General features: G+C 71.6%; 54 protein-coding genes, 1 rRNA gene and 4 pseudogenes (1 of these 59 only partly in view). 28 read left to right on the plus strand and 31 right to left on the minus strand.

All coding sequences use genetic code 11. The features are described 5' to 3' along the window. The 3 genes and pseudogenes from rrf to ASC99_RS17800 all read left to right on the plus strand — a co-directional run. A 5S ribosomal RNA gene (rrf, locus tag ASC99_RS17795) occupies positions 1-78 on the plus strand; the annotation flags it as partial. A gap of 274 nt (positions 79-352) precedes the next feature. Next, a pseudogene (locus ASC99_RS40630) lies at positions 353-895 on the plus strand (carbohydrate binding domain-containing protein); the annotation flags it as partial. A 42-nt stretch (positions 896-937) separates the two neighbouring features. Then, the gene (locus ASC99_RS17800) at positions 938-2,038 is read left to right on the plus strand and encodes a chitinase (protein ID WP_235502899.1); all 1,101 of its coding nucleotides are present in this window, start codon (positions 938-940) and stop codon (positions 2,036-2,038) included. A 106-nt stretch (positions 2,039-2,144) separates the two neighbouring features. On the opposite strand, the gene ASC99_RS17805 is transcribed toward ASC99_RS17800, so the two are convergent. From ASC99_RS17805 to ASC99_RS17815, 3 genes are all read right to left on the minus strand, one after another. After that, complete coding sequence (locus ASC99_RS17805; protein ID WP_057233130.1) at positions 2,145-3,107, minus strand: alpha/beta fold hydrolase; 963 nt, start codon at positions 3,105-3,107, stop codon at positions 2,145-2,147. 191 nt (positions 3,108-3,298) lie between these two features. Next, the gene (locus ASC99_RS17810; protein WP_057233133.1) at positions 3,299-4,066 is read right to left on the minus strand and encodes a 1-acyl-sn-glycerol-3-phosphate acyltransferase; all 768 of its coding nucleotides are present in this window, start codon (positions 4,064-4,066) and stop codon (positions 3,299-3,301) included. Positions 4,067-4,243: 177 nt separating this feature from the next. Next, the gene (locus ASC99_RS17815) at positions 4,244-4,672 is read right to left on the minus strand and encodes a DUF4395 domain-containing protein (protein ID WP_057233134.1); all 429 of its coding nucleotides are present in this window, start codon (positions 4,670-4,672) and stop codon (positions 4,244-4,246) included. 181 nt (positions 4,673-4,853) lie between these two features. On the opposite strand from ASC99_RS17815, the gene ASC99_RS17820 reads away from it, so the two are divergent. The 8 genes from ASC99_RS17820 to ASC99_RS17855 all read left to right on the plus strand — a co-directional run bounded on the left by ASC99_RS17820 (position 4,854) and on the right by ASC99_RS17855 (position 12,771). Further along, the gene (locus ASC99_RS17820) at positions 4,854-5,267 is read left to right on the plus strand and encodes a thioredoxin family protein (protein ID WP_057233136.1); all 414 of its coding nucleotides are present in this window, start codon (positions 4,854-4,856) and stop codon (positions 5,265-5,267) included. A gap of 408 nt (positions 5,268-5,675) precedes the next feature. After that, the gene (locus tag ASC99_RS17825; RefSeq protein ID WP_082598416.1) at positions 5,676-6,464 is read left to right on the plus strand and encodes an electron transfer flavoprotein subunit beta/FixA family protein; all 789 of its coding nucleotides are present in this window, start codon (positions 5,676-5,678) and stop codon (positions 6,462-6,464) included. Between the two features lie 48 nt (positions 6,465-6,512). Beyond that, positions 6,513-7,478, plus strand: coding sequence for an electron transfer flavoprotein subunit alpha/FixB family protein (locus ASC99_RS17830; protein ID WP_057233139.1), 966 nt, complete (start codon positions 6,513-6,515; stop codon positions 7,476-7,478). Between the two features lie 227 nt (positions 7,479-7,705). Continuing rightward, positions 7,706-8,905, plus strand: coding sequence for an MFS transporter (locus ASC99_RS17835; protein ID WP_057233141.1), 1,200 nt, complete (start codon positions 7,706-7,708; stop codon positions 8,903-8,905). Positions 8,906-8,927: 22 nt separating this feature from the next. Next, entirely contained in the window at positions 8,928-10,343 is a 1,416-nt protein-coding gene (locus ASC99_RS17840) for an acyl-CoA synthetase (RefSeq protein ID WP_057233144.1), read from the plus strand. A 192-nt stretch (positions 10,344-10,535) separates the two neighbouring features. Beyond that, positions 10,536-11,594 carry an NUDIX hydrolase gene (locus ASC99_RS17845; protein ID WP_057233390.1) on the plus strand — a complete coding sequence of 353 codons (1,059 nt, stop codon included), beginning with the start codon at positions 10,536-10,538 and terminating at the stop codon, positions 11,592-11,594. Between the two features lie 10 nt (positions 11,595-11,604). Then, the gene (locus ASC99_RS17850) at positions 11,605-12,090 is read left to right on the plus strand and encodes an HIT family protein (RefSeq protein WP_057233145.1); all 486 of its coding nucleotides are present in this window, start codon (positions 11,605-11,607) and stop codon (positions 12,088-12,090) included. A gap of 12 nt (positions 12,091-12,102) precedes the next feature. Continuing rightward, positions 12,103-12,771, plus strand: coding sequence for a DUF4184 family protein (locus ASC99_RS17855; protein ID WP_057233147.1), 669 nt, complete (start codon positions 12,103-12,105; stop codon positions 12,769-12,771). On the opposite strand, the gene ASC99_RS17860 is transcribed toward ASC99_RS17855, so the two are convergent. Next, a complete protein-coding gene (locus ASC99_RS17860; RefSeq protein ID WP_057233149.1) occupies positions 12,760-14,133 on the minus strand; it encodes a dipeptidase in 1,374 nt (457 codons plus the stop codon). The two genes, ASC99_RS17855 and ASC99_RS17860, sit on opposite strands and share 12 nt — an antisense overlap. 165 nt (positions 14,134-14,298) lie before the next feature. On the opposite strand from ASC99_RS17860, the gene ASC99_RS17865 reads away from it, so the two are divergent. Continuing rightward, a complete protein-coding gene (locus ASC99_RS17865; protein ID WP_082598417.1) occupies positions 14,299-15,567 on the plus strand; it encodes a geranylgeranyl reductase family protein in 1,269 nt (422 codons plus the stop codon). A 70-nt stretch (positions 15,568-15,637) separates the two neighbouring features. Here ASC99_RS17865 and ASC99_RS17870 read toward each other — a convergent pair whose 3' ends face one another. The 4 genes from ASC99_RS17870 to ASC99_RS17885 all read right to left on the minus strand — a co-directional run bounded on the left by ASC99_RS17870 (position 15,638) and on the right by ASC99_RS17885 (position 19,290). Further along, positions 15,638-15,865, minus strand: a complete 228-nt coding sequence (locus ASC99_RS17870; protein WP_057233150.1) for a hypothetical protein — start codon at positions 15,863-15,865, stop codon at positions 15,638-15,640. Positions 15,866-15,909: 44 nt separating this feature from the next. Then, positions 15,910-16,344 carry a GNAT family N-acetyltransferase gene (locus tag ASC99_RS17875; protein ID WP_057233152.1) on the minus strand — a complete coding sequence of 145 codons (435 nt, stop codon included), beginning with the start codon at positions 16,342-16,344 and terminating at the stop codon, positions 15,910-15,912. Positions 16,345-16,476: 132 nt separating this feature from the next. Then, positions 16,477-18,147, minus strand: coding sequence for an ABC transporter substrate-binding protein (locus ASC99_RS17880; RefSeq protein ID WP_200948353.1), 1,671 nt, complete (start codon positions 18,145-18,147; stop codon positions 16,477-16,479). 153 nt (positions 18,148-18,300) lie between these two features. Continuing rightward, positions 18,301-19,290 (minus strand): helix-turn-helix transcriptional regulator, encoded by a 990-nt coding sequence (locus tag ASC99_RS17885; RefSeq protein ID WP_057233154.1) that lies wholly within the window; start codon positions 19,288-19,290, stop codon positions 18,301-18,303. Positions 19,291-19,372: 82 nt separating this feature from the next. On the opposite strand from ASC99_RS17885, the gene ASC99_RS17890 reads away from it, so the two are divergent. Next, positions 19,373-20,620: an MFS transporter gene (locus tag ASC99_RS17890; RefSeq protein ID WP_063857117.1), complete on the plus strand. Its 1,248-nt coding sequence runs from the start codon at positions 19,373-19,375 to the stop codon at positions 20,618-20,620. Here ASC99_RS17890 and ASC99_RS17895 read toward each other — a convergent pair. Beyond that, a complete protein-coding gene (locus ASC99_RS17895) occupies positions 20,610-21,404 on the minus strand; it encodes an ATP-grasp domain-containing protein (protein ID WP_057233156.1) in 795 nt (264 codons plus the stop codon). The two genes, ASC99_RS17890 and ASC99_RS17895, sit on opposite strands and share 11 nt — an antisense overlap. 163 nt (positions 21,405-21,567) lie before the next feature. Between ASC99_RS17895 and ASC99_RS17900 the strand changes: the two genes are divergently transcribed. The 4 genes and pseudogenes from ASC99_RS17900 (at position 21,568) to ASC99_RS17915 (ending at position 24,124) form a co-directional block, all read left to right on the plus strand. Continuing rightward, on the plus strand, positions 21,568-22,332 hold the full coding sequence (locus ASC99_RS17900; protein ID WP_057233158.1) for an enoyl-CoA hydratase family protein: 765 nt from the start codon (positions 21,568-21,570) through the stop codon (positions 22,330-22,332). Positions 22,333-22,356: 24 nt separating this feature from the next. Continuing rightward, a pseudogene (locus tag ASC99_RS37370) lies at positions 22,357-22,920 on the plus strand (nucleotidyltransferase domain-containing protein); the annotation flags it as partial. Between the two features lie 164 nt (positions 22,921-23,084). Continuing rightward, positions 23,085-23,315: pseudogene (locus tag ASC99_RS17910) on the plus strand (nucleotidyltransferase); the annotation flags it as partial. 53 nt (positions 23,316-23,368) lie between these two features. After that, positions 23,369-24,124 carry a DapH/DapD/GlmU-related protein gene (locus ASC99_RS17915; RefSeq protein ID WP_057233164.1) on the plus strand — a complete coding sequence of 252 codons (756 nt, stop codon included), beginning with the start codon at positions 23,369-23,371 and terminating at the stop codon, positions 24,122-24,124. A gap of 12 nt (positions 24,125-24,136) precedes the next feature. Here the strand turns inward: ASC99_RS17915 and ASC99_RS17920 are convergent, their stop codons facing one another. The 4 genes from ASC99_RS17920 to ASC99_RS17935 form a co-directional block, all read right to left on the minus strand. Further along, the gene (locus ASC99_RS17920; protein WP_057233166.1) at positions 24,137-24,898 is read right to left on the minus strand and encodes a class I SAM-dependent methyltransferase; all 762 of its coding nucleotides are present in this window, start codon (positions 24,896-24,898) and stop codon (positions 24,137-24,139) included. Positions 24,899-24,990: 92 nt separating this feature from the next. Further along, positions 24,991-25,887, minus strand: coding sequence for a carbohydrate-binding protein (locus ASC99_RS17925; protein ID WP_369824220.1), 897 nt, complete (start codon positions 25,885-25,887; stop codon positions 24,991-24,993). 80 nt (positions 25,888-25,967) lie between these two features. Continuing rightward, the gene (locus tag ASC99_RS17930; RefSeq protein ID WP_057233168.1) at positions 25,968-26,855 is read right to left on the minus strand and encodes an AraC family transcriptional regulator; all 888 of its coding nucleotides are present in this window, start codon (positions 26,853-26,855) and stop codon (positions 25,968-25,970) included. Between the two features lie 54 nt (positions 26,856-26,909). Next, positions 26,910-27,479, minus strand: a complete 570-nt coding sequence (locus tag ASC99_RS17935) for a HutD family protein (protein ID WP_057233398.1) — start codon at positions 27,477-27,479, stop codon at positions 26,910-26,912. 174 nt (positions 27,480-27,653) lie between these two features. On the opposite strand from ASC99_RS17935, the gene ASC99_RS17940 reads away from it, so the two are divergent. Continuing rightward, positions 27,654-28,163 carry a GNAT family N-acetyltransferase gene (locus ASC99_RS17940; protein WP_235502586.1) on the plus strand — a complete coding sequence of 170 codons (510 nt, stop codon included), beginning with the start codon at positions 27,654-27,656 and terminating at the stop codon, positions 28,161-28,163. A 79-nt stretch (positions 28,164-28,242) separates the two neighbouring features. Here the strand turns inward: ASC99_RS17940 and ASC99_RS17945 are convergent, their stop codons facing one another. Continuing rightward, a complete protein-coding gene (locus ASC99_RS17945) occupies positions 28,243-29,484 on the minus strand; it encodes an MFS transporter (protein WP_057233172.1) in 1,242 nt (413 codons plus the stop codon). A gap of 170 nt (positions 29,485-29,654) precedes the next feature. On the opposite strand from ASC99_RS17945, the gene ASC99_RS17950 reads away from it, so the two are divergent. Continuing rightward, the gene (locus ASC99_RS17950) at positions 29,655-30,863 is read left to right on the plus strand and encodes an ROK family protein (protein WP_057233400.1); all 1,209 of its coding nucleotides are present in this window, start codon (positions 29,655-29,657) and stop codon (positions 30,861-30,863) included. Here the strand turns inward: ASC99_RS17950 and ASC99_RS17955 are convergent. Next, positions 30,836-31,243 carry a VOC family protein gene (locus ASC99_RS17955; RefSeq protein ID WP_057233174.1) on the minus strand — a complete coding sequence of 136 codons (408 nt, stop codon included), beginning with the start codon at positions 31,241-31,243 and terminating at the stop codon, positions 30,836-30,838. The genes ASC99_RS17950 and ASC99_RS17955 overlap by 28 nt on opposite strands. Positions 31,244-31,286: 43 nt before the next feature. Continuing rightward, complete coding sequence (locus ASC99_RS17960) at positions 31,287-32,417, minus strand: alkene reductase (protein WP_057233177.1); 1,131 nt, start codon at positions 32,415-32,417, stop codon at positions 31,287-31,289. A gap of 66 nt (positions 32,418-32,483) precedes the next feature. Here ASC99_RS17960 and ASC99_RS17965 point away from each other — a divergent pair, with 66 nt between their 5' ends. After that, complete coding sequence (locus ASC99_RS17965; RefSeq protein ID WP_057233178.1) at positions 32,484-32,867, plus strand: MerR family transcriptional regulator; 384 nt, start codon at positions 32,484-32,486, stop codon at positions 32,865-32,867. Between the two features lies 1 nt (position 32,868). On the opposite strand, the gene ASC99_RS17970 is transcribed toward ASC99_RS17965, so the two are convergent. Beyond that, a complete protein-coding gene (locus ASC99_RS17970; RefSeq protein WP_057233180.1) occupies positions 32,869-33,054 on the minus strand; it encodes a hypothetical protein in 186 nt (61 codons plus the stop codon). A gap of 177 nt (positions 33,055-33,231) precedes the next feature. On the opposite strand from ASC99_RS17970, the gene ASC99_RS17975 reads away from it, so the two are divergent. Further along, positions 33,232-34,092, plus strand: coding sequence for a PhzF family phenazine biosynthesis protein (locus ASC99_RS17975; protein ID WP_057233402.1), 861 nt, complete (start codon positions 33,232-33,234; stop codon positions 34,090-34,092). A 230-nt stretch (positions 34,093-34,322) separates the two neighbouring features. Here ASC99_RS17975 and ASC99_RS17980 read toward each other — a convergent pair whose 3' ends face one another. Both ASC99_RS17980 and ASC99_RS17985 read right to left on the minus strand, forming a co-directional pair. After that, on the minus strand, positions 34,323-34,610 hold the full coding sequence (locus ASC99_RS17980; protein WP_057233182.1) for a hypothetical protein: 288 nt from the start codon (positions 34,608-34,610) through the stop codon (positions 34,323-34,325). A gap of 310 nt (positions 34,611-34,920) precedes the next feature. Next, positions 34,921-35,949, minus strand: coding sequence for a YncE family protein (locus tag ASC99_RS17985; RefSeq protein WP_162257892.1), 1,029 nt, complete (start codon positions 35,947-35,949; stop codon positions 34,921-34,923). Positions 35,950-36,248: 299 nt separating this feature from the next. Between ASC99_RS17985 and ASC99_RS17995 the strand changes: the two genes are divergently transcribed. From ASC99_RS17995 to ASC99_RS40640, 3 genes are all read left to right on the plus strand, one after another. After that, entirely contained in the window at positions 36,249-37,370 is a 1,122-nt protein-coding gene (locus ASC99_RS17995; RefSeq protein WP_057233189.1) for a hypothetical protein, read from the plus strand. 271 nt (positions 37,371-37,641) lie between these two features. Further along, complete coding sequence (locus tag ASC99_RS40635) at positions 37,642-38,598, plus strand: ISL3 family transposase (RefSeq protein WP_235502587.1); 957 nt, start codon at positions 37,642-37,644, stop codon at positions 38,596-38,598. A 235-nt stretch (positions 38,599-38,833) separates the two neighbouring features. Further along, positions 38,834-39,241: a transposase gene (locus ASC99_RS40640; RefSeq protein ID WP_235502588.1), complete on the plus strand. Its 408-nt coding sequence runs from the start codon at positions 38,834-38,836 to the stop codon at positions 39,239-39,241. 48 nt (positions 39,242-39,289) lie between these two features. Here ASC99_RS40640 and ASC99_RS18010 read toward each other — a convergent pair whose 3' ends face one another. From ASC99_RS18010 to ASC99_RS18030, 4 genes are all read right to left on the minus strand, one after another. Further along, the gene (locus ASC99_RS18010; protein ID WP_057233191.1) at positions 39,290-39,712 is read right to left on the minus strand and encodes a DUF6086 family protein; all 423 of its coding nucleotides are present in this window, start codon (positions 39,710-39,712) and stop codon (positions 39,290-39,292) included. Further along, positions 39,709-40,110 (minus strand): hypothetical protein, encoded by a 402-nt coding sequence (locus ASC99_RS18015; protein WP_057233193.1) that lies wholly within the window; start codon positions 40,108-40,110, stop codon positions 39,709-39,711. The genes ASC99_RS18010 and ASC99_RS18015 overlap by 4 nt, the downstream gene beginning before the upstream one ends. 1,259 nt (positions 40,111-41,369) lie before the next feature. Beyond that, positions 41,370-42,629 (minus strand): PP2C family protein-serine/threonine phosphatase, encoded by a 1,260-nt coding sequence (locus ASC99_RS18025; protein WP_082598420.1) that lies wholly within the window; start codon positions 42,627-42,629, stop codon positions 41,370-41,372. Positions 42,630-42,725: 96 nt separating this feature from the next. Beyond that, positions 42,726-43,484 (minus strand): IclR family transcriptional regulator, encoded by a 759-nt coding sequence (locus ASC99_RS18030; protein WP_057233197.1) that lies wholly within the window; start codon positions 43,482-43,484, stop codon positions 42,726-42,728. Positions 43,485-43,652: 168 nt separating this feature from the next. Here ASC99_RS18030 and ASC99_RS40645 point away from each other — a divergent pair. Beyond that, positions 43,653-43,775: pseudogene (locus ASC99_RS40645) on the plus strand (VapC toxin family PIN domain ribonuclease); the annotation flags it as partial. Positions 43,776-44,255: 480 nt separating this feature from the next. Here ASC99_RS40645 and ASC99_RS18035 read toward each other — a convergent pair. Next, on the minus strand, positions 44,256-45,221 hold the full coding sequence (locus ASC99_RS18035) for a DNA-3-methyladenine glycosylase (protein WP_057233199.1): 966 nt from the start codon (positions 45,219-45,221) through the stop codon (positions 44,256-44,258). Positions 45,222-45,223: 2 nt separating this feature from the next. After that, a complete protein-coding gene (locus tag ASC99_RS18040) occupies positions 45,224-45,595 on the minus strand; it encodes a VOC family protein (protein WP_057233201.1) in 372 nt (123 codons plus the stop codon). Between the two features lie 85 nt (positions 45,596-45,680). Between ASC99_RS18040 and ASC99_RS18045 the strand changes: the two genes are divergently transcribed. From ASC99_RS18045 to ASC99_RS18055, 3 genes are all read left to right on the plus strand, one after another. After that, positions 45,681-46,139 carry a MarR family winged helix-turn-helix transcriptional regulator gene (locus ASC99_RS18045; RefSeq protein WP_057233203.1) on the plus strand — a complete coding sequence of 153 codons (459 nt, stop codon included), beginning with the start codon at positions 45,681-45,683 and terminating at the stop codon, positions 46,137-46,139. 482 nt (positions 46,140-46,621) lie between these two features. Further along, positions 46,622-47,725, plus strand: a complete 1,104-nt coding sequence (locus ASC99_RS18050; protein WP_057233205.1) for a PLP-dependent cysteine synthase family protein — start codon at positions 46,622-46,624, stop codon at positions 47,723-47,725. Positions 47,726-47,770: 45 nt separating this feature from the next. Continuing rightward, positions 47,771-48,271, plus strand: coding sequence for a GNAT family N-acetyltransferase (locus ASC99_RS18055; RefSeq protein ID WP_057233207.1), 501 nt, complete (start codon positions 47,771-47,773; stop codon positions 48,269-48,271). Between the two features lie 5 nt (positions 48,272-48,276). On the opposite strand, the gene ASC99_RS18060 is transcribed toward ASC99_RS18055, so the two are convergent. The 6 genes from ASC99_RS18060 to ASC99_RS18085 all read right to left on the minus strand — a co-directional run. Next, positions 48,277-49,077 carry a DeoR/GlpR family DNA-binding transcription regulator gene (locus ASC99_RS18060; RefSeq protein ID WP_057233209.1) on the minus strand — a complete coding sequence of 267 codons (801 nt, stop codon included), beginning with the start codon at positions 49,075-49,077 and terminating at the stop codon, positions 48,277-48,279. Between the two features lie 37 nt (positions 49,078-49,114). Beyond that, entirely contained in the window at positions 49,115-51,508 is a 2,394-nt protein-coding gene (locus tag ASC99_RS18065) for a right-handed parallel beta-helix repeat-containing protein (protein WP_057233211.1), read from the minus strand. A gap of 112 nt (positions 51,509-51,620) precedes the next feature. Next, positions 51,621-52,475 (minus strand): MOSC domain-containing protein, encoded by an 855-nt coding sequence (locus ASC99_RS18070; RefSeq protein ID WP_369824218.1) that lies wholly within the window; start codon positions 52,473-52,475, stop codon positions 51,621-51,623. Between the two features lie 345 nt (positions 52,476-52,820). Continuing rightward, complete coding sequence (locus tag ASC99_RS18075) at positions 52,821-53,486, minus strand: DUF6643 family protein (RefSeq protein WP_057233215.1); 666 nt, start codon at positions 53,484-53,486, stop codon at positions 52,821-52,823. A gap of 325 nt (positions 53,487-53,811) precedes the next feature. Further along, the gene (mscL, locus tag ASC99_RS18080) at positions 53,812-54,255 is read right to left on the minus strand and encodes a large conductance mechanosensitive channel protein MscL (RefSeq protein ID WP_057233217.1); all 444 of its coding nucleotides are present in this window, start codon (positions 54,253-54,255) and stop codon (positions 53,812-53,814) included. A 200-nt stretch (positions 54,256-54,455) separates the two neighbouring features. After that, positions 54,456-55,080, minus strand: partial view of a DegT/DnrJ/EryC1/StrS aminotransferase family protein gene (locus ASC99_RS18085; RefSeq protein ID WP_057233219.1) — the 3' portion only. The gene runs 590 nt beyond the window's last position; only the last 625 of its 1,215 coding nucleotides appear in the window; the start codon falls outside the window, past its right edge — the gene reads right to left on this strand; it ends in the stop codon at positions 54,456-54,458.

A 55,080-nucleotide genomic window follows, 5' to 3' on the forward strand; every position in this document is an offset into this window, starting at 1 on the left:
CCGAACCCGGAAGCTAAGCCTCATAGCGCCGATGGTACTGCAGGGGGGACCCTGTGGGAGAGTAGGACGCCGCCGAACAATCTTTAGTCAGAAAGCCCCGCCGGGTAACAGGTGGGGCTTTCTGCATTTCCGGAACAGGTCAGCAGCCGGCCGCCGGAGGCACCGGTCCGCGCCCGACTCCTGCGGCCGCACCGCCGGCTGGCCGCGATTGGTCCAGACCTATTGACGGGCCGCGCCGCCCCTTCTACGATCCGGTCCGGCACAGCCCCACATGTCCCCACCTCACCCACAGCCGGGCGTCACGCCCCCACGTCAGTCATGTCCATGACGCTCGGCGGGAAGGGAGCACAACATGTTCCGTCGGAGGTCGCGTACTCCACGCCAGCCGGGTGATAGCCGCCCTTGTCTGGAGCGCGCATCGCAGGTGAATCGAACCAGCCGCGCCGGGCACGAACCAACCGTCCTGAGGCGTTCCCTCGCCGGGGTGAGCGCCGCCGCCGTCCTGGGTGCCGGCATCGTCCTGGCGGGCTCCGTCTCGGCCGGGGCCGTCGCCCCCAACCTGGTGGCCAACCCCGGATTCGAGAGCGGACTCTCCGGCTGGACCTGCTCCAGCGGCTCCGGCGCGGCCGTCAGCAGTCCGGTCCACTCCGGGGCTTCCGCGCTCAAGGCCACGCCGAGCGGCCAGGACAACGCCCAGTGCACCCAGACGATCAGCGTGCAGCCCAACTCCCAGTACACGCTGAGTGCTTACGTCCAGGGCAGCTACGTCTACCTCGGTGCCACCGGCACCGGCATCACCGGTGCGCAGTCCACCTGGACACCGAACAGCGCGTCGTACAGCCAGCTCAGCGTGGGCTTCACCACCGGGGCGAGCACCACCTCGGTGACCGTCTACCTGCACGGCTGGTACGGGCAGCCCACGTACTACGCGGACGACGTGTCGCTCACCGGCCCCGGTGGCAGCAGTCCCACGCCGTCGGCCAGCCCGTCGGCCAGCCCATCGAGCAGTCCGTCGCCGACCACGAGCCCGTCCACGAGTCCGTCCACCAGCCCCTCGCCGTCGACCAGCCCGACCGGTGGTGACACCTGCGCCACGAAGCCCAAGCCTTCGGGCAAGGTCCTGCAGGGCTACTGGGAGAACTGGGACGGCGCCTCCAACGGCGTCCACCCGGGCATGGGCTGGGTGCCCATCACGGACAGCCGGATCGCCGCGCACGGCTACAACGTCATCAACGCCGCGTTCCCGGTGATCCTCTCGGACGGCACCGTCCTGTGGCAGGACGGCATGGACGCCAACGTCAAGGTCTCGACCCCGGCCGAGATGTGCCAGGCGAAGGCGGCCGGGGCGACGATCCTGATGTCGATCGGTGGCGCCGCCGCAGGTATCGACCTGAGCTCCAGCACCGTCGCCGACAAGTTCGTGGCGACCGTCGTCCCGATCCTCAAGAAGTACAACTTCGACGGAATCGACATCGACATCGAGACCGGCCTGTCCGGTAGCGGCAACATCAACACGCTGTCCGCCTCCCAGGCCAACCTGGTGCGCATCATCGACGGCGTGCTGGCCCAGATGCCCGCGGGCTTCGGCCTGACGATGGCCCCCGAGACCGCGTACGTCACCGGCGGCAGCGTCACCTACGGGTCGATCTGGGGCTCCTACCTGCCGATCATCAAGAAGTACGCCGACAACGGGCGCCTCTGGTGGCTGAACATGCAGTACTACAACGGCAGCATGTACGGCTGCTCCGGCGACTCCTACCAGGCCGGTACCGTCCAGGGTTTCACCGCGCAGACCACCTGCCTGAACAACGGCCTGGTGATCCAGGGCACCACGATCAAGGTGCCGTACGACAAGCAGGTGCCCGGTCTGCCGGCCCAATCCGGTGCGGGCGGTGGCTACATGACGCCGAGTCTGGTCAGCCAGTCGTGGAACGCCTTCGGCGGCGGGCTGAAGGGGCTCATGACGTGGTCGATCAACTGGGACGGCTCGAAGGGCTGGACCTTCGGCGACAACGTCAAGTCCCTCCAAGGGCGTTGATGTTCCGCTGAATTTCCCGCACCCCGGTGCACCGCTTCGCGCCGGAGGGTGGGGCCCGAGAGCACTCAAAGCTCTCGGGCTCCACCCCGTGCGGGGAAGGGAGTCCCTAGTCGGCGAGGCCGTCGAGGAAGCCGAGCAGGGCCTGGTTGACCTCCTTGGGCTTCTCCTGCTGGGTCCAGTGGCCGCAGTCGGGGAGCCAGACGGGTTCGGCGATGTTGGGGGCGAGTTCGCCGAGGGTGGTGAGGCCTGCGCGGGCGCGGTCGTTGGCTACCACCAGGTCTTGTTCGCCGACGATGAGGAGGGCGGGGGGCAGGATCCGGGCGTTGTGCCAGGGGGCGGTGAGGTGCCAGTTGTTGTCGAGGTTGCGGTACCAGTTGAGCGGGCGGGTGAAGCCGCTGGTGGCGAACTCGGCTGCGTAGTGGGCGAGATCGTCCTCGGTGAGCCAGTCGGGCAGGTCGGTGGGCCGGGTGAACATGTCCAGGAAGCCGTTGCCCTCGGGGACCAGCGCAGTACGGTCGGGGCTGAGTAGCGGGCGGCCGGCCAGCACGGTACGGAAGGTGGTGTACGGGTCGCGCGCGAGTTCGGCGTCGGCCACTCCGGGCTGCTGGAAGTGGACCATGTAGTAGGTGTCGCCCAGCAGTTGGCGGAAGAGTTGCAGCATCGGCATCGGCCCGCGCGGGAACGGCGGGACCGAGAGCCCGACCACGCCGCGTACCAGGTCGGGGCGGAGCAGCGCGGTGGTCCAGGCGACCGGGGCGCCCCAGTCGTGGCCGACCACCACGGCACGGTCGGCGCCGAGCGCGGGGAGCAGGCCGAGGATGTCGCCGGACAGGTGCAGCAGGGAGTACTGGTCGACCTCGTCCGGTCCGCCGGTCCCGCCGTAGCCGCGCTGGTCGGGAGCGACCGCGTGGTAGCCGGCCTCGGCCAGGGCGACGAGTTGGTGGCGCCAGGAGTACCAGCTCTCGGGGAAGCCGTGCAGCAGCAGGACCAGGGGGCCGCTGCCCGCTTCGGCGATGTGCATCGACAGTCCGCTGGTGGATTCGACCTGGCGGTGGGTGATCGTGGTCATGGGACGGCCCTTCGCTGGCTGGCGCTGCCGGAGTTGACATGACCATCCTGCCTGCCGTCGAAGGGAGTTGGGAAGAACGGCTGACGGTGCGTCAAGGCCCGGCTGACGAGCGGACAGCCCCGGGACAGACGCGGAAGGCCCCGCCGTCATCCGGCGGGACCTTCCGTGTTCGTTCAGGTCAGTGCTGAGGTTCAGCGCTGGGCGCGCTTCTCCGCGCGGGCCTCGGCCTCTGCCTCGTCCTCGGCTTCGGCGACCTCGAGGGTGGGGGCGGTGCCGCCGAGGTGGGCGGGGAGCCACCAGGTGTCGTCGGGGCCGGTGGGCTTGCCGGGGTAGTCGCGCTGGGCCTGCTCGAGCATCTCGGTCATCGCGGCCCGCAGCCGGCGGGTGACCATGACGGGCTTGTCGCCGGGAGCCAGCACGATCGGCTCGCCGATCATGATGGTGACCGGGACGTGGCGCTTGGTCAGGGTCTTCGGGCGGCCCTTGGTCCAGAGCTGCTGGGTGCCCCAGAGGATGACCGGGAGCAGCGGGGCGCCGGAGTCGGCGGCCATCCGGGCGGCGCCGGTCTTGAACTTCTTCAGGGTGAAGGAGCGGCTGATGGTGGCCTCGGGGAAGACACCGACCACCTCGCCGGCCTGCAGTGCCTTGACGGCGGCGTCGTACGCGGGCTGCCCGTCGGAGCGGTCCACCGGGATGTGCTTCATGCCGCGCATCAGCGGGCCGGAGATGCCGTGCTTGAAGACGTCGTCCTTGGCCATGAAGCGGGTCTTGCGCTTGCCGCCCTTGAAGGCGCCGAGACCGGCGAAGAGGAAGTCCAGGTAGCTGATGTGATTGCTCACCAGCACCGCGCCGCCCTTGGCGGGGATGTTCTCCGCGCCGATGATCTTGATCTGGCAGTCCAGCGCCTTGAACACGGTGAGCGCGGTGCGGATCACCGGCGGGTAGACGAACTCTGCCACGGGTCAGCCCTACTTCCCACGGGCTTGGGGCCCGGTCAGGTGGTCCCGGGGCGCGGGCGAGCCGGACCGGAGGCGCGGCAGGCCGCGGTGGCCCCGGGTGATACACCCGAATGATCCCCCGAACGATGGTCGGATGTCACGCCTGTCCGACCGGTGGTGGCCAAGGGGAGGGCGGAGCTACCGGCCGGCTGCACCCAGCCGGGCCCGGCCACGGTGCAGAAGGAGGTACATCTCGCACCCGAGGCAGTAGCCGAACGCCGCGTTCAGGAAGGCCGCGCCGAGCGCGAAGGCGGTGGCGAGCAGGCCGAGCCAGGTCACGCCGGTGAGGTAGCCGACGGTACCGACGACGGCGAAGCCGAGGCCGACCGCCTGGGCGAACCGGGGCGGCCGGGCGTCCTCCAGCTCGGTCGGCGGCGCCAGCCGGGGCCGGATCAGGACGCGGTAGAGCCAGCCGTACGGCGAGTACTGCAGGCCGATCAGGGCCCCGACGGCGAAGACGGCGGCCTGCAGGGCGAGCAGCCACCCGCTGCCGGTGATCAGGACGGCGGCGAGTACCAGGGAGGTGAGCACGGCGGCGAAGCGCGGGCCGCGCGGGTCGATCTGCATGGGGAACTCCGAGAGGCGAGGGGACGAGCGGGCTGACGGCGGGTCAGCGACAGCGCATCGTGGTCGCCCGGCACAGGTCGACCACCCGACGGCGGGTCAGGCGGTTCGGCCTCGGGGAGTTCATGGCGGTGATGGTACGCCCCCCGGCCGGGGCGGCGGTGAGATGCCGCACACTGGAGCGATGACCGGGTTGCTGGTGTGTGCTGTGGTGCTCGTGCTGGCGAGCGGGTTCGGGCTGTTCCGGGCCCGGCGGGACGGGAGGCTGCGGATGCGGGCGAAGGACGGTGCGGTGGTGCTGACCGCAGGGGACCTCGGGGTGGAGCTGGGGGAGCGGGCCACGCTGGTGCAGTTCTCCACCGCGTTCTGCCAGCCGTGCCGGGCGACCCGGCGGGTGCTGGCCGAGGTGGTGGAGCTGGTGCCGGGGGTGGCGCACGTCGAGGTGGACGCCGAGCAGGAGCTCGACCTGGTCCGCAGGCTGGACATCCTCCGGACGCCGACCGTGCTGGTGCTGGACGCGGGCGGCCGACAGGTCCGCCGGGCCTCGGGTCAGCCGCGCCGGGCCGATGTGATCGCCGCGCTGGGCGAGGCGATCTGACGCAGCCCGTCCCGGATGTGGCGTGAAGTGGGCATGGCGGGCAGGGCATCTGAGGGACCGTCCGACCCCGTCCGCCCAGGTGAATCTGTCAAGACCGTTCAATCTCACAGTCGATCTGCCGCCCGGTCAGCAGGTAGGCGGCCCGGGCTGGGGCAGGATGGGGCGCAGACGGCAGTGCGGCCGTTCCTGGCCCTTCGTGGCCAGGGGCGACGCGGGGTGCGGAGCACCCGACCGGGCTTCGGCAGAGCTAAGCTACTGGCCAGTAGTGACGGCTAAGCTACTCGCGAGTATGCTGCCAGCAAGTTCCGGACGGGCACAGGAATCCGCTGCCCGGAGCGGGTGCGTGACGAGTTCGCGCCCGCTTGCACAGCCGCAGCCGCCGGACGAGACCAGTACAGGAGACAGGCCGTGAGCTTGAGGATCGTTGTCTGTGTGAAGTACGTGCCCGATGCGACCGGTGACCGTCGCTTCGCGGACGACACCACCACCGACCGGGACGCCGTGGACGGCCTCCTGTCGGAGCTGGACGAGTACGGCGTGGAGCAGGCCCTGCGCATCGCCGCCACCCACGGCGACGRCGCCGAGGTCACCGTCCTCACCGTCGGCCCCGACGACGCCAAGGACGCCCTGCGCAAGGCCCTCTCCATGGGCGCAGACAAGGCCGTCCACGTCAACGACGACGACATCCACGGCACCGACGTGATCGGCACCTCCGCCATCATCGCCAAGGCCCTGGAACAGACCGGCTACGACCTCATCGTCTGCGGCATGGCCTCCACCGACGGCACCATGGGCGTCCTSCCGGCCCTGCTCGCCGAACGCCTCAACATCCCGCAGGCCACCCTGCTCTCCGAGGTCACCCTCGACGGCACCACCATCACCGGCCGCCGCGACGGCGACGCCGCCACCGAGACCATCACCGCGCAGCTGCCCGCCGTCATCTCGGTCACCGACCAGTCCGGCGAAGCCCGCTACCCCTCCTTCAAGGGCATCATGGCCGCCAAGAAGAAGCCGGTGCAGWCCTACGACCTCGACGACCTCGGCATCGACGCCGACACCGTCGGCCTCRCCGGYGCCTGGACCGCGGTCGAGACGATCACCGCCCGCCCGGCCCGCACCGCCGGCACCATCGTCAAGGACGAAGGAGCCGGCGGCACCGCCCTGGCSGCCTACCTCGCCGAGCAGAAGTTCATCTAACCCACCGTCACCAGCGCCACATTCCACGATCCCTCAGGAGACAAGATCATGGCTGAGATCCTGGTTCTCGTGGACCACGCCGACGGTGTGGTCCGCAAGCCGGCCCTCGAACTGCTCACCCTGGCCCGCCGCATCGGCGAACCCTCCGCCGTCATCCTCGGCGCAGGCGAAGCCGCCACGGCCATCGCCGCCAAGGCCGCCGAATACGGCGCCGCCAAGGCCTACACCGCCGACGCCCCCGAGTTCACCGACCAGCTCGTCGTCCCCAAGGTCGACGCGCTCACCCAGATCGCCAAGACCGCCAATGCGGGCGCGGTCCTGGTCACCTCCTCCGGYGAGGGCAAGGAGATCGCCGCCCGCGTCGCCCTGCGCCTGGAGTCCGGCATCATCACCGACGCCGTCGACCTCGAAGCCGGCACCGACGGCGGCCCSGTCGCCACCCAGGCGGTGTTCGCCGCCTCCTTCCAGGTCAAGTCGAAGGTCTCGCACGGCACCCCGGTCATCACCGTCAAGCCGAACTCCACCACCCCCGARCCGGCCCCCGCCGCSGGYRCSGTCGAGAACGTCACCRTCACGTTCACCGGCAACGCCGCCACCGTCACCGCCCGCACCCCCCGCGTCTCCTCCGGCCGCCCCGARCTSACCGARGCCGCCATCGTCGTCTCCGGCGGCCGCGGCGTCGGCGCAGCCGAAGGCTTCTCGGTGGTCGAGGACCTCGCCGACGCCCTCGGCGCGGCCGTCGGCGCCTCCCGCGCCGCCGTCGACGCCGGCTGGTACCCGCACACCAACCAGGTCGGCCAGACCGGCAAGCAGGTCTCCCCGCAGCTCTACATCGCCGCGGGCATCTCCGGCGCCATCCAGCACCGCGCCGGCATGCAGACCTCCAAGACCATCGTCGCCATCAACAAGGACCCCGAAGCCCCCATCTTCGAACTCGTCGACTACGGCGTCGTCGGAGACCTCTTCACCGTCCTCCCCCAACTCACCACCGAGGTCAACACCCGCAAGGGCTGACCCCGAAGCAGGCATCAGCGGAGCCCCGTCGGAAAACTCCGGCGGGGCTCCGCCGTGTCCGGCTATGCTTCCGTCCGTGTACCTCTCCGATCCGCACTGACGGGCCGTCAGCCCGCCCGCACCGCGCCCCTGCTGAGCAGGGGTGGCCGGTGGGGCCGGCCACGCCCCCGTCGTGCCCGCGCGCGCCCGGCTGAGCCTCGGCGCGCCTGTTCATCGGAGATCACCCCATGTCACGCCCCTCCCGGGGCAGCGCCTCCTATCGCGCTGTCCTCATGCTTCCGCACGCCCCGAGGCTCTTCACCGCCGCGATGCTCGCCCGGCTCAGTTACGGCGTGATCGGGCTGCCGCTGCTGCTCGCGCTGTACGAGGGCACCGGTTCGTACGCCGTGGCGGGCACCGTCACCGGCCTGTTCGGACTGGTCAGCGCCCTGCTCGGGCCCGCCCGGGCCCGGTTGGTGGAGCGTCGGCCCGCCGCGCTGACCTGCCTGTCCGTCAGTTACACCCTCCTGCTCGCCGTGCTGGCCACCACCTGTGCCGTGCACGCACCCGCCCCGCTGATCGCCGTGCTCGCGGTGCTGACCGGTGTCTTCCCGCCGCCCGTCGGTCCGCTGATGCGCACCCTGTGGGGCAGGCTGGCCGCCGACGAGGCGCAGCGGCAGTCCGCGCTGAGCCTGGACACGGCGGCCGAGTCCACCGTCTTCGCACTCGGACCGCTGCTCGGGGGCTTCCTGGTCGCGGCGCTGGGCGCCCCCGCTGCCGTCGGGGCCTGCACGGTGCTCGTGCTGGTCGGGTTCGGTCTGCTGGCGGCGGCCCTGCGGGGGGCGTCGATGAGCGTGTCGCCCGGGGTGAAGCGCTCCGGAAGTCCCTTGCGGGTGAAGGGATTCGGGCCGCTGCTGCTGCCGATCCTGGGGGCGGCCGCCGCGTTGACCGTGTTCGAGATCGCGATCGTGGCCGCCCGGGGCACCGTGGCGGCCGGGGTGCTGACCACGCTGTTCGCGGTCGGCGGCGTGCTGGGCGGGCTGGTGTACGGCGGGTACCAGTGGCGCGGCGCGCTGCTGCGGCGGCCGGTGCTGCTGGTCGCGGCGGCCGCCTGCTGTTACGCGGTTCCCGCCCTCGACGTGCTGCCCGCGACGGCGCTGGCACTGCTGCTCGCGGGTGCCTGCACGGACGTGCTGCTGATCACCGCCTACCAACTCGTCGAGGAGCTCGTCCCGGAGGGTTCCCGGACCGAGGCGGGCGCGTGGGTGAACACCGCCTACAACCTGGGGGCCGCGCTCGGTGCGGCGGCCGGGGGCGTGCTGGTCGAGCGGGCCGGTCCGACCACGGCGTTCGGCGGTACGGCGGGGGCGCTGGCGTGCTGTGCGGCGTTCGGTGCGGTGGCGACCCTCGGCGTGGTCCGGCGGCGGCCGTCCCCGGTGCGCGCCTGACCCCTCCGCTAGAGTCCCGCCCATGGGACTGCTGACGGCACTTGAGGGCGGCTTCGGCGACGCCGCCGACGCGCTGCGGATCGACGGACGGCCGCTCTCCAGGGAGCAACTGCTGGGCGCGGCAACGGCGGTGGCCGACCGGGTGGCGGGGGCACCGGCGCTCGCGGTGCTGGCCGGGCCGACCGTCGAGACCGTGGTGGCCACCGTCGGCGGGCTGCTGGCGGGCGTACCGGTGGTGCCGCTGCCGCCGGACTCCGGGCCCAAGGAGCGCGCCCACATCCTGCGCGACTCGGGTGCCACCCTGCTGGCGCTGCCAATCGGAACGCCGACGCCGGACGCGCCGGACGGGATCGAGGCGCTCCCGGTGGAGCTGACGGCCCGTTCGAGCGGTACGTACGCCGAGCCGGAGGTGGAGTGCACGGCCTTCGTGCTCTACACCTCCGGTACCACGGGAGCGCCGAAGGGCGCGGTGATCCGGCGCAGCGCGGTCGCGGCCGACCTGGACGCGCTGGCCGCCGCCTGGCAGTGGACGGCCGAGGACACCCTGGTGCACGGGCTGCCGCTGTTCCATGTGCACGGTCTGGTGCTGGGGGTGCTGGGCGCGCTGCGTACCGGCAGCCGACTGGTGCACACCGGCCGCCCCTCGCCGGAGGCGTACGCCAAGGCGGGCGGCAGTCTGTACTTCGGGGTGCCGACGGTCTGGTCCCGGATCGCGGCTGACGAACCGTCGGCGCGGGCGCTGGCCACCGCCCGGCTGCTGGTCTCCGGCAGCGCCCCGCTGCCGACACCGGTCTTCGACCGGATCGCCGCGCTCACCGGGCAGGCGCCGATCGAGCGGTACGGCATGACCGAGTCGCTGATCACCGTCTCCACCCGGGCCGACGGCGAGCGCCGCCCCGGCAGTGTCGGGCTGCCGCTGGACGGTGTCCGCACCCGGCTGGTGGCCGAGGACGGCGGCCCGGTGCCGCCGGACGGCGAGACGGTCGGCGAACTCCAGGTGGCCGGGCTGACGTTGTTCACCGGCTACCTCAACCGGCCGGACGCCGACGCCGAGGCGTGGACCGCCGACGGCTGGTTCCGTACCGGGGACGTGGCGACCATCGGTCCGGACGGCTTCCACCGGATCGTCGGCCGGGCCTCGGTGGATCTGATCAAGAGCGGCGGCTACCGGATCGGCGCGGGCGAGGTGGAGGCCGCGCTGCGGGACCACCCGGCGGTGGCCGACGCGGCGGTGATCGGCGCGCCGGACCAGGACCTGGGCCAGGCCGTGGTGGCGTACGTGATCGCCGACGGGGTGGTGACGGGGGATCAGCTGACCGCCTTCGTGGCCGAGCGGCTCTCGGTGCACAAGCGGCCCCGGCGGGTGGTGCTGGTGGACGAGCTGCCCAGGAACGCGATGGGAAAGGTGCTCAAGAAGCAGCTGCTGGACCTCGGCTGACCGGGCGGGCGACTGCGGGCGACTGATTGACCTGAGCAGGTCAGACGATGCGAGAGTGCGGCTGACACATGCCGTACGGCCGGGAACCGACACCCGCACGGGCGGACAGGCATGGTCCTGGCCGTGGCGGGGGACCACCTCGATGGCGCCGGAGTGGGCTGGGCCATCGGGGCGGCGGAAGGCAGGGGCACTGTGATCGTCTGGGTCAACGGCACGTTCGGAGCGGGCAAGACGAGTGCCTGCCAGGAGTTGGTCGAGCTGCTGCCGGGCAGCGTGCTGTACGACCCCGAGCTGGTCGGCCACGGGCTGCGGCACATCCTGCCGGCCGACCGGATGGCCACCGTCTCCGACTTCCAGGACCTGCCCGCCTGGCGGCGCCTGGTGCCCGAGGTGGCGGCCGCCGTGCTGGCCGAGGTGCCGGGGCCGCTGGTGGTGCCGATGACGCTGCTCCGGGAGGACTACCGGGACGAGATCTTCGGTGCGCTGGCCGCCCGGGGGCTGGCGGTGCACCACTTCGTGCTGGACCCTGCGGAAACGATCCTGCAGGAGCGGATCGACAACCGGGACGAGTGCCCCGGCGACCCCGAGGCCAGCGCCCGGGTCCGCACCTGGTGCCGGGAGCACCTGACCCAGTACCGGCTGGCCCGTCGCTGGCTCAGTAGAGACGCCCAGCTGGTCGACACCGCAGGGCTGACCCCGCGTCAGACGGCCGAACACCTCGCCGCCCTGGTCAAGGACGGTGTCGCGGTCTGCCCCATCGTGCAGAGCGCCGACACCACCGGGGACACCGTGGCGGCCGCCGTGCTGCTCTTCGACGACCAGGACCGGGTGCTGCTGGTGGACCCCGTCTACAAGCCCGACTGGGAGTTCCCCGGCGGCGTGGTCGAACGCGGCGAGGCGCCCACCGACGCCGCCCTGCGGGAGACCACCGAGGAGCTCGGCCTCCGGCTGGAGCCGACCGCGCTGCGCCTGCTCGCGGTGGACTGGGAGCCGCGCACCGGCCCGCGCCGGGGCGGGCTTCGGCTGATGTACGACGGCGGACGGCTCGACGCGCGGGCCCGGAGCGCGCTCCGGCTTCCGGCCGAGGAACTGCGCGGCTGGCGTTTCGTCACCCTGGACGAGGCCGCCACCCTGCTGCCGCCGAACCGGCTGCGGCGACTGGCCGCCGCCCTGGACGCCCGGGTCAGCGGCGAGCTGCGCTACCTGGAAGCCGGGCTCCCGGCCGCGGTCGGTGCCCCAAGCCTGGGATAGCTTCGCGAGCATGACGGAGAACGCAGGGGCGGACTGGCGCCAGGACCGGATCGGATCGGCGCTGCGCGGCGAGAACCCCACCGTGCTGCGGCGGCTCACCGCCGGATTCGCGGTGATCGGCGACGTGCAGTTCCTGCCGGGCTACGCGGTGCTGCTCACCGACCGGCCCGAGGTGCAGCGGCTCTCCGAGCTGACCCGCCCTCAGCGCACCGCCTTCCTGGCCGACATGGACCGCCTCGGCGAGGCCGTCGAACGCGCCTGCCGCCGGCTCGACCCGGCCTTCCGCCGGGTCAACCTGGAGATCCTCGGCAACACCGACGGCTTCCTGCACGCCCACATCTGGCCCCGCTACGGGTGGGAACCGGCCGAACTGGTCGGCGGCCCGGTCTGGCTGTACCCCCGGTCGCACTGGACGGCGCCCGCGCCGGAGCACACGCTCGGCGCGCGCCACGACGGGCTTCGGCGCGCGATCGGCGAGGAACTGGACCTGCTCTGACAGGATGGCCGGGTGCCCTTCACGCTCAGTCACCCGGCCGCCGTGCTCCCGCTGTTGGAGGGAACCAGGGCGCGCGGCCCGCTGGTCGCCGCCGGGCTGGTGGCCGGGTCGATGGCGCCGGACGTCCCGTACTTCGCCGACTCGCTGCTGCGCGGCTGCTACGACTTCGGCGCCGTCACCCACCGCTGGTGGGCCGTCCCGACCGTGGACGTGCTGATCGCGGGCGGGCTGACCTGGTGGTGGTACGGGCTGGTCCGCCCGGGGCGGCATGAGCTCGGGCGGTACGGCTGGTTCGCCGTCTCGGCCGCGATCGGCGCCGCCACCCACGTCTGCTGGGACTCCTTCACCCACGAGGGCCGGGCCGGGGTGCGCGCCTTCCCGGTCCTGAACACCGAGTCGGCCGGGATCCCGCTCTACACCGTGCTCCAGTACGGCAGTTCGGCCGTCGGCCTGGCCCTGCTCACCCGCCACCGCCCGCCTGCACCCGCGCTGCCCCGGACCGCCGTCGCGGGTCTGGCCCTGGCCACGGCGGCCGGGGTGCTGCACCGGCTGGCCCGCCGGGAGCGCGGCCTGATCAGCGAGTTCTGCTTCGGCGCGGGCGCGGGCCTGGCCGCCGGGCTCACCGTGTACGCCCTCGGCGCCCGGCACCCGGCGGCCTTCCGCCGGGGTTCAGGAGGGTGAACCGGACTTCATGGCGGCGTAGTTGCGCAGGAAGAGGGCCTCGGTCAGGGCCATCCGCTCCAGCTCCGTCGGGTCGACGCTCTCGTTCACGGCGTGGATCTGGGTGGTGGGGTCCTCGACGCCGATCAGGATGATCTCGGCGCTGGGGTAGAGGGTGTGCAGGGTGTTGCAGAGCGGGATCGAGCCGCCCTCGCCGGAGGCGACCATGGGAGTGCCGAAGGCGTCCTGCATGGCGGCGCCCATCGCCTCGTAGGCCGGCCCGGTGGTGTCGGCGCTGAACGGGCTGCCGCCGCCGAGCCGTTCGACCTCGGCGTGGGCGCCGAGCGGGACGGCGGCCAGCAGGTGGGCCTCCAGTGCCTCCTGGGCGGCCTTGAGCTCCATGCCCGGCGGGATGCGCAGGCTGACCCGGGCCCGGGCGGTGGAGTGGACGGAGGAGGTGGCGCCGACCACGGGCGGGGCGTCGATGCCGAGGACGGTGACGGCGGGGCGGGCCCAGAGCCGGTCGGCGACCGTACCGGTGCCGGTGAGGGCGGTGCCGTCGAGCACCTTGGCGTCCGCCCTGAACTGCTCCTCGGGGTACGCGACTCCGGGCCAGGTCTGGTCGGCCCGCAGGCCGTCCACGGCGACGTCGCCGTGCTCGTCGTGGAGCGAGGCGAGCACCTTGATCAGCGACTGCAGGGCGTCGGGGGCGGCGCCGCCGAACGCTCCGGAGTGCAGGTTGCCCGCCAGGGTGGAGACGGTGATCGCGGCCTCGGTGATGCCCCGCAGGGTGGCGGTGACGGTCGGCAGGCCGGGGGCGAAGTTGCCGGTGTCGCCGATCACCACGACGTCGGCGGTGAGCAGTTCGGGGTGGGCGTGGGCGTACTGCTCCAGGCCGCCGGTGCCCTGCTCCTCCGAACCCTCCACGATCACCTTGAGCCCGACCGGGTAGCCGCCGTCCACCTGGCGCAGCGCCCGAAGGGCCGTCAGGTGCATCAGGATGTTGCCCTTGCAGTCGGCGGCACCGCGCCCGTACCAGCGGCCGTCCCGCTCGGTCAGCTCGAAGGCGGGGGAGTGCCAGCCGGCCTCGTCCAGCGGCGGCTGCACGTCGTAGTGCGAGTACAGCAGCACGGTCGGAGCGCCCGCCGGGCCCGGCAGTTCGGCGTAGACCGACTGGGTGCCGTCCGGCGTGTCCAGCAGCCGAACGCCCGTCAGACCCTCGGCGGCGAAGGCGTCGGCGACCCAGCGGGCCGCCTTCTCGCACTCCTCGACCGGGAACTGCCGGGGGTCGGCGACGGACTGGAACGACACCAGTTCGGCGAGCTCGGCCCTGGCCTGCGGCATCAGGGATCGGACGGCCGCGGCCACGGACTGCTGGGTCATCGGTAAACTCCGGTGGTGTGCGGATGAAATGGCGCTGCTGGGGATGGATCGATCATAGGCCCGCCACATGGACCCTCCGGCAGCTGGTGGGCGGCGTCGCGGCGTTGGGGTGTCTTTGCCCGGGGCTGGCTTCGTACCTGCATATCGGCACTAGGATTGCTGTCCGTGACTGACTCCGGTAGCTCCCACGGCCAGGACCGCATCGACCCGCCCGCCGCGCCCGGGCCGGACGCTGACGAAGTGTCGGACGGGCCAGACCCGTTGGCAGGCGTCTGGGACGTCGTGGTGGTCGGCGCCGGTCCGGCCGGGTCCTCCGCCGCGTACGGCGCAGCCCGGCAGGGGCGTCGGGTACTGCTGCTCGACAAGGCCGAGCACCCCCGCTACAAGACCTGCGGCGGCGGCATCATCGGCCCGTCCCGGGACAGCCTGCCGGAGGACTTCAAGCTCCCGCTACAGGACCGGGTGTACGCCGTCACCTTCGCGCTCGGCGGCCGGTTCACCCGCACCCGGCGCTCCAAGCGGATGCTGTTCGGGCTGGTGAACCGGGACGAGTTCGACCTGCGCCTGGTGCAGTCGGCCGAGCAGGCCGGCGCGGTGCTGGTGACCGGCGTCACGGTGGCCGGGGTCGAGCAGCCGGCCGGCGCCGGACGCACCGTCACCGTCACCACCTCGGACGGCCGCCGGATCGAGGCCCGTGCGGTGGTCGGAGCGGACGGCAGTGCCGGCCGGATCGGGCGGTACGTCGGGGTGACCTTCGACCAGATCGACCTCGGGCTCGAGGCGGAGATCCCGGTGCCCGAGTCGGTGCTCCGCTACTGGCAGGGCCGGATCCACCTGGACTGGGGTCCGCTGCCCGGCTCGTACGGCTGGGTGTTCCCGAAGACCGAGTCCGGTTCGCTGACCGTCGGGGTGATCTCCGCGCGCGGCGACGGCGAGGCGACCAAGGGCTACCTCGCCGACTACATCCGGCAGTTGGGCCTGTCCGGCTTCACCCCGAGCATCGAGTCGGGTCACCTGACCCGCTGCCGGGCCGAGGACTCGCCGCTCTCCCGGGGCCGGGTGCTGGTCGCGGGGGACGCGGCCGGGCTGCTGGAGCCGTGGACCAGGGAAGGCATCTCGTACGCGCTGCGCTCCGGCCGCTTGGCGGGCGAGTGGGCGGTCAAGATCGCCGAGGCGGACGGTTCGGCGGACGTCCGGCGGCAGGCGCTGAACTACGCCTTCGCGATCAAGGCGGGCCTGGGCGTGGAGATGCGCGCGGGCAAGGTCATGCTGGGCGCCTTCGAGCGCCGCCCGCACCTGTTCCACGCCGCCGTCTGCCTGGTCGGCCCGGCCTGGCGCGCGTTCGCCCGCACCACCCAGGGGCACACCACCTTCGCCCAGATCATGCGCGACTACCGGGCGGCCCGCCGGCTCGCCTCGATCGCGTCCCGCTGACACCGCCGGCCCGCTGACGAAGGTGGCCTCCTCCCGTCCGGGAGGAGGCCACCTTCGTCAGCGATCGGGTTCAGTACCCGATCGCCTCGTACAGGCCGGTCTCGCGGTCGCGGAACAGCCTGCCCGCCTTGCGCAGCTGTTCGAGGTCGCGGCGGACCGTGCGCGGGTCCGGCTGCTCGTAGTACGTCTCGCGTGCGCGGGTCCAGTCCCAGTTGCCGCCGCCCTTGCGCATGGCCTGGAACAGCTGCTCCCTGCGTTCGTTCGCGGACTTCGGTGCTTCGATGTGCTCGTCGGTCATGACGTCATTCTCTCGTGCCGGACGGGGTGCCCGCGCCCGCGGGGTCAGGCCAGCCGCAGATCGACGTACGGGACCGTGTCACCGGGCAGCAGATACCGCTCGATCTCGACGAACCCCTGCCCCTCGGCGAACCGCAACCCGTCCGGGTTGGACGCCAGGACGACGGTCTCGATCACCGTCGCGCCGAGCGACCGCGCGTACGCCAGGGAGTGTGTGTAGAGCTGCGCGCCGATGCCCTGCCGCCGGTACGCCGGGAGCACCCGGGCGATCACGGTGGCGGTGCCGTCCACCGGCGGCCGTACGGTCGAGCAGCCGACCAGGGTCTCGCCGAGGTGGGCCACCTCCAGCCGGTTGCGCCCGGCCCGCTCGCGGATCTCCGCCAGCGACAGCGGGTCGGTCGGGATGATCAGGTTGTGGACGAGCTGCCAGTCCCGGAGGCCGAGGTCACCACTCACCGGCTCGATGCGAAGATCGGTCATCGCAGTAGGAGACCGCGCCCGCCCCGGGGCGTCAACCGCCTTTCGGGAACAACGCAGAACCCGCACGCGGCACCGTGGTCAAGTCCGGTACTGCGTGCGGGTTCGGTCGGAGCCGGGCCGATGGTGGTGGGGCTACGGGCGGGTCGAGGCACCGGGTCGGCCTCCCGGCCGGCCGGTGCGGCGGCGGGTCTCGGTGGGGGCGGCGCGGTCGTACGTGCGGTCCTCGGCCGGCTCCGCCACGGTGACGCTGTACAGGTCGAGCTCGCGGAACGGGTTGGGCTGGACCGTCCGCAGCCGCGTCGACCAGGCCGACAGCGTGCTCTGGTACCAGATCGGGACGGTCGGCATGTCCTGCAGGATCGCCCGCTCGGCCTGCTGGTAGAGGTCCCATGCCTGCTCGCTGGTCGGTGCGGTGTCGGCGGCGGAGAGCAGGGCGTCGACGGCAGGGTTGCTGTACCTGCCGACGTTGTCGGAGGCGCCGGTCCGGAACATCGGGCTGAGGAAGTTCTCGATCGACGGGTAGTCGGCGATCCAGCCGGAGCGGAACACCGCGGTGATCTCCTGGGCGTTCAGCTTGCGCCGGAACTCCCCGAGGGTCGGGATCGACACGAAGCGGCAGGGCACGCCGAGCGTCTCGGTGACCGAGGCGCAGACCTCCTCCATCCAGGGCTGGTTCGGCGAGTCGATGTTGGACGTCAGCTCGATGTCGCCCTGGAATCCGGACGCTTCGAACAACTCCCTGGCCCGCACCGGGGAGTAGCTGCACAACTCGCCGCCCTGGTTCTCGGCCCGGCCAGAGACAGCCGGCGGGACCAGGCCGTCGGAGGGCGCCTGGTGGCCCTGGAAGATCTTGTCGATCAGCTTGACCCGGTCGATCGCCATCGAGATCGCCTGCCGCACCCGCCGGTCGGCGTAGCGCGGGTCGTAGAGCGGGAAGGTGATGGTCTGGATCCCGAGGTAGGTCCGGTCGTACGTGCGGTTCGGCAGGTCCTTCCGGTACCGGTTGCCTTCCAGCGCCCAGAACGGGGTGACGTCCAGGTAGTCGAGCCGGTCCGCCATCACGTCGTGATAGGCGTCGCCCAGGTCCGCGTAGATCCGGAAGTCGACGCCGCCGATCTGCGGCTTGTCGTCCCCGGCGTAGTGGTCGTAGCGCTCGAGCAGGATGTTCTTCTCGGGCTCCCGGGAGACGAACCTGAACGCGCCGTTGCCGATCGGGTGGGCCTCGTACGCCGCCCGGTCGTCGAAGAAGGCCTTCGGCAGCGGAAAGAACGCGCTGCAGCCGAGCGTGACGAGGAATTCGGAGAACGGCGCCGACAGGGTCACCACGAACGTGTGGTCGTCGACCACCTTCAGGCCGGACAGCTCCGTGACCGTCGAGTCGGCGGCGTTCACCTCGCCGAAGCCTTCGATGTGCGCCAGGAAGCTGGCCGCCTGCATCCTGTTCGGGCCGTGTGCGGTGTAGTTCCAGGCGTCGACGAAGCTGCTCGCGGTGACCGGCGTGCCGTCGTGGAACGTCCAGCCGCTCTTCAGCTCGATGGTGAAGACCGTGGAGTCGGTGGTCCTGATGGACTTCGCGACCGCGTTCCTCGGGTGGGCGTCGATGGGGTCGTAGGAGATCAGCCCCCGGAACAGGGCCGCGATCACCTTGACCCCACCGGACTCCGTCGTATGACCGGGTATCAGTGCGTTCTCCGGCTCGGTGCCGTGGTAGCTGATGATCGTGGCCTTGCGGGCCTCGGTGGCCGCACCGTTCGCAGTCGCACCCGAAACACTCGTGCCGGGCAGAGCTGCGGTCCGGGTCATAAAGGTTGATCGCATAATTCCTCCGGGGGATCTCGTCTGGTGGTGAAGCCGGATTCGCATACAGACCGCCGGGCATCCGCGCTGACTAGATTCCAACAGGCGGCCGAATTGGTCGCCAGCTTCGGGAATCGAAACAATCAACCGGGCCGGAGGTCAGCTGCGGAGTTGGTCGCCGAGGGGGCTGCGGGCGTAGAGGACGAGGCGGCCGCTTCGGGTGCGGGTGACCAGGCGGGTGGCGTGCAGGACGGTGAGGTGCTGGCTGACGGCGCCGGGGGTGACGCCGAGGCGGGCGGCGAGTTCGGTGGTGGAGGTGGGTTCGTCGAGGAGGGCGAGCAGGCGGGCCTTGGGGGCGCCGAGGAGGAGTTCGAGGGCTTCGCGGGCCGGCGGGGGCTGGGGCGACGGGGTCATGGTGGCCTGGCCGCGGGTGGGGTAGACGATCGAGGGCGGGTAGTCGTCGCTGATCGAGGTGACGGCGCCGCGGATGAAGCAGCTGGGAGAGAAGACCAGGCCGCGCCGGGCCACCACCACGTCGGCATCGCCGGGGGCCCAGTCCCGACGGATGGTCAGCACGCCGTCGGCCCACTGCAGTCGGCCGTCCAGGTCGGCGAACAGGGCGGCCGCACCGCGTTCGGCGAGCATCCGGGAGCGGTGCACGATGTCGGCCTGCAGGGCGGAGCGGGCCCGGGGCCACCAGGCGGGGGCGAGGCAGCGGTCCCAGTACGCGGCGAGGGCGTCGGCGATCTCGGCCAGCAGTCCGGCCGGGTCGGCCGCGAGACCGGCCGCAAGCGGCGCGGGCAGCCGGCGGTCGTGCGGCAGGTGGGCGCGTTCCAGCTCGGTCGCCAGCCGCTCCGGCGGCAGCGCCCGGACCAGCGCGAGTTCGCTGCGGAAGTCCGGGAAGGGGGTGGCCGGACGGGGCGTCAGGAAGTCCGGCACCCACCGGTTGGAGGCGACCAGGGAGCGGAGCAGCCCGGCCTGCGGGAGCCGTTCGAACTCCGGCCTGATCAGCTCGAACCAGGCGGTCTGGGCCGGGTGGTAGGTGCCGGGGTGGGTCCACATCCGCAGGCTGAGGACGGCCTCCTGGAGCGGGGAGCAGGCGAAGGCGGCCGAGGCCAGGTCGTCCAGTTCGAGCTGGAAGCGGTGCATTCGTCCTCCCCGGGGCCTGAGCACTCGTCAGGCATAGCCTAAATGAATACCGGCTCGCGGCCGTCGGCGGTGGGATCTCCCCATGACCCCCACCACCGAGGCCACCGCGCCCCGGCTGCTGCACCCCGACCCGACGGTGCGCCGGCTGGCCCGGATCACCCTGCTGAACTGCCTGGGCAACGGGCTGTCCATGACCCTCGGCGTGCTGTTCTTCACCCGGGTGCTCGGCTTCGGCGCCGTCCAGGTCGGCACCGCACTGACCGCCGCGGGCCTGTGCGGAGTGCTGGCCGGGGTGCCCGCCGGGCGGGCCGCCGACCGGTGGGGCAGCAAGCGGGTGCTGGTGGTGCTGGTGACCGGCGAGGCGCTCGGCGTCGCCGCGTACACGCTGGTGCATTCCTTCGCGCTGTTCGTCCCGCTGGCCTGCCTGGTGGCCGGCCTCGACCGGGGCTCGGCCGCCGTCCGCAGCGCGCTCTACGCCGAGGTGCTGCCCGCCGACAGGCGGGTGGCCGGCCGGGCCTACCTGCGGGTGGTCACCAACGTCGGGATCGGCGCGGGGACGGCCGTCGCCGCGCTCGCCCTGCACGTGGACACCCGGGGCGCGTACGTGACGGCGCTGCTGGCCGACGCGGTCAGCTTTGCGGTGGTCGCGCTGATGTACGCCGCGCTCTCGGTGTCGCCGCAGGTCAAGGCGCCGACGGTGCCCGGTGAGCGGACCGGGAACCCCGCGCTGCGCAACCGGCCGTTCCTGGCGGTCACCGTGCTGAACGGGCTGCTCGGCCTGCAGTTCTCGATGCTGGAGGTAGGAATCCCGCTCTGGGTGGTGGAGCACACCGAGGCGCCCCGGGTGCTGGTCGCGGTCTCACTCATCGTCAACACCGTACTGGTGGTGCTGCTCCAGGTCCGCGCCACCCGGGGCACCGAGGAGCCGACCGCCGCCGCCCGGATCTTCCGCCGGGGCGGCCTGATGATCGCGGCCTCCTGCCTGCTGATCGGCCTGGCCCACGGCCTGCCCGGCTGGCTGGCCGCCGTGCTGCTGATCGCCGGGGTGGCGTGCCAGACGCTCAGTGAGATCCTCTGCCAGGCGGCCGGCTGGGCGCTCAGCTACGACCTGGCGGGCGACGGCAACCACGGCTCGTACCAGGGGGTCTTCAACTCCGGGCTGGCCGCCGCCCTGATGCTCGGCCCGGTGCTGGTCACCACGGTGGTGATCACCAACGGCCTGTTCGGCTGGATCCTGCTCGGCGCCCTGATGCTGGCCGCCGCCGTCGCGATGCCGCCCACCGTCCGCTGGGCCCAGCGCACCAGGCCGCCGGCCCCCGTCACCCCGTGACGACCGGCAGCTCCCGGCAGTACGGCCGGTCCGCCGCTCGGAGCTCGATCAGCGGACCGGCCGCCCGGAGCACCACGTCGAGCACCCCGTCCGGGTCGCAGGCGTAACCCCCGCTGGCCCAGGCCGGGTTGGCCTCGACCACGGCCCAGCCGCCGTCCGCCAACAGGCCGACGTCGACCACCACCGCACTCGGCAGCCCGGCCGAACAGACCGTCAGCAGCTCGGCGGCGAACGCGGCCACCTCCTGGCGCAGCGGGTCCTCGGCCAACGGCGTCACGTCCAGCTCGCCGTCCACCGCGTACCGACTGCCGGTCCGCACGGTGCCGTCCAGGACGAAGAGCCGGTACTCCCGACGGAACGTCACCACCTCGCTGACCAGCACCGGCTGGTCGTCCGGCAGGGCGTCGGGCCCCGGCAGGCCGGAGCCGTCCTGGTAGACCCGGGCCGCGAACAGCTTGTCGGACGGCGGCTTGCAGAACGCCCGTCGGCGCAGCGCCCGGGCCTCGGCGAGGGGCAGCAGCTCGACCGAACGGCGGGTCAGTTCCCGGGGCAACTCCGCGAGCCAGCCCGGCAGTTCCTCCAGCGCGGCCACCCCCAGCTCCCGCCCGACCGCGTCGGCGTACAGCGGGCCGCCGTACAGGTGCACCAGCGGCGGTACGTCCTGCGGCGCCCGCCAGCCGGTCGCGGTGCGGGCGGGCAGGCCGCGGGCGTGGGCGGCGGTGAGCAGCTGCAGGCCGGTCTCGTTGATCCGGGGCGCGAGCAGCAGCAGTCGGTCGGTGAACATGGGCCCGATGCTGCCGCAGCCGCCCCGGCCGGACCAGCGGGTTTCTCCCGGTCGACCTGGTGGGGCCTCTGGTCCGGAGGCGGGTGGGCATGTCAGAGTCCTGTCCGGACGGGCCCACCGGTCCGTGCCGAGCCACCCTCAGCCGGAAAGCAGGAGTTTCGCGATGACCCGCGAGGTACCTTTCGTCCGCGTCAGCACCGTCGATGCCGTGACCACCCTGGAGCTGGACTCCCCGCACAACCGCAACGCCCTGTCGAGCCGCCTGATGGCCGAGCTGACCCGGGGTCTGGCCGACGCGGCGGCGGATCCCGCCGTGCGGGCGGTGGTGCTCGGGCACACCGGGAAGGTGTTCTGCGCCGGGGCCGACCTGACCGAGGCGACCGGGGCGGACCCGACGGTCGGGCCGCGCGGACTGGTGGACCTGCAGCGGGCGATCGTGGACTGCCCGAAGCCGGTGGTCGCGCTGGTGAACGGGCACGTCCGGGCGGGCGGGCTCGGCCTGCTGGGCGCCGCCGACCTGGTGGTGGCCGGACCGCTGGCCACCTTCGCGTTCACCGAGGTCAGGCTCGGTCTGGCGCCCGCCGTGATCTCGCTCCCGCTGCGCCCCAAGCTGGACCCGCGTGCCGCCTCCCGCTACTACCTCACCGGCGAGACCTTCGACGCCGCCGAGGCGGCTCGGATCGGTCTGATCACCGAGGCGGCCGACGACCCGTCAGCGGCCGCGAAGGTGCTGCTGGACGCGTTCCGGCTGTGCTCCCCGCAGGGCCTGGCCGAGAGCAAGCGGCTGGCCAACGCCGAGGTGGTGGCCTCGTTCGAGCGGGACGCGGACGAGCGGGTGACCCAGTCGGCCAGGCTGTTCGGCTCGGCCGAGGCGCAGCAGGGCATGCGGGCGTTCCTGGAGCGCCGGCCTGCTCCGTGGGCGGAGTAACGCGGGAGTAGTACCGTACGGAGCATGATCGACAAGGGGCTGGACGACCAGGGCTTCATCGCGCGCGAGGGCTCGCTCGACCGCGTACAGCCGGAGTTCGGCCCCTTGGTCGAGGCAGCGCGGCGCGGCATCGCCGAGACCTTCGGCCCGGACCGGCTGCACAGCGGCTACCTGTACGGCAGCATCCCGCGCGGCACCGCCCGCCCGGGCCGCTCCGACCTGGACCTGCTGCTCGCCCTGCACCGGCCGCCGACCGAGGCGGACCGCGCCGACGCGGCAGCACTGGAGGCCGCGCTGGACGCCGGGCACGGTGTGGTCGACGGCGTCGGCATCCTGCTGGTCGACACCGCCACCGCGCTCAGCGAGCTCGAACGGTAGGACCTCGGCTGGTTCCTGGCCTGCCTGTGCACCCCGCTGCTCGGCCCCGACCTGGCTGCCGAGCTGCCGAGGTACCGGCCGACCTCACTGCTGGCCCGGGAGACCAACGGCGACCTGGCGCTCGCGCTGCCCCGCTGGCGCGGGAGCACCGCCGACCCGCGCACCCTGAACCGGGCGGTGGCCCGACGGCTCGTCAGGACGGCGTTCACTTAGACCGACCGGTGATTGGGGGGTGGCGTCGCGGCGCCGGGGCACGCACCTCGCCGGCTTCTCGTCAGTCGCCGCAGCTCCGGTGGCATTCCCTCCTCGGCACCGCCGAGCCACGCACCCCAACACCGCTCCTTCACCCACCCCCCAATCACCGGTCGGTCTGAGTGATGCCCCGCTGGGCCGGGTGGACCAGCGAGCTCACCCGCTCCGCCGAGATCGCCGGCGGCTACTATCCGGAGCGGGCCGGGCAGTTGCGCACCGCGGCCGAGGTGGCGCTCGCGCCGACCGGGGACCGGGAGGTGTTGCGGATGTTCACCGAGGAGCTCGGCCCGTGGCTGGTGGCCGAGTACGCCGCCGTGCACGGGGTGAAGGCGGCCCGGCCAGACCCGGTGTGAGCTTGCTCCCCTCCCGGTGTTACCGGCCGGTCAGGACCGATAGCGTGGGAGTCATGCCGAACTCCAGTTCCCTGCTCGCCGCAGTCCGCGCTCGAGGCCGCCGGGCCGCCGGGCGGCTGGTGCACCGAGGGTGGGCCTGGGTGCAGGGAGTCGGCGCGGTCTCCAACCAGAGCCCCGGTCCGTACCGGTTCCGCGAGCTGGGGGACGGCACCAAGCTGGCCTTCCCGCTCGGGACGGTGTTCAACGAGCAGTGGATCACCATCGGCCCGTTCTCGATCATCGGCGAACGCGTCACCATCTCGGCCGGGTTCGTGCCCGGGCTCGACCTGGGGGACGAGCCGATCGTGCGGATCGGCGGCGGCTGCGTGATCGGCCGGGGCAGCCACCTGGTCGGCCACCAGTCGATCACCCTCGGGGACGACGTCTGGACCGGACCTTTCGTCTACATCACCGACACCGCGCACTCGTACCACGACACCGAGCTGCCGATCGGCAAGCAGTGGCCGCGCAACGAGCCGGTGGAGATCGGCTCCGGCAGTTGGATCGGCACCGGTGCGGTGATCCTGCCTGGCGCGAAGCTGGGGCGGAACGTGGTGGTGGCGGCCGGTTCGGTGGTACGCGGCGAGGTGCCCGACTTCGCCGTGGTCGCGGGCGCCCCGGCGAAGGTGGTGCGCAGCTGGTCCGAGGCCGAGGGCTGGCAGCCGCCGTTCCGGCACGCGCCGCCGACCGCCCTGCCGGGGGACCTGACCGCCGATCAGCTCCGCGAGCTGATCGGCTGGGACCTGCGGCTGCCCGGCGAGGGTTCCTGACGGTACGCCCGATCAGCGGGGTCGGCGGGCCTCGATCAGGAAGCGGGCGGAGTGCGCCACGAACGGCCCCTCGGCCCGGATCTGCTCGTGCAGCTCGCGCAGCCGGTCGCGGTGCTGCTCGACGGTGAAGCCGGGGACCATCCAGATCACCTTGCGCAGGAAGTAGACCACCGCGCCGATGTCGAGGAACTCCGTCCGCAGCCGCTCGGACCGGAGGTCGACGATCTCCAGCCCGGCCGCCTCCGCCTGCGCGCGCTCGTCGTCGGGGTGGCGGCCCCGGTGGGCCTCGGCGGGCAGCGGCCCGAGGAAGTACTCCACCAGTTCGAACACACTGGCTGGGCCGACGTGTTGGGCCAGGTACGTGCCGCCGGGCCGGAGCACCCGGTGGATCTCCGACCAGTACGGCCGCACCGGGTGACGGCTGGTCACCAGGTCGAACGCAGCGTCCGCGAACGGCAGCGGCGGCTCGTCCGGGGCGGCCACCACCACCGCGCCGAGCGGGTGCAGCAGCGCGGTCGCCTTCGCCACGTTCGGCGGCCAGGACTCGGTGGCGGCCATCACCGGCGGGAACTTCCCGGCCCCGGCCAGGACTTCGCCGCCACCGGTCTGGATGTCCAGCGCGGCGGAGACCCTCGCCAGCCGGGCGCCGAGGGTCCGCTGGTAGCCCCAGGAAGGGCGCTGCTCGGTGGCCCGGCCGTCCAGCCAGGAGAAGTCCCAGCCGTCCACGGAGACGGATTCGGCCTCGGCGACGAGGTCCTCGAAGGTACGTGACATAACGTCATCATCACGGCATTACGGGCGGCGGGCAAACAGTCTGTCCTGAGGTCGGGCGCGCGCCCGGCTGGCCGCCCGCCCGACCCGGTTCACTAGAGTCGGCGCCAGAGCGCGGGGACGTTCGGCGGCTCCCAGCCGGTCATCGAGGTGTGGGCCTGGAGGCACTGGTACGACGCGCCGCCGTAGGTGACCCGGTCGCCGACCCGGTAGGCGGTGCCGGGGGCCCAACTGCCGCCGGTGGGGGTGGGGGTGGGAGTGGCCGTAGGTGTGGCGGTCGGGCTGCTGGTCGGGGTGGGGCTGGGGCTCGGGGTCTGCGGGACGTTCAGCACGAAGTCGAAGGTGCCCTCCTTGCCGGAGCCGATCTGCCGGACGGTCATCAGCAGCCGGGCGTCGAAGATGCTGTCGGTGCTGTTGCGGGGCTCGTCGGGAAAGTACAGCTGGGTGGTGAGCACCGGCCGGTTCGGGGCCTGGACCTTGACGTGGATGTGCCGGGTACGGCCCGGGTAGAGGCCGGGCACGATCGTGCTCAGGCTGAACGCGCCCTGGGCGTTGGTGAACTGGTGGCCCCGGAAGGTGAACCCGGTGTTGTCGTAGGCGCCGTTGTTGTCGGCCTGCCAGAAGTCCAGCAGCACATTGGCGATTGGCAGGCAGGCGGAGCCGAAGACGTACCCGCTGACGGTGAGCCGGGTGCCCGGGGTGCTCGCCGTGATCAGTGAGGTGCGCAGCGGGGAGTTGGGCTTGAAGTACGGCCCCTCGGTCTGCGGGACGGTCGGGTCGTCACCGTCGTCGCAGTCGGGGGTGAGCTCGGGGGCCACGCCGGTGCCGCGCTGGTCGCGGGCGAGCGCGGTGCCCACCCCGAGCAGCAGGGGCGCGGCGCCGGCCATGGCGACCGCCTTCAGCAGCGTCTTGCGGCTCAACAGGCGCTCGGGTGCCTGGGGTTCGTGCACCTGAGGTTCGTCCTGCTCGGAAATGGGGTCTCCTGGGGGGATATGGCCGCCGTGGGGGTACGGCCATGATGGGCTCATGACAGCCGACGGTGCCGGGAACGGCGCGGCGGCCAGCTGTGAACCTACGGTCCTTCCGGGAGGGCGGCGATGGACTCCAGCCGGGGATCGTGGTGATTTCCTCCGGCGTTGCCCCGGAACTCCCCGGGCGTCATCCCGGTCTCCCGCCGGAAGAACCGGCAGAAGTACGCCGGGTCGCCGAAGCCGCACTCCTTCGAGACCTGGCGGACCGTCAGATCCGTGTGGGTCAGCAGAAGTTTGGCCGTCATGGTCTGCTGCTGGCGGATCAGCCGGCCCGGTGTCCGGCCGGTGGCCTGCTTGACCAACGCGTGCAGATGGCCGGCCGAGACTCCCAGCTGTCGGGCACAGTCCGCCACCGACCGTCCCGGTTCGGCGATCAACTGGCGGAACGACGCGACCAGTTCGTCCGTACGGCCGGGTGCCGCCGACTCCGCGCCCGGCGCCGAGGCGCGCAGGGCCCGGACGATCAGGATGTGCAGGTACGAGCGCAGCACCCCGGGGTAGCCGTCCGCCAGGGTCCGGTACTCCCGGTCCAACTCGTGCATCAGGGCGGGAAGTTCATGGTCGGATCCGGTCAGCCGCAGCCACGGGCGGGCGGCCAGCGTGCGGAGCGCCGCGACGTCCTCCGGGTGCGAGAGCAGGAAGTCCTCGTTGAAGATCAGCACTTGGCCGGTGAGGCCGTCCACCTCGTCCCAGTAGTGCACCTGCCCCGGCGCGATCACGCACAGGTGCGGTGGGTCGAGCGGCCAGTGCGCCAGGTCGACCACGTGGGTGCCGCGCCCGCCCGTGACATGCACGATCTCGTAGAACGAGTGCCGGTGCGGGAATCCGGCCCGGGACAGCTCCCCGATGGTGTCGAACGACCCGATGGCGAACGGCAGCACATGCGGCTCGGGCACCATCAGCCCGTGTACGGGGAAGTCGATGCTCATCGCAGCAGTCTGCGGCCGCCACCCTCGACAGGTCCAGACCACACGCGTCAGGGCTCAGGCGGTCCGACGGATCGTCACCACCGCCGTGCGGCCGTCCACCCGGAGCTGCTGCTCGCCGGGAGTGGAGAGCAGCGCAGCGTCATAGCGGCCCAAGCGGACGTCCGCAGCGCCGAGTTCGGCCGTGCCGGAGAGGCAGACCAGCAGGACCGTCGCGTCCGGCGGGACGGTGACGGCGCGCTGCCCGTCCGCCACCTCCACCTCGGCGGTGGCCTGCCCCCGACGGGTCATCACGTTGAAGTCCACCACCGGGCCGCCGAGCAGCTCGCAGCCGGTCTCGGCGTCACCGGGGAAGGCGAACGGGCGGAACGGTTCGGCGAGCCGGTGCTCGAAGCCCGCCACGGTGAGGGCCATGCCCGCGCCCTCCACCACGGTGATCACCCGGTCGACGTTCTCGAAGCGGGAGAACGGGCCGCCCTGCGCGACGTCCGCCAGGCTGACCCGCCAGTGGAAGTCGGCCAGCCCGGCCCCGGCCGGGTACCCCGTCACCTCGCGGGTGATGCCGCCGCCGTTCAGCCACGGGGTGGCCGGGCGCTGGTCGGCGCGGAGTACCTGAACCGTCGTCATCTGTAGTGCCTCGCTGCTCACGCCGGGCCGGTCGGCCCGGGACCGGGTCTCCCAGGGTAAGTGCTGCTGCCTCGGCGAGGATTTTGGCGTTGCCTGGATGAAGCGGAATTCCCGCGCACCGGCGCGGCCCGATCCTGCAGCATGACGGTCAGTTGCCCAGAACTGGAGGACACCGTGTTCGAGACCGACCGGCTGAGCGTACGGCTGTGGGACGAGGCCGACCAGGAGCGTGCGTTCGACATCTACTCCCGCTGGGATGTGGCGAAGTGGCTGGGCAGTACGCCCCGCGCGCTCGAGACACCGGACGAGGCGGCTGCGCTGGTGGAGCGTTGCCGGGCGCGCTCGGCTGATCCCCGCTACGGGGTGTGGGCGGTGCAGCGGCGGGACACCGGGACGGTGGTGGGGTCCGTCCTGCTGCTGCCCCTGCCGGACGGGGACGGCGAGGTGGAGGTCGGCTGGCACCTGCACCCGGACAGCTGGGGCCACGGCTTCGCCACCGAGGCGGCCCGGGGCGCGCTGGCCAAGGGGTTCGCGGACGGCCTGGCGGAGATCCACGCGGTGGTCCGGCCCGGCAACGAGCCGTCGGTGGCGGTGTGCCGGCGGCTGGGGATGACGGCCATCGGCCTCACCGACCGCTGGTACGGCCTCGAGATGGCGTCGTTCCGGATCGGGCGGGACGACTGAGGAACCGACGACGGGTCAGGCCGTCTCGGGCTCAAGGCGTCTCGGGCTCAGGTCGGCTCGGGGTCAGGCAGGTTCGGGCTCAGCGGGTGGCGGGCTTCGGCCGGACGAGCAGCGAGAGGGCGGCGGCCAGCGTGGCCGTGGCGGCGACGGTGGTGAGGGCGATCGGCAGGGTGGTGGCGTCCGCGAGGAAGCCGATCACCGGCGGTCCGACCAGCATGCCCGCGTAGCCGAGGGTGGAGGCGGTGGCGACGCCCTGCGGTCCGCCCGCCGCGCCGGCTGCGGCGATGGCGAGCGGGAAGATGTTGGCCAGGCCGAGGCCGACCAGGACGAAACCGGCCAGCACCAGCGGGACGGCGGGGGAGAGCGCGGCGACCAGCATGCCGATGGCGGCGGTCAGTCCGCCGATCACCATCACCCGGGTCTGCCCGGCCCGGACGGAGAGCCAGGTGCCGCCGAGCCGCCCGGCGGTCATCGCGAAGGCGAACGCGGCGTAGCCGGTGGCGGCCAGACTGGCGCTCGCCTGCACGTCGTCGGTCAGGTGCAGGGTGGCCCAGTCGGCGAGCGCGCCCTCGCCGTAGGCGTCGCAGAGTGCCACCAGGCCGAGCAGGACCACCAACAGGCGGGCGTTCCGGGCGGGTTGGCGTACCGGGGGCTTTGCGGTGGCGGTGGCGGTGGCGACGGTGACGGGCTTGGCTGTGGTGCCGGCGGTCCTGAGCAGGGCGGTGCCGGCGACCACGGTGACCAGCAGGCCGAGCGCGCCGCTGAGGGCGAGGGCCCAGGCGGTGCTGAGAGTGCCTGCGAGCAGGCCGCCGACGGCTGCGCCGAGCAGGCCGCCGAGGCTGTACCCGGCGTGGAAGCTGGGCATGACGGGGCGTCGGAGTTCGACCACCAGGTCGACGGCGGCGCTGTTCATGCTGACGTTGGCTGCGCCGTAGGCCGCGCCGAAGAGCAGCAGGGCGGCGCCCAGGGTGAGCACCGAACCGGTGTGTGCGGGCAGCAGGACGGCGAGGCTGAGGGCGGCGAGCGAGGCGACGGTGACCGGGCGGCTGCCGTACCTGACGCAGAGTCGGCCGATCAGGGGCATGGTGGCCACGGCGCCCGCTGAGAGGCAGAGCAGGGCCAGGCCCAGTGCACTGTGCGAGGCGTCGACCTGCGCACGGATGTCGGGGATCCGGACCACCCAGGCGGCGAACAGGAAGCCGTCGACGGCGAAGAAGGCGGTCAGGGCGATCCGGGCGGTGGTCCAGACTGGGGCAGGCGCTGGGCCGACCGGGTGGTTGTGGGCTGCTGAACGGACGCGGGTTTTGTTTAGTAGCGGCACAAAAGCAGAATAGGGGAGTGCCGCACACACCTTCAAGTCCGCCGCCGTCCGGCGATGCCCGCCGCCGCGGGGAATCTGCCGAACCGTCAGCTCGCGTTCAGGGTCGGACCGCCGAGGAGCGCCCAGGGGCGCGGACGGGCGGCTCTGCGCTCTCGGCCGCACTCCCACGCCTGACCGCAGCCGAGGGCACCGGCGCCCACGCCAGGCGTGCCGCGCCCGACCGGGGGCGCACCCTGCTCGGCCCCGCGCTCGCGCTGGTGCACACGGGGCAGGCCCCGACCCGCTCCGCCCTGACCAACGCGCTCGAGGTGACCAGAGCCACTGCCGGGGCGGTCAGCGCCGAACTGGAGGCCCTCGGCCTGATCACCGTCGACTCCAGCCCGGCCGGCGGCGGCCGCGGCCGCCCCTCACACCGACTGGCCGTCAACCCCGCCGGTCCTGTGGTGATCGCGGCCCAGATCCACGCGGACGGACTGAGCCTCGCGCTGGTCGGCCTCGGCGGTCAGCTCGAACCGCCCGTCCACCTGCCGCTGCCTCCGGCCACCGGTCCGGTCCGGATGTTGCGCGCCGTCGCCGAGGCCGGGGCCGAACTGGCCCGGGCCAGCAGCCGACGCTGCCTCGGCACCGCCCTCGCCCTGCCCAACCCCGTCACCGAACCGGACGGCACTGCGCTGGTGGCGCTGCACTTCGCCTGGCCGAGCGGTACGCCGGTGGCCGACCTGTTCGCCGAGCAGGTGCGCAAGGCCGACCAGGGCCCCCGGGCGCAGTACCCGTTCCCGAGCGCGGTCGCCAATGACGCCAACCTGGCCGCGCTGGCCGAACACCGGCACGGCGCCGGGCGGGGCGCCCGACAGTTGCTGCTGGTGACCTCCGGCCACCGCGGCGTCGGCGGCGCGCTGGTGATCGACGGCCGGCTGCACACCGGCAGCGCCGGACTCGCCCTGGAGGTCGGCCATCTGACGGTCGATCCGCAGGGGCGGCCGTGTCTGTGCGGCAACCTGGGCTGCCTCAACTCGGAGACCGACCCCGACGCCCTGTTCGCCGCCGCAGGCCGTACCCCCGACCCGGACCGGCCGCTGCTCGCCCAGGCCCGCGAGCTGGCCCGGGCCGCCGTGGACCGCCTCGGCCTCGGCCTGGCCGGGCTGGTCAACATCCTCAACCCCGACCGGATCGTGCTCAGCGGACTGCACCTCGACCTGCTGGCCGCCGCACCCGACCGGCTGGCCTCGGTGGTCGCCGAGCGCTGCCTCTGGGGCCGCAGCGGCCGGGTGCCGATAGTGTCCGCCGAGGTCACCCACGCGGGCCTGGTCGGCGCGGGCGAACTCGCCTGGGCGCCGTACCTGAACGACCCTCAGTCGGTGCTGCCACTTCCGGGCTGATGGGCGTCCGCCGGGTACCAGCGGAGCTCGATCACGTTGCCGTCCGGGTCCTGGACGTAGACCGACCGGGCGCTGCCGCGCGCGCCGTAGCGGTCGACCGGGCCCTCCAGCACGGTGAGGGCGCCGGAGTCGATCACCTCCTGCCAGTCCAGCGGCTCGACCACCAGACAGAAGTGGTCGACGTTGGACTCGCCGCGCTCGCGGGCGACCAGGTCGATGATGGTGGTCGGGCTGACCCGGACTGACGGGAACGGCGCCTTTCCGGCCCGCCACTCCTCGACCCGGACCGGCGCCAGGCCGAGCGGCCCGCAGTAGAACTCCAGGGCCCGCTCGACGTCCTGGACGTTCAGCACCAGGTGATCGAAGTCCTTGACGCGCATGATCCGCTCTCCCCGTTGTTGATGATCATCAGTCAACGGGAGCTTAACGTGAGGTCGGAGCGGTGGGAACGGGAGCGTCGGCCAGCGTCGGATAGTCGTTGTACCCAGCCTCGCCGCCCACGTACATCAGGCCGTGGTCCTGCACCGGATTGAGCGGGGCGCCGGTCCGCAGGCGTTCCACCAGGTCCGGGTTGGCCAGGAAGGCCCGGCCGAGCGAGATCAGGTCGGCTCCGGCGGCCAGCAGTTGCTCGCCCTTGAGCCGTCCGCCATCGGCGGGCAGCGGCTCGCCCCAGCCCAGCATCGGGTTGGCGACCAGGGTGTTCGGCCAGAGCTTGCGGAGCTGCCGGAAGAGCGGCTGCGCCGGGTCGGCGAAGACGAGGTGCAGATAGGCCGGCCCGATCTCGGCCAGGGCGGTGACCAGCGCCGGATAGATCTGCTCGGTGTCGCCCTCCTCGATGCCGTTGACGCTGACTCCGGGGGAGAGCCGTACCCCCACCCGCTCGGGGCCGATCGCCGCCGCAACGGCCCGGACCACCTCGACCACGAACCGGATCCGGTGAGCCACCGGGCCGCCGTACGCGTCGGTGCGGTGGTTGGTGCCCTGCGCCAGGAACTGGTGCAGCAGGTAGCCGTTGGCGGCGTGCACCTCCACCCCGGCGAAGCCCGCGTCCACCGCGTTGCGGGTGGCGGCGGCGAAGTCGGCCACGGTGGAACGGATCTCCTCGACCGTCAACTCGCGTGGCACCGCCGCGTCCTGGTGGCCGGAGGGGGTGAAGACCGTCTCCGGCAGCGGGACCGGCGAGGGTGCGACCGGTGTCAGCCCGCTGGTGTCGGGGTGGCCGACCCGGCCGCCGTGTTGGAGCTGCAGGAACATCCGGCCGCCTGCCGTGTGCACCGCTTCGGTGACCCGTCGCCAGCCGGCCACCTGGGCCTCGGTGTGGATCGCGGTGATGTTGGGGTAGGTCTGCCCCACCGCGTTCGGGCTGGACGCCTCGGCGATGATCAGTCCGGCGGAGGCGCGCTGTGCGTAGTGGGTGACCATCATCGGCAGCGGCACGCCGTCGGCCGTCGCGCGGTTACGGGTCATCGGTGCCATCACCAGCCGGTTGGGCAGGTCGAGGGTGCCGAGGCGGGCAGGTTCGAAGAGGCGGGACTCCACCGGTGCGTTCGTCATGCCGGTACCGTAGGAGTTGACATCAGTGTCAGGTTCAAGTCGGTTGGGCGGCGAGTGGGGKGGGGCATGCGGATCGGTGAACTGGCTCGGGACACCGGGGTGAGCGAGCGGTCGCTCCGCTACTACGAGACCCAGGGCCTGCTCCGGTCCGAACGCACCCCCGGCGGCCAACGCACCTACGGCGACTGGGCGGTCGACCGGGTGATCCGGATCCAGGCACTCTACGCGGCCGGGCTGAACAGCCGGAAGATCGCCCAACTGCTGCCCTGCATGCGGGACACGGACGGCGGCCCGAGCGAGCGCGCCACCCCGCAACTGGTCGACGAACTCGGCGTCGAACGCGACCGGATCAACCGTCTGATCGCCGACCTGATCCGCTCCCGCGACGTGCTGGACGAAGTCATCGAGAGCGCCTCGGAGCTGCTCGATGTGGGTCTCGGCGTGGGGTGAGTCAGGCCTGTCGACGCGTGCTGAGGCGGGGGCGGCGGGCGGCCCGGGGCCGGCGGTGTTCGTGGCGGGGGAGGGTGGCCAGGCGGTCGGCCTCGTGGCCGGACACGCGCTGCGGGGCGCCGGAGCCGTCGTCCGTCTCGACGTAGAGAGCGGCGAGGGTGGTGGCAAGGAAGGCGAAGTCGCTCATCAGGGTTTTCCTCTCGGGGTGTTTGGTGCTTCCAGCCTGACCGGCCGTCATGACGGGGGATTTGCCATCGGGTCTCGTCCGGATGCCGAGCAGGGGCGGGCGGGTTAAACCTCGGTGACCGGAGCGGGTCGAGTGTTACCGGGAATGGGCGGCCGGGCGGCGGTGTTGCCGACCGGCATGACCGACAACGCCCCTGAGGTGCTCCGATACGCCGCATTCACCGCCGACCCGGCGGGCGGCAACCCCGCCGGCGTGGTACTCGACGCCACCGGGCTCGACTCCGCCGACCAGCTCGCGATCGCGGCCGAGCTCGGCTACTCCGAGACCGCCTTCCTCACCCCGGGTGCGTCCGAACGCAGCTTCGCGGTGCGCTACTTCAGCCCGCTGGCGGAGGTCCCGTTCTGCGGTCACGCCACCGTGGCCACCGCCGTCGCACTGGCCGAGCGGATCGGCCCCGGTGAGCTGCTGTTCGAGACCGGAGTCGGTCCCGTCCCGATCGCGGTCACGGCCGGAACCGACGCGCTGGAGGCGACGCTGACCAGCGTCGAGCCGCACGTCCTGGAGGTTTCGGCAGCCGACGTTGCCGAGGCGCTCGCGCTGCTCGGCTGGTCCGCCACCGAGCTGGACGCCGCCCTGCCGCCCCGGATCGCGTACGCGGGCGCCCGCCACCTGGTCCTCGCCGCGGCCACCCGCGAGCGGCTGGCCGACCTCGCGTACGACTTCGACGGCCTGGCCCGCTTCATGACGGCCCGTGACCTGACCACCCTTCAACTGGTCTGGCGCGAGTCCAAGGACGTCTTCCACGTCCGCGACCCCTTCCCGGTCGGCGGCGTCATCGAGGACCCGGCCACCGGCGCAGCAGCCGCCGCCTTCGGCGCCTACCTCCGCGACCTCGGTGAGACCACCCCCGACGCCGTCCTGACCCTCCACCAGGGCCACGACCTCGGGCGGCCGGGGCTCCTCCGCGTCGAGCTCCGCGCGGGCGACCCGCGCATCCGGGTCAGCGGAGCGGCGGTCCGTATCCCGGCCGTCAGGTAGGGCCTGCGGGTACCAGTAGCCCCCTGGCTTAGAAAGCGTGTTGGGGGCAACCCCTCACGAGTTCGAAAATCTCGTATCCTCCGCACCCGCCCGCCAGGGCAAACGCGAGGCCCCGACTGCACAGCAGTCGGGGCCTTCGTCGTGCCGTGGTAGCAGTTTTGGTTGCATTCACCCCTGTACAGCGGCATCCGAGTGCCTGTGCACCTTCTTCGGCCCGCGGCAGGCAGCGCTTACGGAGCAGGGCGCCACAGCTTGATCAGATACTCAGCCTTCTTGTGGCCGTAGACCGCGACAAAGGCGCCATGAAGGCGACCGCCTCCGCTGCGGCACCTGCGGCTCCCGACAGCCCCCACGTGCTCGTCCTCGGAGGCGGTGCAGTAGGCGTTGACGGCGACCTCCGACTGGGCTTCGCCGAGTGCGGGGTCCTCGCCGAGGTGCACGGTGGCCTCGGCGACGTAGTACAGCTGACGGGGCAGCGGGAAAGTCATGATGCCGCCGAAGCCGTCGAGGTCGTCCAACTCGACTACTGTGCGGGCGTGTTCTGCTCGCTGAATGGCGGTTCGGGTGGCCTCGCCGCCTTGGCGAGTTTGGACCGGACGCGCTCTTGCAGGCCGGGGACGGGGCGGCTGTGGCGGCCGGTCTCCAGCATTCAGCGCAGGGTCTGGATGTTCACCCCGGCCGCCTCGGCGACCTGCCCGGAGCGCAGGCCCTCCCCGCTCACGGTCGGCCGCCCTTGGTCCCGGGCATGCAGGGCGTCCAGCACCTTGTAGTGCGCCGGGTCGACCTCGATTATCCGATGCGACGATGTTGCGTCAGCTCATGTCGCCGTCACAGCCGCCCGGTGGCCACTCCCATGGTGTCGCCGGCGCCGACGGCGATGGGGGTCACCGCGTCGGTCGCCGTGTCGATCGCGAACACCGTCCCCTGGGCTGTCCCGTGGCCGTAGGAGCCGACCACGTAGGCGCTCTTTCCGTCGGGGGTGACGGCCACCTCGGAAGGAAGGAAGTACCGGCCCGGCCCGTTGGTCGGCAGGGCGTCGCCGATGGGGATGGTCTTGGTGACCGTGCCGGTGGCGGTGTTGATCACCGACACCTTGCCCTGCTTGGCCTTGTTGTCGACGCCGACGACGTAGGCCCGGCTGCCGTTGGGGCTGATCGCTACCCCACCCGTGCCGGCACCCGGGATAGTGTGGACGATCTTCCGCTTCGCGAGGCTGATCACCGAGACGGTCCCGCTGTTCCCGGTCACGTAGAGGCGCTTGCCGTCGGGGGTGACCGCCATGCCGTTGGCCGACTCGTCGAGCTGGATGGCGGCGATGACCTGGTCGTTGGTGGTGTTGATCACGGACAGCCCGCCCTTGTCGCCGGTCACGTAGAGGCGCTTGCCGTTGGGACTGATCACCACCTGGTGGGGCCTGCTGATCTTGATGGTGTCGGAGACCTGGTTGGTGGCGGTGTCGATCACCGACACCTTGTCCCCGTGGAAGGGGTTCTGGACGGCCACGTAGGCGTGCTTGCCGTTGGGGGCGATCGCTTCCCCGTAGAGGATGTCGGGGGAGAGTTCGCTCTTGTCGTAGGGGATGTTCGTGACGGTCTTCTTGGCGATGTTGACCGCCGACACGTACTTGAAGGCGTTGGTCACGTAGAGACTGGCGCCGTCGGGGGTGACCGCCACATGGTCGGGGCCGCCGCCGACGGCGGTGGTCCCGAGCCCTTGGACGGTGTTGGTCGTCGTGTCGATCACGTACACGTGGCCGTCGAGGCTGGTGACGTAGGCGTAGACCTGCCGGTGCGGCTTCGGCGGGGCGGCTGTGGCAGGCGCGGGTGCCAGGAGTGCCAGCCCTGACGCGATGGCCACCGCGGTGATGGTTCGCCGTACAGCGGATCGCTGAAAGTGCACGTGGACCTCCGGATCGAGGTGATGGTCTCTCTTGCCATCCGGTGTACCGCCGCGACTGACTGGCCGTCAGCGGATCTGTACGTCAATCACCTGGAAGAGTGCCGGCCTGGCTCTGTCTGTGAGAACGGGTTCTGGCTCAACTTCCGTGAGCTGCACACGCTGCGTGACGGGTGACTGTGCCTCAGGCCGTCCCGGAAATCGATTGGCCAGCCGCTGCCGAGCTGCGATGATGCCTCCGTTTCCCAGACGGAGGACATTTGTTCGTTTTCGTGTGCGGGAGGTGCGGCGCTGAGCTGACCATTCCGCTGTCCCAAGTCACCCTGCCGGTCCACGCCCATCAGAAGTACGGGAACGGGATTCAGCTCCCAGTGCTCATGGAGTCGGGCACCTTCGCCGTGGACTCGGAGCCCTGGGGACCGCCGTGGCGGACGTGGGAAGAGATCCATCCGAACGAGGCGGCCGCCCGAGGTGTCTACGCGCAGGTCTACGCCCTGTCCGACGGCGCGCCGGGCGCGATCGTCATCGCGCCCGGCGACGCCCGCCGAACCGTGCTGATCCCGGAGAATCGCGGGGGCGGCTACTGTTGCGGCCTTGACGGGGCCGACGGCCCCAACGTGGCCTGCGTGGAGTGTGCCCTGCCCGTGGCGAGCCGGATCGACGACTGCTCGCTCTGGCAGGCGATGTGGCTCGCCCCGAACGCCGTGCGCCGTCTCCCCGTCGACGGCGTCGACGCCGAACCGCTCTCCTGGACGGACCTGATGACGGAGGGGAAGGGCACACCCCCCTTCGAACCAATCGCCGCATGGGGGTCGCGGACGGGTGCGGGTCATTGGTCGAACTACTGGTGGTCGTGGAGCCCGCAGTGGGAGGCGGCAGCAGGCCGGGCGCTCGCTCACCTGCTGGTGGCCTCGGAGGCCCGGCCGGTAGTCGTCCCGGACGGCTTGGTCGGGGAGGTGTTCCAACGCGCGCTCGACACCCTGCTGCCCGCCGGTCCGCTGGCGCGGCGCGCCGTCCTGGCCGGACCGGGACAGCCTTCTCCCCACAGGAGTACCGACATCCTCCTTGTGCCGACCCATCCACAGACGGGGCAGGTCTGGGGCCCGGCCGACCCGGCGGCGTATCTGGTGCCACTGCCGTTCGGGGTGTGGCTGTGGATGGTCTCCCCTGAGCCGAACCCGCCCGTTCCCACGTCGGGCAGCCTGCCCGACGGCGTCCTCCGCGACGACTTCGACACGCCGGCGCTGCTCCCTGGCCGACTGTTCTGGGCTGACCGGGGAGTGTTCCAACACACCCTGGTCCGGCTGCCTGCCGTCCGCAAGCCGTGGCTGCGCGAGCTCCTCGCCGACCTCCCACAGCACAATCGCGCGGGCCTCCTCTAGCCTGCGACCCGGTCACTGGCCGGCCGGGCCGGCTCCTGCCGAGTCGAGTCGTAGGCGAAGGCGCGGTCCAGGTAGGGGCTGACGAGCGGATCGGGAGCCCATTCGCCACTCGTCGTCTCCTCTCCACGGAAGTTGAGCCAGAACCAGAACGGTTCTGGCTCAACTTCCGTGGTCTGCGCACGGTGTGTGACGATGTGGCCGTGCGGTTGGCGTAGGCAAGTTGCCTGAAATTCGCCCGTGACCGGGTAGTGATGGCTGACAGTGCGGGACTGTGGATGATCTGGTGCCCCGGTTGGAGGGGTTGCTGTTCCCGTCGGTCTCGGGTGTCGCGGTGCTGTCGGTCGACGTGGACCTCAAGTCGGTGAACGTGAGGGTGAAGTCCTCGGCAACTGGTGACAGTTGCCCGGGGTGTGAGAACTGGTCGACCCGTGTTCACAGCTCCTACCTGCGGTTTCCTGTCGACGGGCCGGTTGGGGGAAGACGGGTCCGGTTGAGCCTGCGTGTGTGGCGCTTCGTATGCGTCAACTCGTCGTGCGGGCGGCGGACGTTCGTCGAGCAGATCGAAGGGCTGACGCGGCGTCACGGTCGGTGGACCGAGCGGCTGCGGTCGACGCTCGCCGCGGTCGGTCTGGCGATGGCCGGGCGGGCCGGTGCCCGACTGGCAGAGGTGTTCGGGGTGTCGGTGAGTCGCAGCACGGTGTTGCGGCTGGTCGAGGGACTTCCCGACCCGGAGTCGCCGGTCCCTCGGGTGGTGGGCGTCGATGAGTACGCGACGCGCAAGGGCCGTGCTTACGGGACGGTGCTGGTCGACGTCGAGACCCGTCGGCCGGTGGACATGCTGCCCGATCGGGAGGCGTCGAGCCTGGCGGCCTGGCTGGCCGAGCGCCCGGAGGCCGAGGTCGTCTGCCGCGACCGCGCTCCGTTCTTCGCGGAAGGTGCAACCGCCGGAGCGCCCCAGGCTGTGCAGGTCGCGGATCGCTGGCACCTTGGCACAACCTCAGCGAGGCAGCCGAGCGGGCCGTCGCTCGCCACCGGGAATGTCTTCGTGCGGCAACTCTGCTATCTGGCAGGGAGGTTGAAACCAGACACCCTCCGGCGGAGGGGCCCGTGGACCCCTGGCCGACGGGCCACCGGTTCGCCGACCGCACCCGAGCCCGGCACGCCACCGTGCACGCGCTGCTGGCCGCGGGCCACAGCCGACGAGCTGTCCAACGGCAACTCGGCATGACTTACCGAACGGTCAAGCTAATGGCCGACACCGCGAATCCGGAGGAACTCTTCCGGGGCCAGTGGCAGAACCGACCGTCCGTTCTCGACGAGTACAGGCCCTACCTGGATGACCGTGGCACGAGGGCTGCACCAACGCCTGGAAACTCTGGGAAGAGATCGTCCCGCTCGGTTACAAGGGCAGCTACCAGCGCGTCGGCGCCTACCTGCGGCAGAAGCGGACCTCCCCACGGCCTGTGACCGCGCAGCCGCCGTCGCCCCGCACCGTCGCCGGCTGGATCCTCCGACGGCCCACGGCGCTGTCCGAAGCCGAAGAGCTCCAGCTCAAGAACGTCCTGGCTCACTGCCCCGAGCTCGGCGCCCTGACTCGACACGTCCGCTCCTTCGCGGTAATGCTGACGGAACGCCAGGGCGAACGGCTCCCGGAATGGCTCGACGCGGTCCGCCAGGACGACCTGCCCAGCCTCCACAGCCTTGCCACCGGCATCGACCGCGATCGTGATGCCGTCACGGCTGGCCTCACCCTGCCCTGGAACTCCGGCGTCGTCGAAGGCCATGTCAACCGGATCAAGATGCTCAAGCGCCAGATGTTCGGCCGAGCCGGCTTCGCTCTCCTCCGCAAGCACGTCCTGCTCTACTCATAGGACATCGCCTTCTGATGGCTTCCAAACACTTCGCGGGGCAGACCGGGCTCAGGCTGCCATGAAGCGGCCCAGTTCGCGCGACTTGGCCTGGAGGGCGGTCGCCCAAGCTTCCTCACGCGGAGCCGCTGGCACCTGAACATCCTTGCGGCTGTCGTTCTCAGCGAAGCCCGCTGGCTGCCAGTTCACCTCGATGCTTGCCCTCTCTGCCAGGACCAGCACCGTAGCGACGAAGCCCTCGGACAGGGCAACCATGACGGCGTGACTTGTTCTCCGGTGCCATACGAGCAGGGCGTCGACGAACTCTTTGAACACGATGGGGTCGATCTGGCACTCGTCAGCCTGCATGGGGCCGATGCCGGATGGCAGACCCAGTTCGGCTTGGTAGACGCTTACCTGGGTCATGAACAGCCGGGACGCCCCGTTCGACGGGTTCCACAGGGTCTCGTCACCTATGTCGTAGTACTGGCTCAATGCAGTCCCTCCATGCCGGTCTCGCTACGTCCCAGAGTGGATCGCACCCGCGCCCGGACTGCCGTCGCGATGGCCTTTGCCGCAGCCTTGATCGCGTCGCTGGAGACGCCGATGGCCACAGCGACTGCAATCGATGCAACAACACTCTCCGCGCTGTACTCGCTCCGGTAGCCGCGGGCGTTCTTCGGAAGCGCGAAATCGATGTCGACCCCGTCCCGCCGCAGGGTCTTGATCAGCCCCGCAATGTCCTCGCGGTAGGCGGCCGCACCATCGACGGTCTCGTCGGGTAGCAGGTACAGGCGCCCCGCGAGCACGGGCACCTGAAGTTGCTCGGCCACCAGTCGCTCCCCGGCCGACCACTCCCGCGCCTGCCCCGGCGACGTTTCCTGAAGGGCCATTTTGGACGCGCTCCCCTCGGTCAGCCCGGCGGAATGGGCGCCGCCGGCCGTTCATGCCTGCCTCACCAACCTACCGGCTCGGGCAGACGCAGCGCTGTTCCTCGAAGGGAGGTTGGCTCAGCGCTGGTTTGCGAGAGTCACGTGGTGAGCAGGATCGCTCCGGTCCCGTGCCGCACGTTCTCGTGAGAGGTGCCTTTTGAAGCCGTCACGCGGCGAGTCACGTTCCAACAAGCCCACTCCCCGGCCAGGTGAAGACACACTTCGCCGTGTCCTTGCGAAGGCGCCCGCTGAACAGCGAGAGCTCACCGATGGCCGCGATACTGAGGCCGTTCTCATCGGCATGGTGCGCGAGTGGGACGAGATCCGGGGCGGCAACGTCCAGTGCGAGATCACCGGCAGTCGGTGGGCTCATGTGTCCGACGACTCATGGGTAATTGGTGACTTCCGCCCGTTTGGCGTGGGTGCGGATATGTGTGCGGTCAGCAACCATGCCATGGCGCGCACCTTCGCCTCCGGCTACCAGAAACCGATCTTTGGTAGCGCACCCCCGGTCGCCTATTGGAGCGCGATCACCACCCTGGAGGACGTCATACCCGTCATGCTCGCGGTCCTGGACCGCGAGCTGACCGGCGCCGTCGCATGCCTCGACTGGTATCTCCAGACCCCGTGCTCACCCAGGCTCTGCCCGCACCACCCGGACGCCGACGGAGCTCCATTCTGCGGCTCGGCCAGCTGCGCGGACGCGGCACCGGACAGCCCGTGCGACTGTCTCTGCGGGGGTGAGAACCACGGCATCGGCAGAGGCGCGCTCCGTTCCCCACGACCCGAGGCGCCCGACTGGTCCACCGTTCCGGCGCTTCTGTGGCAACCAGGCTTCGGCACGGTGGAGGTGGATCCCATGCACCGCCGGATCGCTGGACGTAGTCCGTTCAGTCGGCACGGTACTCGCGTACGGGCGCCCTCATCGGCGTGGACCGGCACCGTGGAAGGTGCCTTAGCGGACCACAGCTGAGCAGCCGCTTGGTCTCACTTCTGGTCTCATTCGCCCCCGTCCGGCCAGGTTCAATCGCTGCTCAGCCAGCCGCTTCACCACAGGTCAGAACGCATACGGATGCCGCCGGACAGCTCCGCGCAGAATTGGAAAGCGTGTTGGGGGCAACCCCTCACGAGTTCGAATCTCGTATCCTCCGCACCCGCCCGCCAGGGCAAACGAAGGCCCCGACCGGGAGACCGGCCGGGGCCTTCGTCGTTGATGCGTCTCAGTTTCCGTCGCGACCGAACGTCTCCACGACTGCGTCCGTGTGTTTCGGCTGGGCAAGAAGCCGGCCCGCGACCGAAGCCCGGCGCTCAGGGGCCGACGTGGAGCCGACAACGGCCGGCTTCCGGAGCAGGAGCAGCGCCGCGTCGTCGTGGAGCCGACCGCCGACGTGTGCCAGCAGTTCGTCGTGGAGTGCGGTGAGGGTACGGGACGGCTCGTTCGACACGTGCCGCGCCACCCGCTCCATGAGCGGGTAGAACTCACGACTGTGGTTGCGGGCCTCGGTGACCCCGTCGGTGTAGAGGAGCAGCTGGTCACCGTCGGCGAAGGGCAGCACCTGGAGACTCGGGGTCTCGCCGGTGAGGGCCCGCAGCCCGAGCGGTGGAGCCGGATGCGTCGGCTCGACAGCCGTGACCTCAAAATCGCGAACCACCAGCGGCGGGGCGTGTCCGCAGTTGACCACCTCCATGCGCCCGGCCCCGGGGTACCCGACGACCACGGCGGTGACGAAGTCGTCGGGACCCAGGTTGCGCGCCAGGCTCCGCTCTATCCTGCCGACGGCGTCGAGGAGGTCCGGTTCGTCGTAGGCGGCCTCGCGGAAGACACCGAGCACCAGAGCGGCGGTGCCCACCGCGGGTAGCCCCTTGCCGCGCACGTCGCCGACGATCAGCCTGACCCCGTACGGAGTGGGGATCAGGGCGTAGAGGTCGCCGCCGATCCGGGCCTCCGCCGCGGCGGCGCTGTAGCGGACGGCCACCTGGAACTCGCCGACAGTGGCGGGCACGGGCTTGAGGAGGGCGTGCTGGGCAGCCTCGGCGACTGAGCGGACGGCCGCCAGTACCCGTTCGCGACGGCCGCGCAGCGCGCTGGCCTGGCTGCTCGCTAGGGTAACGGCGAGCAGCGCGGACAGCACGATTGCCTGCTCACGGACCGAAGCACCGCCACGGGCGCCGAGCACGGCACCCAGCGCCACGGCGAGGAAGCCGATCCGAAGCACTCCCCACGGGCTGGTGGTGGCGGCGGCCAGCGCAGGCCCGACGGCGAGCAGCGGCAACCAGGTCATCCCGGCTCCGCTGATGAGGGCGAGGAGTGCAACGGCAGAGACGATCAGTGAGGGCGCCCAGGCGGCGAGGTGGGCGGCGATGCGTGACTGCTCCGGCGGCGCTGTTCTCGGGGCCGGGCCCGCCGACCCCAGGCAAAGCCGCTTCCTGAGCTGCGACGTCGGCCGATGATCGCGCTGATGCTCTTGGGCATGGCTCATGTCCTCTTCCGCAGCTCTCTCCTGCTCATGGCGCGTGCGCCTGTCCGTTTCATCCAGAGAACAGGTAGCCGTGCGGGAGCCGCAAGGACGATATTTTCAGATAGTGAGCGAAAGGCCCCTGGTCACACGGCTCGCTGTCGGGACCAGCCGCGCTCGGACCTGTTCGATGCGGGAGAGCCGGTCTGCCCGGAGTGAGACACCGAGCGAGCCGAGTTTGTGCCCGCTGTACACGGGCACCGCGACGCAGATCGTGCCCAGGGCGTACTCCTCCAGGTCCATGATGGCCGGGGCGGTGGGGGTTGAGTCGAGTTGCCGAAGCAGTTCGGAACGGTGGGTGATGGTGCGGGGCGTGAGGTCGGCGAGGGAATGCCGGGAGAGGTAGTCGTTGCGGGAGTCGTCGTCGAGCTCGCGCAGCACGCACTTGCCCAGCGCCGTGGCGTGCCCGGCGTCCTCGAATCCCACCCAGAGGTCGACCCGTGGTGACCGTGGGCCGTCGACAATCTCGGCGACCCGGATCTCGCCCTCCTCGTAGAAGGTCAGATAGGCGGCGGCCGATAGTTCGTCCCGCAGAGCGGCGAGCATGGGACGGATACGGGTGAGCAGCCCCTGGCCGCGGCTTCCGGCGTGCAGCGTGTGCAGCCTGTCTCCGATGACGTACGCCCCGTCCTCCAGCTTCCGCAGGTACCCGTCGTGGACCAGCGTCCGCAGCAGGTGATAGGTGGTGGCCAGTGGCAGTCCTGCCTCACGTGCCAGCTGCTTCGCCGGAGCACCGCTCTCGTGTGCCCCTACGGCTTCCATCAAGCGGAAGGCTCGCTGCACTGAAGTGATGAGCGTAGGGCTGCCATGAGGACCCATGTCACAAGCTTGCGCTCGGCGGCACCGCGCCAGCAAGCTCAGCCTGGACCGGCCCCGGCCGACCCGTTTCACACCGTCTCGTCGAGGTCCTTGGCCTCCCGGCTCAGCTGGTCGGCGAGGTCGATGCCCCGCACCTCGTATACGCGTTCGAGGACCGACTCGGCCTGGCTGGTCGCCGCCACGGCGGAACTGCAGGGCCTGACCCTCCTGCACCGCGACCGGGACTTTGAGTGCATCGCTGCCTTCACCGGACAAGCTCTCCAGTGGTACGGACCCGCAGCCGGAAAGTAGACCCAGGACTGGTTGCAGTTTTGGTTGCATTCATCCCCGTCCCGCACCGTTCACAGCCCCGCCCGATAGCCGTTCCGGCGCAGGTCAGGACAGCGCTGATCTATCGCGAACAGCCGGACGAAAATTTGGAAGGCGTGTTGGGGGCAACCCCTCACGAGTTCGAATCTCGTATCCTCCGCCTCTGCCCGCCAGGGCAGCTCGAAGGCCCCGACCGCTCAGCGGTCGGGGCCTTCGGCGTTCACAGTCTCATCTGTAGTCTCAACGGCCCTTTTCGGAGCCCTCCGGATCGCCACCCTCGGCGTCCTTTGGCCACCTGCCAGATACCGGGCTGCCATTGCGGTGGACGACCAGCCCATGAGCTGTATGACCACTCGCTCAGGGCGCCGAGGACCCCGAGCTCGCCAAGCATTTCGGCGTGGCACGCGGCACGATCGATAAGGCCCCGTGGCGGTTGCGGTGCCGGCGGACCCGCCGCGAGCACTAGCGCACCGAGCGACCGCGGGACGCCGCCCGGCTCATCTCCTCCCAGCGGGTGCGCAGCAGGAGCGCGGCCCAACTGCGGTAGGGCGCCCAGCGGTCGCTGATCCCGGCGAGCCGGCGCGCGTCGGAGGCGGCGGGATCGCCGAGTCCGTAGGCATCGGCCATCGAGGCGTGGAGCCGACGTTCATGGCGGGGGAAGGTGTCGGGGTGTCCGGCACCGCGGATGAGGATGAGCTCCGCGGAGAAGGGGCCGATGCCGGGCAGGGTCCGCAGATGAGCGAGGGCGTCCTCCACCGGCATCGCGCGCAGCCCGGCGGCGTCGAGATCACCGGCGAGAGCCGCGTCGGCAAGGAGACGCAGCCGTTCGACCTTCGTCTCGGGCAGGCCCGGAAAACCGCTGAGTCCGCGAAGGACCAGAGGGGTGGGGAAGGCGTGCAGCGACTCTCCCGCGACGGTGACGCGCTGTCCATGGTGCTCGGAGATGCGGGCCTTGATCGCGGCGGCCTGGACCATCCGGATGCGGTGGCCGATGACCGCCCAGGCCGCAGCCTCGTACGGCGAGTAGAAGCACACCGGCCGCAACCCCGGGTACGCCGCGATGAGTTCGGCCAGGACCGGATCGTCCTCGGCGAGCCGTGGGAACCCGCTGCCATCGACGTCGAGCGAGAGGATGCGGGCCATTTGCGCCCGCACCGCGCTCCCACCATTCGATTCCGCAGCTGCCGGGCCCATCCTCTCCTCGCCCGGATTCCCGGTGTGCACGGTGACATCCGCCAGCACGGTGCCCTCCGGGTCGTTCGCCTGCCACACGCTCGCGCTCACCGTCGAGCGGCCGTCGTCGGAGGGAAAGGCCAGGCGCAGCACTCTGCCGTCCGAGGTGTACCCGGCGGGTGTGAAGCCCTCCAGGAAGTGCATGCTCGCCGCGAGGGAGAAGGGCCCGCGCGGGGTGATGGCGACGGCGGTCATGGTCAGCCCTCGTGTGTGGTGATGGCGTAGCCCTCCGGTCCGACGAAGGTGAACATCCTGCCGAACGGACCATCCTCGGGGGCCTTGACGATGGGGATCCCGGCGGAGTGGAGCCGGTCGTGCAGGGCTTGCGCGTCAGTGGTCCGGAACCACAGGGCGACCCCGAGGCCGGGTCGCTCGACGGCGTCGAGATCCACTCCCGGCAGCGGCTCGCGGACGGCGAACGGAACCGGCTCGGTGGCGAACACCACGGCGCCGGGCGGCGAAGCGGGCGTCCGGCGCAGCCCGAGGTGCTCCTCGTAGAAGGCGGCGGCGGCTTCGACATTGCGCACCTGCAGAGCGATGAAGTCCGGCCCGCTGACGGTGACAGTCATGAGTACTCCTTGAACACGGTGTATGTCAGGACTTTGACATGCCCCGAAAATAGACGGCACCTTCCATGCATGTCAAACTCCTGACATGCATGATGGGACACCCTCCAGCCAGGCCCCGGCCGCCGACGTGACCGAGCGCCTGGGATATCGCCTCAAGCGCGCCGCCGCCGCACTGCGAGGCGCGATGGACAGAGCGCTGCGTGAGTACGACCTGACGGTGCCGCAGTACGCCTGCCTCGAACTCCTGGACCAGCGCCCTGGCCTGTCCAATGCCGAGCTGGCCCGCGGCACCTTCGTTACGCGGCAGTCCATGAATGTCGTCCTGCGCGGACTGCAAGACGCCGGCCTCATCACCCGGCCGGCCACCACCGACCGCGGCCGTGCTCTGCCCGCCCACCTCACCGAGAAGGGCCACCGCCGCCTCGCGGCGGCACGCTCCACTGTCTACGCCATCGACCAACGCATGACCGACGCAGTCCCGGAGCAACGTCTCGCCCAGCTCCTCGCCGACGTCGACCGTATGGCGGCGGCACTCGACGGGTGAGCGCGGCCACGCGTCGAGCTGTCACCAGTCAGAACGCGACCGTTGGCAGCTACGGATGCTCCTGAACGGTCGGGCGAACAGTTGGTGGGCGTACGGATCTCGTCAGCTGGGGCCGGGTGCGTCACTCGCGTGACCACTCCGTCTCGGCCTGGGGTTCGCCGACAGTATCGGCTCCTTCCCAGAGGCGGATCCTGACCGCCCGGGGGCCGGGAGCGGGCAGGGAGAGCTTGCGCACGAACACGTCCCGCAGGTGGTTGGCCGCACTCCACGGGATTCTGTTCCCGCTTGCACTGCGGCTCGGCCGCCCGGTCACCGTTGAGATGTTGCCGCCGCCTCCGTTGCCAGTCCGAGGCCCGGGTCGATACAGCGGGTGCGTGCGATAAGCGGAAGCTGGGGTTAGCAGTAAAGTTACTTATCGTAATTACTTGTTACACTCGGTACTGCCCACGGGAGTTGACCGCGATACCGAGGAGACCAGCGCGATGGCCAGCGAGAGCACGGACGTGGACCGTACCGACCCGGTGTACCGGGCCTGGCTCAAGGAGGCGGTTCGGAAGGTCCAGGCCGACTCGAACCGGTCGGCCGACACGCATCTGCTGCGCTTCCCGCTGCCGGAGGAGTGGGGGATCGACCTCTATCTCAAGGACGAGTCGACCCACCCGACCGGGAGTCTGAAGCACCGGCTGGCCCGGTCGCTGTTCCTGTACGCGCTGTGCAACGGGTGGATCAGGCCTGGGAAGCCGGTGATCGAGGCGTCCAGTGGGTCGACGGCGGTGTCGGAGGCGTACTTCGCCAAGCTGATCGGGGTGCCGTTCGTCGCGGTGATGGCGAAGACGACCAGTCAGGCCAAGATCGACCTGATCGAGTTCCACGGCGGCGAGTGTCACCTTGTCGACAGTGCCTGTGAGGTCTACGAGGTCTCGGCGCAGCTGGCCGAGCAGACCGGCGGGCACTACATGGACCAGTTCACCTACGCGGAGCGGGCCACCGACTGGCGGGGGAACAACAACATCGCGGAGTCGATCTTCGCTCAGCTGAGCCTGGAGCCGCACCCGGAGCCGGCCTGGATCGTCGCCACCGCCGGGACGGGTGGCACCTCGGCCACCATCGCGCGGTACGTGCACTACCAGCAGCACGACACCCGGATCTGCGTCGCCGACCCGGAGAACTCCTGCTTCTTCGAGGGCTGGGTCGACCACAACCCGGACGCCACCTGTGACCGGGGGTCCCGGATCGAGGGGATCGGGCGGCCGCGGATGGAGCCGAGCTTCGTGCCCGGGGCGATCGACCGGATGATGAAGGTGCCGGACGCCGCGTCGATCGCCGCGATGCGGGTGCTGGAGCGGGTGCTCGGGAAGACGGCCGGGGCGTCGACCGGGACGGGGCTGTGGAGCGCGCTGCGGATCGTCGCCGAGATGCGGGCGGCCGGGCAGCGCGGCAGCGTGGTGACGCTGATCTGCGACCCGGGCGACCGCTACCTGGACAAGTACTACAACGACGACTGGCTGGCCGGCCAGGGCATCGACATCGCCCCGTACGTGGACGAGTTGGAGCGCTTCCTCAAGGGCGAGGCCGGCCTGAGCTGAATAACCGCTGGCGCCCGGAGCTGGGCGGATGATATTCAGTGCGCCATGGATGATCTTCTGACTGAACGCCTGACCCTGCACCCGTTCACCCCCGAGGAGGCAGGACGGGTGGTGGCCGGTGAACCCGGGCCCACCGACCTCTGGGCGCCCGGCTACCCGACCGAGGGGGAGAAGACGGGTGCCCGGATGTTCCTGAAGGGCTGTCAGGACGGCAACGACCCGCACCCGTTCGGCAACTTCGAGATCCGCCGCCGCGAGGACGGCGTCGCGATCGGCGGCATCGGTTTCCACGGCGGCCCGGACGAGAACGGCGGGGTCGAGGTCGGCTACGGCCTGGCCGAGGCCACCCGTGGCCAGGGGTACGCGACCGAGGCGGTGCTCGCGGTGCTGGCGCACGCCAGGTCGGCGGGCGCGCTGGTGTTCCGCGCGGAGACCACGACCGACAACCCGGCCTCCCAGGGTGTGCTGCGCAAGGCGGGCCTGGCGCTGGTTCGCACCGACGGCGACTCGCTGCACTACGAACTTCCGCTGGTGGACAGCGAGTAGCAGGCTCAGTCCGCGATCAGCAGCTCGCGCAGCTGCGCACGGGCCTCGTCGGCGGCCTGTGCAGGGAGGCCCGGGTCGGTGACCCAGCTGTCCACGGCGGCGAGCGGGGCGATGGAGGAGAGCGCGACCACGCCCCACTTGGTGTGGTCGGCGACCACCACGGTGCGGCGGGCGGAGTCGATCAGGGCGCGGTTGGTCTCGGCCTCGGCCAGGTTGGGGGTGCTCAGGCCGGCCTCGGCGGAGAGGCCGTGGGCGCCGAGGAAGAGCAGGTCGAAGCGGAGCGAGCGGATCGCCCGGTCGGCGACCGGGCCGACCAAGGCGTCGGAGGGGGTGCGGACGCCGCCGGTGAGGATCACGGTGGTGGCCGCGCCGGCGCCCTGGCGACGGGCCCGTTCGAAGACCTCGGAGACCGGCACCGAGTTGGTCACCACGGTCAACCGGTCGATCTCCAGCAGCTGCTGGGCCAGCGCGTAGGTGGTGGTGCCGCCGGAGAGGGCGATCGCGCTGCCGGGGGTGACCAGGGCGGCGGCGGCCTTGGCGATCTGCTCCTTGGCGGAGGGCTCGAGCGAGGACTTGGCCTCGAAGCCGGGCTCGTGGGCGAGCGGTGCACCGGGTGCGACTGCGCCGCCGTGCACCTTCTCGACCGCTCCGGTCCTGGCCAGCGCGTCCAGGTCCCGACGGATCGTCATGTCGGACACGTTGAGGCGCTGGGTGAGCTCGTTGACCCGGACCCCGCCACGTCGCCGGACCTCGTCGAGGATCAGCGCCCGGCGCTGCTCGGCGAGCAGGTTGCTGGTGTCGGACATCTGATCGGCCTTTCGGTGGGTTCCCTCCGCCATCCTGTCAGATCGTCGCACCGGTACGGGGCGAGGGGACCGGCAGGTCGGCGGGCACCAGCAGCTGCAGCTCCTCGGTGGACGGGTCGGCCAGCTGGGCCACCCGCATCGCGTGCCGCTCCACCATGGTCTCGAAGACCTGCCGGGCGGTCCGGCCGTTGCCGAAGCCGGGGCCGCGCTCCAGCCCGGCGAAGTGCTCCAGCAGGGCGCCCTCGGTCGGCCCGTCGAGGGCGTACTCGTGCTCGGCGCACTGCGAGCGGGCGATCTCCAGCAGCTCGGCGGCGGAGTAGTCCGGGAAGGTGACGGTGCGGGAGAACCGCGAGGACACCCCGGGGTTGGCGCTCAGGAAGCGCTCCATCTCGACGGTGTACCCGGCGACGATCACCACCACCTCGTCCCGGTGGTCCTCCATCAGCTTGACCAGGGTGTCGATCGCCTCCCGGCCGAAGTCCCTGGCACCGTCCTCGGGCGCCAGCGCGTACGCCTCGTCGATGAACAGCACCCCGCCCCTGGCCTTGTCGAAGGCGGCCTGGGTGCGGATCGCGGTGGAGCCGATGTGCTCGCCGACCAGGTCCACCCGGGCGACCTCGACCAGGTGGCCCTGCTGGAGCACGCCGAGCGAGGCCAGGATCTCGCCGTAGAGCCGGGCCACCGTGGTCTTGCCGGTGCCGGGGGAGCCGGTGAAGACCAGGTGGCGGCGGAGCGAGGGGGCCTTGAGGCCGGCCTGTCGGCGGCGGCGGCCGACCGAGATCAGGTCGATCAGGGTGCGCACCTCCTGCTTCACGGTGGCCAGGCCGATCAGCGACTCCAGCTCGGCCAGCGCCTCGTCGGCCGGCCGGTAGTCCGGGATCGGGGCGATCGCGGTGGCCACCGGGGCGGCGGCGGTGGTGAGTTGGGCGGTCCGGGGGGCGGGCAGCTCCGGCGCGACCGGAGCCACGTCGTCGGAGATGCAGCCCTCGGTGACCGGCCCGGGCTCGGAGAACTCGAAGCCGGCCTGCTCGTTCTGCTCGGCCCGGCAGCGGGTCAGCGCGGTGCGGCAGCCGTCCAGCACGTAGAAGCCGAAGCCCTTGCCGTGCGAGACCCGGCAGTCGGTGAAGCTGCCCCGGCCCTGGGCGAAGACGTAGACGGCGGCCTCGGCCGCGCCGCGCACCGTGCAGTCGGAGAGCTCGGGGTCGGCGCCCTTGGTGACGATCACCCCGGTGCTCACCTCGGAGATCTCACAGCCCGTCAGCCGCCCGCCGCTGCCGTGGTCGCGGAACCAGAGACCGGTGCCGGCCTCCTGGATCCGGCAGTCGGCCAGCGCGACCGTGGCGCCGCCGCTGACCGAGACCGCCGAGCTGCCGATCCGGCTGAACGAGCAGTCCTTGGCGGTCACCCGGGAGCCCTGGTCGAGCACCGAGAGGGCGTCCCGCAGATCGTGCAGCGAGCAGTCGGTGAGGGTGAGTTCGGCTCCGGCGCAGACCCAGACGGCGGGGAAGTCGCTGGTGCTGGAGTGGATCTCGCTGGCCACCGCCTCGGCCCGGGTGCCGGGCTCCCAGACCGAGAGCGCGCCCCGGCCGAAATCCTGCAGGATGGTCTGCTCCAGCCTGAGCCGGGAGCCCCGGCGCAGGTCGGCGGCGTTCTCCGGCAGGTCGTGCACCCGGCAGCCGGTCAGGGTCAGCTCGGCGCCGGTGTCCAGGGTGAGGCCGTTGCCGGTGACCCGGTGGATCTCGCAGTCGGTCAGCCGCCCGGTCGCCTGCGACTCGGCCTGGACGCCGCTGCCGCGGATCTCGTAGATCTCACACCCGGTCAGCTCGGCGGTGCTGCCCTGCTCGGCGAGCAGCACCCCGGCGCCGCCCGCGTGGTGCACCCGGCATTTGGTCAGCCGGGCGCTCGCGCCGTCCAGCACGGCCAGCCCGGCCTGGGCGGAGGAGGCCAGCTCGGTGTCCTCGGCCAGCAGGGCGGCGCCGGAGCGCAGCCGTACGCCGAGGCCGGTCGGGTTGAGCACGGTGCAGCCGCGGAGCACCGCCTCGGCGCGGTCGGTGAGTTCGATGCCGACGGCGGCCGCGGTCTCCACCCGGCAGCCGGTGAGCTCGGCGGTGGCCTCGGGGCCGGTGATCAGGACGGCAGGGGCGCTGGTCTCGCCGCCCTCGATCACCAGGCCGTGCACCTGGGCGGCGGCGGTGACGGTCAGCGGGATGCCGCCGGAGGGGCTGATCCGGACGCTGCCGGGGCCGTCGGCGGGGCGCAGCACGACGGCCTTGTCCAGCAGTACGTTCTCCCGGAAGGTGCCCGCCCGCAGGGTCAGGGTGTCGCCGGGCTCGGCGGCGGCGACCGCCTCGGCCAGGGTCTCGTAATCGCCCGCGCGGCGCCGCCAGCGCGAGGCGCTGTCCTGCGTGACCCGGACCCTGTGCTCACCCATGACGACCTGCCATCCCCACCTCAGTCAACGACCTGCACGGAAGCTGCTCGGTAGCCACACGGGATACAACGAGCGAGCAGGTTTTCGGTTCCGACGCGCCCGTTCCGAAAGGTCACTCCAGGACGGTCAGTTCGTCGCCGAGGTGCAGGGTGCCGATCAGGCCGGTGTGGCCCTCGGGCCGTTCGGGGATCAGGTTCTGACCGAAGACCAGCTTCTGGCCGATCCTGTGGTGGCGGCCGAGGGCGCGCAGCGGTTCGGGGCCGCGGCGGACGCCGGTCTCCTGGTCGGTGGTGGTGACCAGGCAGCGGCCGCAGGGCTTGGCCACTCGGAAGGTCAGCTCGCCGATGCTGACTCGGCGCCAGCCGTCCTCGGCCCAGGCGGCGGTGCCGTCGACCACCAGGTTGGGGCGGAACCGCTCCATCGGCAGGGCGGCCGCCTTGAGCTCGTCGTCCGGGTGGTCCTCGGCGATCCGGGCGTTCAGCTCCTCGAGCGAGCCGGTGGTGGTGAGCAGCAGCGGGTAGCCGTCGGCCATCGTGACGGTGTCGCCGGGGCCCGCGTGCCCGGGGTCGACCGGCCGGCTCAGCGGGTTGTCCAGGTGCACCAGCCGGACGCCGGGGAAGTAGCCGGCGAACCAGTCGTTGACGTCGGGGGCGGCCAGCGCGGTGGTGAAGAAGGTGCCGAACACCTCGGCCTTGACCTCGGGGTCGCCGTTCGCGGTGGCCGGTGCGGCCACCTCCAGCCGGTCGCCGTCGGGCGCGGTGACGGTCAGTGAGCCGTCCGGGGAGGGCAGCACCCGGAACTGGCCGAGGGCGGGCTCGTCCCGCTGGGTGACCGCCCGGCCGCTCTCGTCCACCAGCATCCAGCGCCGGTCGCCCAGCAGACCCCAGGGTTCGACCTGGGCGCTCTCCGGGCTCAGCCGGTAGGTCGACTTGATGGGGTAGATGTGCAGTCCCGTGAGCTGTGGCATGGGCCCCATCCTGCCAGTTGTCGCGGCGGCTCCGTCGCGGGGCCTGTCTGATCATTCCCGTCGGGTCCGGCCCGCCCGGCACGCACGCTCGCCGCACGGCCGCAACGCCCAAGTAGCTCCGCTACGAGGGCGCCCCGGCCGCACGCCGAGCGCACGCACCGAACGACCCGGCCTGATCCGACGCGAATGATCAGACAGGCCCCAGGGCCACCGGCTCGGCGGCGCCGGGCCGCCGGGGTACGCGCGAGGGCCGCCCGGACCGTGGTGCTGAGTGGTCCGGGCGGCCCTGTGCCCTGCTCCTTCCGGCTCCCCCCTGGGGCCGGGCAGGTGGTGCGGTGGCTGGGGTCAGTAGGCGTTCCCCTGGTGGCCGGGCTGCGGGTACTGGCCCTGCTCGGCGTACTGCGGGCGCTGCTGCTGGACCGGGCGGACCGGGGCCACCGGGGCGGCCGGGCGGAGCTGGTTACCGCCGAAGCTCTGGTCCTGGTAGCCCTGCGCGGCCTGGCCGTTGAAGCCCTGCGGCGCGCCCTGGTAGCCGCCCTGGGTGGCGAAGTTGGGCGCCGTCGCGTAGCCCTGCGCACCGAAGGCCTGGCCGGCCTGCTGGTACTGCTGGAAGCCGGGGCCGGGCGCGGCGGGGCGCTGCGGCGGCAGGTACGGCTGCTGCTGGCCGCCGTAGCCGGGGACCGGCGGCTGCGGGGCGGCGGCGTACTGCTGGGTGGGGATGTACTGGGTGGCCGGGGCGACGCTGCTCGGTCCCGGGCCCAGGGCGAGCCGGGCCGGCGGTAGCGCGGGCAGGTTGCTCAGGGGGCTGTCGAAGCCCGGATTCCCGTACCCGGAACCGTAGTTGGTGCCGTAGCCGTATCCGGTGGAGGCCGGCGGGAGGGCGGCGGGCACATTGATGGGGGCGATCTGCGGGACACCGCGCTCTGCGACGAGGCTGTCGTAGATGGGCGTGCCGGAGCTGAAGGACGGAGAGGGGTAGCCGACTCCGTCGTAGGAGCGGGGCGAGGTCATGGGGCATACCGTAAGCCCACAATGTGCCTGCTGAGGAGAGTGGGAGGCGTAGGAGTTCCAGTGTTTACGTACTCTTCGCTAGAACAACTCACTCGAAAGTATGACGATCGGACATTTCGCCGTCGTTTTCCGGCCACTCAGGGGTTGCGGCGGCGGGTGACGGGCGGTCGAACAGTCGGCGAACGGGCCGTGTCCGCGCGCACCCGTGAACCCGGCGACGAGCAGAGGGCGCGTGTCGGAACCGCGTGAGCCCCCGAGGCCGGCCGGCGGACATGCCGCGGCCCGGCAGTACGGGACTGCCGGGCCGGGCGGGGCACCGCGGTACCTAGCGGGAGGCGAGCGCCTGGGCCGGGAAGCCGGGGCGGCCGGCCAGCTCCGAGGTGCAGTGCGAGCAGCGCACGGCGGCGGCCGGAATCGAGCTGAGGCAGTCCGGGCAGTCGGTCTTGGCCACCGGGACGTCCTTGACCGGCTCGAACCGGGCCTGCAGCCGGCCGACCGGGAGCACCACGGCGAAGTAGATCACCGCGCTGATCAGGACGAAGCTGATCAGGGCGTTCAGGAACGCGCCGTACGGGAAGCTGGTGCCGCCGATGTCGAAGGCGCGCTTGCTGTAGTCACCGACGGCGCCGGTGGCGACACCGAGCAGCGGGGTGAGGAAGGCCGTGACGAAGCCGGTGACGACGGCGGTGAAGGCCGCGCCGATCACGATACCGACCGCGAGGTCCACGACGTTTCCGCGCAGCAGGAAGCTGCGGAATCCCTTGAACACCGGGAACTCCAAACCATGAGTAGGCCGGGAGACCGGCCGGGGGAGGGTGGGGCCAGCAGGCCCAGCGGGTCATTCTGCCCACTCAACCCCCTTGTGGTCCAAGTGAGTTCACCCTATCCGCCTAATCGCCGCACCCCCGTGCGAGACCCGAATGGGCTTGCCGTCCGGCCCGGGACGGCACCGGACGGCAAGCCGCGGTCTCAGAGCCCTGCGGCGCGCAGGCGCTCCGCATACGGCTGGATCCGGGCCACCGCCTCGGCGGTCCTGCGGACGGTCGCGGCGTCCATCTGGGTCCACAGCGGCACGGTCAGCACCGAGGCGGCCAGCCGGTCGGTGACCGGCAGCGCCTCGGCCTGGCCGAGGTGGGCGTACGCCTGCTGGCGCTGCACCGGCGGGTGGAAGTAGCGCCGGGTGTCGATGCCCTCGGCCTTCAGCGCCCGGCCCAGCTCGTCCGCGGTGAGGCCGAAGGCCTCGGCGTCCAGGATCAGCGTGAGGTCCTTGAAGGTCGAGACGTCGCCCTCCTCCGGCAGCGCCAGCCGCAGTCCCGGCAGTCCGGCCGTGGCGCGGGCGAACTCGGCCACCAGCGCGCCCCGGTGGGCCACCCGCTCGGGCAGCTCGGCCAGCCAGCTCAGGCCGACCGCCGCGTGCAGCTCGCTCATCCGGGCGTTCAGGCCGGGGAAGAGCGTGTTGTAGTCACCGGGGTTGCCGTAGTCCCGGCCGTGCCGCAGGGTCTGCGCGAGCGCCGCGTCCCGGGTGGCGACCAGGCCGCCCTCACCCGCCACCGCCACCTTGGTCGGGCTCATGCTGAACACCTCGGCCAGGCCG

It is taken from the genome of Kitasatospora sp. Root107 (assembly GCF_001424875.1).
Lineage (GTDB): Bacteria > Actinomycetota > Actinomycetes > Streptomycetales > Streptomycetaceae > Kitasatospora.

Excerpts from the sequence above, each read along its gene's own strand:
- ASC99_RS17805 (WP_057233130.1), bottom strand. The coding sequence starts at position 3,107 with ATGACCACGATCACCCACCGCCAGGTCGAATCCACCAGCGGACTGTCG.
- ASC99_RS17815 (WP_057233134.1), bottom strand. The coding sequence starts at position 4,672 with ATGCAGATCGACCCGCGCGGCCCGCGCTTCGCCGCCGTGCTCACCTCC.
- ASC99_RS17820 (WP_057233136.1), top strand. The coding sequence starts at position 4,854 with ATGACCGGGTTGCTGGTGTGTGCTGTGGTGCTCGTGCTGGCGAGCGGG.
- ASC99_RS17835 (WP_057233141.1), top strand. The coding sequence starts at position 7,706 with ATGTCACGCCCCTCCCGGGGCAGCGCCTCCTATCGCGCTGTCCTCATG.
- ASC99_RS17840 (WP_057233144.1), top strand. The coding sequence starts at position 8,928 with ATGGGACTGCTGACGGCACTTGAGGGCGGCTTCGGCGACGCCGCCGAC.
- ASC99_RS17850 (WP_057233145.1), top strand. The coding sequence starts at position 11,605 with ATGACGGAGAACGCAGGGGCGGACTGGCGCCAGGACCGGATCGGATCG.
- ASC99_RS17860 (WP_057233149.1), bottom strand. The coding sequence starts at position 14,133 with ATGACCCAGCAGTCCGTGGCCGCGGCCGTCCGATCCCTGATGCCGCAG.
- ASC99_RS17870 (WP_057233150.1), bottom strand. The coding sequence starts at position 15,865 with ATGACCGACGAGCACATCGAAGCACCGAAGTCCGCGAACGAACGCAGG.
- ASC99_RS17875 (WP_057233152.1), bottom strand. The coding sequence starts at position 16,344 with ATGACCGATCTTCGCATCGAGCCGGTGAGTGGTGACCTCGGCCTCCGG.
- ASC99_RS17880 (WP_200948353.1), bottom strand. The coding sequence starts at position 18,147 with ATGACCCGGACCGCAGCTCTGCCCGGCACGAGTGTTTCGGGTGCGACT.
- ASC99_RS17885 (WP_057233154.1), bottom strand. The coding sequence starts at position 19,290 with ATGCACCGCTTCCAGCTCGAACTGGACGACCTGGCCTCGGCCGCCTTC.
- ASC99_RS17890 (WP_063857117.1), top strand. The coding sequence starts at position 19,373 with ATGACCCCCACCACCGAGGCCACCGCGCCCCGGCTGCTGCACCCCGAC.
- ASC99_RS17895 (WP_057233156.1), bottom strand. The coding sequence starts at position 21,404 with ATGTTCACCGACCGACTGCTGCTGCTCGCGCCCCGGATCAACGAGACC.
- ASC99_RS17900 (WP_057233158.1), top strand. The coding sequence starts at position 21,568 with ATGACCCGCGAGGTACCTTTCGTCCGCGTCAGCACCGTCGATGCCGTG.
- ASC99_RS17915 (WP_057233164.1), top strand. The coding sequence starts at position 23,369 with ATGCCGAACTCCAGTTCCCTGCTCGCCGCAGTCCGCGCTCGAGGCCGC.
- ASC99_RS17920 (WP_057233166.1), bottom strand. The coding sequence starts at position 24,898 with ATGTCACGTACCTTCGAGGACCTCGTCGCCGAGGCCGAATCCGTCTCC.
- ASC99_RS17930 (WP_057233168.1), bottom strand. The coding sequence starts at position 26,855 with ATGAGCATCGACTTCCCCGTACACGGGCTGATGGTGCCCGAGCCGCAT.
- ASC99_RS17935 (WP_057233398.1), bottom strand. The coding sequence starts at position 27,479 with ATGACGACGGTTCAGGTACTCCGCGCCGACCAGCGCCCGGCCACCCCG.
- ASC99_RS17955 (WP_057233174.1), bottom strand. The coding sequence starts at position 31,243 with ATGCGCGTCAAGGACTTCGATCACCTGGTGCTGAACGTCCAGGACGTC.
- ASC99_RS17960 (WP_057233177.1), bottom strand. The coding sequence starts at position 32,417 with ATGACGAACGCACCGGTGGAGTCCCGCCTCTTCGAACCTGCCCGCCTC.
- ASC99_RS17965 (WP_057233178.1), top strand. The coding sequence starts at position 32,484 with ATGCGGATCGGTGAACTGGCTCGGGACACCGGGGTGAGCGAGCGGTCG.
- ASC99_RS17970 (WP_057233180.1), bottom strand. The coding sequence starts at position 33,054 with ATGAGCGACTTCGCCTTCCTTGCCACCACCCTCGCCGCTCTCTACGTC.
- ASC99_RS17975 (WP_057233402.1), top strand. The coding sequence starts at position 33,232 with ATGACCGACAACGCCCCTGAGGTGCTCCGATACGCCGCATTCACCGCC.
- ASC99_RS18015 (WP_057233193.1), bottom strand. The coding sequence starts at position 40,110 with ATGGCCCTTCAGGAAACGTCGCCGGGGCAGGCGCGGGAGTGGTCGGCC.
- ASC99_RS18025 (WP_082598420.1), bottom strand. The coding sequence starts at position 42,629 with ATGAGCCATGCCCAAGAGCATCAGCGCGATCATCGGCCGACGTCGCAG.
- ASC99_RS18030 (WP_057233197.1), bottom strand. The coding sequence starts at position 43,484 with ATGGGTCCTCATGGCAGCCCTACGCTCATCACTTCAGTGCAGCGAGCC.
- ASC99_RS18035 (WP_057233199.1), bottom strand. The coding sequence starts at position 45,221 with ATGACCGCCGTCGCCATCACCCCGCGCGGGCCCTTCTCCCTCGCGGCG.
- ASC99_RS18040 (WP_057233201.1), bottom strand. The coding sequence starts at position 45,595 with ATGACTGTCACCGTCAGCGGGCCGGACTTCATCGCTCTGCAGGTGCGC.
- ASC99_RS18045 (WP_057233203.1), top strand. The coding sequence starts at position 45,681 with ATGCATGATGGGACACCCTCCAGCCAGGCCCCGGCCGCCGACGTGACC.
- ASC99_RS18050 (WP_057233205.1), top strand. The coding sequence starts at position 46,622 with ATGGCCAGCGAGAGCACGGACGTGGACCGTACCGACCCGGTGTACCGG.
- ASC99_RS18055 (WP_057233207.1), top strand. The coding sequence starts at position 47,771 with ATGGATGATCTTCTGACTGAACGCCTGACCCTGCACCCGTTCACCCCC.
- ASC99_RS18060 (WP_057233209.1), bottom strand. The coding sequence starts at position 49,077 with ATGTCCGACACCAGCAACCTGCTCGCCGAGCAGCGCCGGGCGCTGATC.
- ASC99_RS18065 (WP_057233211.1), bottom strand. The coding sequence starts at position 51,508 with ATGGGTGAGCACAGGGTCCGGGTCACGCAGGACAGCGCCTCGCGCTGG.
- ASC99_RS18070 (WP_369824218.1), bottom strand. The coding sequence starts at position 52,475 with ATGCCACAGCTCACGGGACTGCACATCTACCCCATCAAGTCGACCTAC.
- ASC99_RS18075 (WP_057233215.1), bottom strand. The coding sequence starts at position 53,486 with ATGACCTCGCCCCGCTCCTACGACGGAGTCGGCTACCCCTCTCCGTCC.